The following is a 56,512-nucleotide window of genomic DNA, read 5'->3' on the forward strand; positions in this document are numbered from 1 at the left end:
GGTCCCAGCGCCAGACTCAGAGACGGACTTCACTTCCAAGCACGCGTCGACGTCACGGGCACCCATCGAGGGTGGACACCCCCGACAAGCCCGATGGTGACGAGGCCGGCACGCCCGCACCAGCCCCCTCACCCGACCCAGCGACAACCGTGACCGGGCCGCCGGTTTCACGCCCAGCGTGATCAACCCGGGGGTTGTGAAGACTCAGAGGTTGCTCAGCATTGCCAAGAGGTGATCGCCCGGCGGGCCGCTGCGGCCATGTGACCGTTGACCCGGTGCAGCTGCTTCAAGTCACTCCGGCGGCGCCGCCGGAGTGTGTGAACGTTGAACACCGTAATACCACGCATGATGCTCGATATCTGATTCCTGACTGCGCGGCGAGTAAAAGCAGCTTCGGCGCTTCGCTACCCGTCTATAGCTGCAAGAGATCAATGTGTGGCCCTCGGAGCCGACCTCGGCCTCAGCGCGTGTCCGTCTTGGTAACCCCGGTATCGGCTCGCGACCGCCGCCGGGCGTGAGATGGCTTGCGTGCAAGTCGTGCAGGCCACCCCGGGCGCCAGTCGTACTGGCTGTCCCGTAACCGTGCACGTGCCTGGCGACACGCTCGTTCCCGAAACGCCAAATCGGTTCCGTGTACGGATGCTAGGTGGCGCATGTCACGCCAATTTTGTCCTATATGCGATTGCTCCATTGGTCCGCCGCTCAAGGGGGCACGCGGGTTCGATGCAGCGGACTTTGCCACCATCACGAGACGTTGACCGTCTGCTGTGGACTCCCTACGATCGGTGCTACCAACTATTGAGGGAGATCAATTTGAGAAGCCACAGAAAGCGCCTGGCCGTCGCCGCTTCATCCGTCCTATTGACCACCCTGTCCGTCGGTTTCGTCGACGGCAGATCAGCAGCGGCGGCCGAGAAAGAGGCGGTCGCGGTCGAGGTGGCGCGATTCGACCGCGCTGAGATCATGAGTTCGGCCATTCGGGGGTCGCAGTTGAAGAATGCGTCCCCCTCCACCCGCTCGCGAGTCAAGAGCCACCTGGAAGCTGCGGCTCGTCAGGGCCGGCTCCTAGCGGAATCTGAGGTGCAGGTCGCCACGCTGCCGGATCCCTTTATGAAGGACAAGACGATCGACCTGGTTTGGACCGGGCAGGCGGTTCCGCAGGAGACCCTGGTGGCGCAGGCTGATCACGGCGACGACGGTGTCCAGCTCGGCCTGGGTATCGCCATGGCGGAGGAAAAGTCGGGCACGCGGGACGACGTGGCGCCTTCACCAAAGAGCGGTTCCGGATACGGCGGTTTCAGCGACGTTCAGAACATGTACACCTACAGTAACGACTGCTTGACGGTGTGGTTCGACCCCCGTTATGTCGGCGGCCAACAGCACCAGTTGGTGTCTTGCTACGAGAAGATGGCTCAGTCCGGCACCCGGCACTGGATCTACAACCGTTGGGGAATGTTCACCGTGGGTCAAAACGGGTTCCCCGGCTTCCGCACAGAGGTCGTGGACTTCACACTTCGGTCACGGCCGTGGTCGGGTCAGGAATCGAAGGTCACCCGCCTAAACAAGTGGGTCCCCGAGGGCCCGACGACGAATTGCTCCACCACGTCGCCCGTGCAGATCGGCGGTGTCTACGGTGGCGTAACGGGGATGATCTCCATTCCGATCAACCAGTGCACGAACATCCGAGTATTCGCCAACAGCCCCACCAACAAGGCGATCGGAGTCGATTGGGACGGCGTCAACCGCAGCCAGGTTCGCCTCGACATCGCCGGTGACTTCGACGCCTCCGACACCCGGGTCGTGCCCACCTGGGCCGACTACAGCTGGGCCGAGGTGCACACCTGCCCGAACATCGGCGTCGCCTGCTCCGTCCACGGCCAGTACACGCAGGAGCTGTGGTCGCAGATCGATAGCGGCTGGTAATCACCATGCCGGACGCAAGTCCGCATGATCGGCGTGTGCTCGGCCCCGCCGACGCACGCCGATCCAGTGCGGTAACGGTCATTTTTCTCGCCCTGCTCACCGCGGTGATCGCAGGATGCACCTCCAACACCGACCGGCACCCTCCGGGCGCAGCGCCGGCCGTCACAGGAATCGTCACGCCGGGATGTAACGGCGCGCCCACCCGTGAGCCCTGCGACGAGATCGTCGTCGGCGAGCGGGTGATCCGGTACGCCCTCCTGCCGGCGAAGCAGGCTACTGCCGACAGCGTCCTCGTGGATTTGGGCGGTCCGGGACTTTCGGTCCTGTCGGGCACGCACCGACTAGCCGCGCTCAAGGAACGGTCCGGACGGCTCGGTTCGGCGTACAACTGGATCGTCGTCGAGGAGCCGTGGGTCACTGCCACGCTTGACGATCGGTGCGCCGCAGCTCTGAGCGCCTACTACGGAACTCTGTCCACGGCTCGTGGTAGCGCGGCGGCCACCGCGTGGCAGGTGCGCGGAAAGTGCGGGTTGGAATCTCCAACGGGACGCTGGGGGTTCGACCCTCGTGGTTACGACGAGATCGTGCACGGGATCGCCGGCAAGCATCGGCTGACGATCAACGGATTCGTCGGCCATTCCTTCGGCGCCGCGCGACTCGGCTATCTCTCCGGCACGGAATTACGCTGGGCGATCCTGTCCAAACCATTTCCCGTTGGCGCGTCCGCCGATGAAATCGTCGCGGCGCGTGCGGTTGCCGTCAAAAGCGCCACGGACGTGGGGAAGGAGCCGGCAACGGACAGCGGGATCTCGGCCTTCGACCTCGCTTCGGCCCAGGTTGGCCTCGGCCACCTCACCGGCGACGTCTACCAGGAGCAGCGCACCGCCGTACTGGAGCGGCACGACCGGACGGCCGCCCGCCGACTCTCCGACAATCTCTGGTTCCGGTACGGCGAGAACTCGATCGCACCGGCCCTACTGGCACAGTTCGAGGAGATCTGCCCACTCACGGGCCCCGTCACCGGCGACCGCTACGCAGCCGATGTGGAAGGTGTGCTCCGCGCCGCCTTCCTGCCCTGCGCCGCGAATCGGCCTTCGCCTCCGCCACCAGCGGCGGTGGGTAAGGTCTGCGTCATCACCAGCAACGCCGACACCGTCGCCCCGGCCCGGCTATCGCGCAAATACCTGGCCCTGCGTTACCCCACGGCGTCCTTCGTGGATCTCGACCGGTCGCCGCACACGTCAGACGACGGTCTCGCGCAATGCCACACCAGAGTCGATCCGTGACGGTCAACGGGCGAGGATCGGTCGATAGCGCGAGGCCATGGGAGCCGGCGATGGAATACTGGCGTCCTGCCCCGGGCGGAAGGATGGGCTATCTATGCCGATCAATTATCTCTACGTTGCGCGTGATGACAGTACGACCATCGTCTCCCGGCGGCGCATTACGGTGACGGGTGTCGGCACAAGGACGTCACGGTGGGGCGGGCTGGAAGAAACCGTCTCCGTGCGACAGTCCCTACTGCCCGCCGTCACGCCGGGCCGAGCCGCCGCGGTCGTGGTGCCGCCGGGATTGACCGCTGGAGCGTTGTGGCTGGCGGGGGTAGGAACAGAGCTGGTGGTCGGCGCTGGCGCGGCGGTCTTCCTGGCCGGCGCCTACCTAACGCCGTGGCTGGCGAGACTCAGGCCGGCGGCGAAACGGGACGGTGGGCAGGGGGACAAGCCTTTCCGCACGCTGTTTGACCGGCCGGAGCAGCAGCTGTTCGAGCAGACGCTGGACGTGGCGAGGCGGATCACCGAGACCTGGCCGGACCTTTCCGGGCTCGTTGACCACCGCGATGCAGTGTGGGCGCTCAATCAGGCCCTCTGGGACATGGCGGATCTACTATCCGCGCATCAGGGGGTCCGGCGGATCGCTGAGGCTCTCGAGGCGCAGGGTACCGGGGATACGCCGATCGCGGACGCGGTGTCGCACAACCTCGCCGACCAATTGACGACGGCGCGGGAGCGCCTGCGACGGCTCAACCACGAAGTGACATCGCGGATGATGGCCTTGGAAGCCGCCGAATCGGCCGGTCGCCGCTTCATTCGTGAGATTCGGCTGATCCAGACGCTCCGTGAGACCGCCCAATCACTCAGCACAGAGCCGGCCGAACCGATGACCGACACCGGCGCCGAACTGGCGGAGCAAACCACGGCGGTGATCGATGCCTACCGCGAACTCTCCCCCGACTTCAACCCGCGGCAGTGAAGCACCAAACCGGACAGCGGGACCGCGCCCGCAGTGATCACCGTGCTGGACGGACCAAGGTGTACCGCGTCGCCCGGACGCGATGCGGCGGCTGCTGTCTCGAGCGGTGTGGGACGCGGAGGCCGTCCGTGACGACGTGCGAGTCCTGGTCGTACAGCGCCTCGGCCGTTGCCGCCGGACGTGACCGACAACCAGGTGCTGTACGACCTGAGAGTTGCCGTTGGTCAGAACGCGACGCGGCCGGGCTCACCGGCGCAGCGCGGCGGCCGGCTCGATCCAGGCTGCGCGCAGCGCTGGGTATACGCCGGCGACGAGCCCCACGCCGGCGCCGATGGCCGGGGCGGCGGCCACGGTCCACGGGGCCAGCACGGCGGTCCAGTCCCGCAGCACGGCGGTGCCGACCACCGCGGCCACGGCGACGCTGCCCCCGACCAGGCCGCCGAGTAGGCCCAGTGCGGTTGATTCGGTGAGGAACTGGGTGGCGATGTGTACCGGCCGGGCGCCCAGACAGCGGCGCAGGCCGATCTCGTTGGTGCGTTCCAGGACCGCGACCAGGCTCGTGTTCGCGATCCCGACCGCGCCGATCACCAGCGAAATACCGGCGAGCAGCAGGAACAGCGAGTTGAGATCGCTGGTCACGTCGGCGCGCAGCGACTGCGGGTCGGGCGGCGCGGTGACTTTGAACCGCTCGGGCGCGTCCGGCCGCAGGGCGAGGGCGGCCTGCGACGCGACTAGCGCGGCGGCGCCGAGCCGCGTCTCGATCAGCATCTTCGCCCGCTGCTCGTGCGGCGGCTGGTACGCGCGTAACGCGGTCCCGGTCGGGATGATTACCGAGAGCAGCAGGTCCGGCATTCGCTGGACGTCGTCGATGATGCCCAGCACGGTGTACGGGGTGTCGTTGACGAACACGGCGGGGTGTCCGTCCAGACGTGTGATCCCGAGCCGGTCGGCCGCCGCCGCACCGAGCACCGCGACGTTGTCCCCGCGGTCGGCGTGGAAACGGTCGTAGAGCCGGCCGGCCCGCAGCGTCGGGCGGGCAGCGGCCAAGGCGGACGGTTCCGCGGCGACGAATGCGAGCTCTTCCTGATTGGCCGGCGCACCGGGCGTGGCGGCGAACCGCGGTGCGGATGGCGACACCGGCCAGTACACACCGGCATGCCGCACTCCGTTCAGCCCGGCGATCCGCGCCGCGGCATCCGCCGGGAAGGAAGCGGCGGTGTCTGCCGGGTCGGCCCCGCCGATGTCTTCCACGGTCACCTCAGTGGCAGCCAGGGCCGTGAACCGCTGGTCGATCTGCCCGGCGGCGGTGGCGGTCAGCCCGAGGATCGCCACGAACGCCCCGGTGCCCAGCACCGTGCCGAGCATGGTCAGCACCGACCGGGCCGGCCGCTGCGCCAGGCCGGCTAGCGCCTCACCGAGCAGGTCGCGCGGCGATGGCCGGGGGCTCTTACTCATGCAGGACCCCGTCCCGGATGGTGAGGGTACGCTGGCCGCGCGCCGCCACCTGCGGGTCGTGTGTGATGACCACGAGGGTGAGGCCGTCGGCGCACAGGTTGTCGAGCAGTTCGAGCAGGTTCTCGGCGGTCGCGGAGTCCAGGTTGCCGGTTGGTTCGTCACACAGCAGCAGGCTCGGCCGCTGGGCCAGGGCGCGGGCGATCGCGACGCGCTGGCGTTCGCCGCCGGACAGGACCAGTGGCAGCGCGTCCCGGCGGTGCGCCAGGCCGACGCGGTCCAGGGCCTCGACCGCGGTCATCGCCCGCTGCCGGCGGGGGACGCCCGCATACAGCCGGGCCAGCGCGACATTCTCCGTCGTGGTCCGGTACTGCAGCAGGTGAAACGACTGGAAGACGAACCCGATCCGCTGCCCACGCAGCGCCGCGCGCTGCCGCTCGCGCAGCCGGCTGACGTCGACGCCGTCCAACTCGTACACGCCCTCGGTGGGTCGGTCCAGCAGCCCGGCGACGTTCAGGAACGTCGACTTGCCGGAGCCGGACGGGCCGACCACGGTGACGTACTCCCCAGGCTGGACCGTCACGCTGGCATCGCGCAGCGCCCGCACTGGAGGTGGCCCCGGGTAGGTCAGCCCCACTCCGGTGAACGAGATCACCGGCGTCATCCGCTGATCACCACCCGGTCGCCGTCCCGCAGCCCGCCATCCACCGGCGCGACCTCCACGAACCCGTCGCCGGAGACACCGGCGCGGACCTCGACCCGGCGCGCCGCACCGGTACCGGACAGCACCGACACGGTCGTGCGCCCGTCGGCGCCGGCGGATACCGCGGACAACGGCACCACCAGCACGGCGGCCGTGGTGCGGGCCGCGGTCAGCGTCACCCGCACGTCGCTGCCCAACCACGGCGACGGCAGCGGCTTGTCGGAAGTCACCGTCATGGGGTGGTACGCGGCCTCAGCTCCCCCTTCGGAGCGGCCCTCGGCGACCGAGGCGGTCAGCGTGCCCACCCTGTCGACCCGTCCAGTTGCCCGCTGGCTCCGCGTCTCGGCGGTCAGCCGCGCAGGCATACCCGGCCGGACCAGAGCCACCTGGTCCAGCCGCAGCTTCACGATCACCTGGAGTGGCCCGGCAGCGATGGTGACCAGCGACCCCTTCACCTGATCGCCCACCCGGGCCGCCAACGCGGCCACCCGGGCCGGGAAGACCGGGATGAACACGAACTCGTTCAGCGGCAGCATCGGACCGGTGTGCGCAACCAGATCGGCCTCCTTGCGCTCGGCCCGGGCCAGCAGGTCCTGCGCCCGCGCCAACTGCTGGGTGAGCGGCTGCTCGCCCGGCGCGGCGGTCTCGTCCGCGGCGATCCGCCGCCGCAGCCCATCGACGTCCCGCCGGGTGCTCCCCACGGCGTCCGCGGCCGCGTCGAGCGCCTCCATGTCGCCCCGGCCGCCGAGCCCGCCCGTGTCTGGAACGTCGTAGCCCAACCGCGCGTAGAGGCGCCGCACCGCGGCCTTGGTACCCGGGCCGAACACCCCCGCGCGATCGCCGCCGGTGTTCAGGCCGAGCCGGCGGAGGGCGGTCTGGGCCTGCCGCACGTCCGAGCCGGAGTCCCCCGGCTTCAGGTCACGGTACGCCGGCACGGCTCCGGCCAGCGCGATCACCGGCCGGCCCGACACGGCCAGCAGGACCCGGCCGAGCCGGACCTCGTCGCCGGGGCGCACCCGTACCGCCGTCACGACCTGGATGGTGGCGCCCTGCGCGGCGACCGGGCTGACTTCGATCGTGGTGGCCGGGGCCACCTGACCGCGGGTCACCAGCGTGCTCTCCAGCACCCGCCGCTCCACCACCGAGGTGATCAGCGACGGTTGCGGCGCGCGGGCGCTCGTCGCCATCTGCTGCGGTGACCGCACGAACGTCGAGGCGACCAGGCCGCCGGCGGACAGGATGGCGCTGCCGATCGCGACCACCAGAACGCCGCGCCGCCCGCTTCGCACCATCATCGCCTTCTCACCCGTCAGCCGGCTGTGACGACGTTGCGCAGCACCGTGTCGTGGTATTCCTTAACCGCCTGCAGACGGGTGGCGTTCTCGTCTATCGCCCGCTGCTGGTACGCCACCTCGGCGGCGTACCAGACGCCCACCAGATTGGTGTCTCGAAGTCGCATCGGTTCGCTCATCAGTCCGACTCACCGGCCGATGAACCCGCGGCGCCGTTGATGGTTGTCGGCGGACGGGCGGCGAGTAGTCGTCAAGACCCGTGGTCGGCGTGTCAGGCGACTTGCTGATCACGTCCTGATTCGTCAGGATCGCCCGACTGACGAGCTTGCCCTTCTCGAACCGTGCGCCGGCGTGGCGCAGACGCCAGGGCAGCGTGGCTGAAGGTACTGCCGCAGCGCCAGAAGCACCTGACGCAGGACCAGGTATCCGATGGAGATCGTCCGCGTCGTCCCGTGCCCATCGGGAGTCCGGTACGCCGACCACAACTGCTCCGCTGGCATGAATCCGACTTCATCGATGCCCTCGGCCCCTTCTCGCGCGATGCTGGTCCCGGCGTGACTGATTGATGTAAGTGGATGTGAGGGGCGATGCCGCGTCCAGAACGTTCGGTGGATCCTGCTGCCGGCCCGGTGCAGATGCTGGCCACAGAGCTTCGTGACCTGCGCCGACGGGCAGGGAACCCAGGATACAGGGAGCTTGCTTCCGAGGCTGGCTACTCGGTCGCGGCATTGGCCAATGCCGCCGGGGGCCGGCATCTGCCGAGCTTGCCGGTGACGTTGGCGTTCGTCCGGGCGTGTGGTGGTGACCCGGTTGTCTGGGAACGGCGGTGGCGGCAGGCGTCGGCCGAGTGGGCGGCGTCGCAGGGCAACGGCGTACGGCGGCAGTCCTCGGCAGCGGACGAGCGTCCGCCTTATCTTGGACTGGTCGGTTACGGCGTGGAGGACGGGGACCGCTTCTTCGGGCGGCGGCGGATCCTGGCGCAGTTGGTGGAGATGCTGGAGCGGCACCGGTTCGTGGCGGTGTTCGGCGCTTCCGGCAGCGGTAAGTCCTCGCTGCTGCGGGCCGGCCTGATCCCCGCGATGCAGAGCGGCGGCCCGGCCGGCGACAGTGGCGCCCACGTCTTGTTGATTACCCCGGGTGGCGAACCGCGCAAGGCGCTACGGGAGGCGCTGGAGCAGGCCCAGGCCACCGCCGCGGTGCTGCTGGTGGTGGATCAGTTTGAAGAGCTGTTCACGCTGTGCCGCGACCCGGTCGAACAAGACGCCTTCATCGCCGAGCTGGCGACCTCGGTCGTCGACGCGGACGCGGCGGAGGGCGCCGAGCCGCGGATGCGGGTCGTGATCGGGGTCCGCGCTGATTTCTACCCCCGCTGTGCGGAGTCTGCCCCGTTGGCCCGGCTGCTCGCCGGGGCCAACCTGCCCGTGGGCCCGTTGGCTCTGGATGAGCTGCGCGAAGTAATCACCGAGCCGGCCCGGCACGCCGGGTTGAGTGTCGAACGGGCGTTGGTGACCAAGATCGTGGCGGAGGCCGAGGGGCAGCCGGGAGCCTTGCCGTTGGTCTCGCACGCGTTGCTGGAGACCTGGCGGCAACGCCGCAGCGAGGTCCTGACGGTGGCCGGGTACGAAGCCGCCGGCGGGATGAGCGGTGCGATCGCCCAGACCGCCGAGTCGGTCTACCAGGGCCTGGACGAACGCGACCGGGAAACGGTCCAGCAGGTACTGACCCGGCTGGTCACCCTCGGCGAGGGCGTCCCGGACACCCGACGCCGAGTCCGGCGTGACGAGTTGGACCAGCCCGAGGTGGACGCGGTGCTCGCCAAGCTGGCCGGCGCGCGTCTGGTGGTGCTTGGCACTGACACCGTCGAGATCGCGCACGAGGCCCTGATCAGGGCATGGCCCCGGCTGGACGACTGGCTGCACGCCGACCGGGACGAGCTTGCGCTGCACCGCCAGCTCACCGAAGCGAGCCTGATCTGGCTCTCTCATGACCGCGACAGCGGCGCGCTCTACCGCGGCGCGCCGCTAGCGGCGTGGGATGGGCGCAGTTTGCAGCGTCTCAATGCCCTGGAACGCGCGTTCCTCACCGCCAGCCGCGAACGCCAGGTCCGTGAGATGACCGCCCGGCACCGCCGCGTCCGGCTCGCGTTGACCAGTCTGACCGCGGGTGTGGTGTTGATGAGCGTGCTGGCCGCCATCGCCGGGGTCCAGGCTCGTCGGGCGAACGAGCAGCGAGACCTTGCCCGCTCCAGCCAGCTGGTGGCGAACGCGCGTGATCAGCTGCAGGTCGACCAGGAGCTGGCCGTGCTGCTGGCCCGGGAGGCGTACGACACCAAGCCGACCGCCGAGGCGGCCGCGATGCTGCGCCAGACGGTGATCGATTCCCGGATGCGGGCCCGGCTCGACCCGGGTCAGCAGCAGGTCTTCGGCGTGGCCTACAGCCCGGACGGCCGGCGGGTGGCCAGCAGCGGCGCCGACGGCACGGTCCGGGTCTGGACGATGCGGGGCCCGGACGAGTTCGCCCCGGAGCCGCGCGTGCTGCGTGACCACACGGGCTACGTCCGGATCCCGGCGTTCAGCCCTGACGGCCGCTACCTCGTGGCCGGCGGGGTCGACGGTCTGGTGACCGTGCAGGACCTGACCACCGCCACGTCCCCGCTGGTGCTGCGTGGTCACGGCGGCGAGGTCTCCGCCGTCGCGTTCAGCCCGGACGGACGGCTGGTGGCCGGCGCCGGCAACGACGGCACCGTGCGGATCTGGGATCGCCCGAGCCGGAACCCGCAACCGGTCCGCGTCCTGCCGCTCGGCAACGGTCCGGCCCGGTCGGTGACCTTCAGCCCGGACGGCGTCCACCTCGCCGCGGGCAGCGGCGACGGGCCGATCCGCGTCTGGAATCTGGCCGCGGCCGCACCACCCGCGGTGCTGACCGGCCACGAGGGCACCGTGTGGAGCGTCGCCTACAGCCCCGACGGGCGGCTGCTGGCCAGCGCGAGCGCCGACCAGACGATCCGGATCTGGCCCTCCGCCGGAAACGAGCCGCCGCGGGTCCTTCGCGCCGACGACGGCACCGTCGAAACAGTCGCCTTCAGCCCGGACGGCAAGAGGCTCGCCAGCGGCCACAGCGGCAGCGACACCATCCGGGTGTGGAACACGATGGCGGGCGACGGTGAGGACCCGCTGCTGATCCACGGTCACCACGGGCCGGTGTGGAGCGTCGCCTTCAGCCCCGACGGCGGGCGGCTGCTGAGCGGAAGCGGCGACGGCACCCTGCGGCTCTGGGACCCCGCCTACCCCGGCGATCCTGAGGTGCTCCGCGGCCACAGCGGGGCGGCGTGGAGCGTGGCGGTCAGCGCCGACGGGAACACCATCGCCAGTGGCGGCGCCGACAATACGGTCCGCGTGTGGCGAGGCGCCGGTCGGCCTGATCCGCTGGTGCTGAAGGGCCACGACAAGGAGGTCCTCGCGGTGGCGCTGACGCGGGACGGCCGCCGCGTGGCGAGTGCTTCGCGGGATCAGACCGTACGGGTGTGGGACACCGCCAGCGGCGCCCCCGTCGCCGTGCTGCGCGGCCACCCGAAGGTCGTCTGGGGCGTGGCGCTCAGCCCCGACGGGCGGCGGGTGGCCAGCGGCGGCGGCGACGAGGCCGTACGGATCTGGGATGTCGACGGCGGCGGCGCTCCCGTCGTCCTCAAGGGGCACGAGGCCTCCATCCGGGGCGTCGCCTTCAGCCCGGACGGCCGGCAGGTGGCCACCACCAGCCAGGACACCACGGTGCGCCTCTGGAACGCCGACGGCCGCGGGGAGCCCGTCGTGCTGCGCGGGAGTCCGGGCCTGGTCTGGACCGCTGTCTATGCACCGGACGGCCGGACGATAGCCACCGGCGGCGACGACGGCGCGATCCGGATATGGGACATCAACGGAAAGGAACCGCCCCGGATGTTGCGGGGGCACCGCGGACCGGTCTGGAGCGTGGCGTTCAGCCCCGACAACCGGCAGATCGTCAGCGCCGGGCACGACGGCAGCGAGCGGATCTGGGACGTCGCCACCGGGGACGAACTGGTCGCCCTGCGCGGCCACGGCACCTTCGTCGAACAGGCATCCTTCGGTCCCGGTGAGACCATCGTCTCGGCCCACGGCGACGGCACCGTCCGGATTACCCGCTGCGAGGTTTGCGGGCCGATTGACCGGGTTCGAGCCATCGCGGACGCTCACACCACCCGTACCCTCAGTGCCGACGAACGACGCACCTACCTGCACGAACAGGGCGGCTCCTAGCGCCAGCAGCGGCCAGGACAACGACGGCGTACGGCTCTGGCAGACCACGACCGGCCGGGAACTGGTAACCATGCGCGGCCACGGCGCCTCGGTCCAACAGGTCAGGTTCACCCCCGACGGCCGACCCGCCACCGCGCACGGCGACGGCACCGTCCGAATCTGGCAATGCGAAGCCTGCGGGCCGATCACCGAAGTCCGCACCGAAGCGAGCGCCCTGACCACTCGGGCCCGCACCACCGAAGAACGCGACGCCTTCGTCCTTCAAACCCCGTGACCTGCAGTTGTTTACCTCCACACGGGACTACTAAACAACATCGCCGCCAGGTTCGCTAAGAGCCAGCACCCGAAACAGCGGATGCGGAACATGCGACGTCCCGGGTGAACGCGCAGAACGGTCACACTCGAGAACGGGGAACGAATGATCAGAACGTGGGCACGAGTGGCCGCCACAACGGGGTGCGGTCACCGCCATGGGTCGAGCCATGTCCGTCCTGGCCGGCGTCGCGCTGCTGGAGCAGGGGACGGAGAGTCCCGCCGCAGCGGCACGGGCGCCCGGTAGCGAGCATCGGTAGGCACGTCGGGCGGGCCTTGCCGGGCCATCAATGCGCCTGCGCCGGGTCCTCGTGAAGCTGCCGCAGCTCAGCTGCCAGTCGCGCGACCGGGGCCGTCGAGTCGTCCAGGGGTCGTTCCGGCCTCGGCATCCCGACCTCCCCGTTACGCCGACGACATCCGTCGTCAATGTCGCTGCGTTGTCCAGCGTTGGTTGGCTGACGGCCCCGAGTAAGGGGCCAGACAACTCTAACGCCGCTGGACAGAGGTCTCGGCACACGGACTGGGACGCAGCGAAGAGAAGAAATCGCCGTCCATGTCAGTAATCGATGGTCCCTCGGCATTCGACCGAAATGGGACAAACCAAAGGAGGAAAGTCCACATGAGAAGAATCATCCGGATCTTCGTCGTCGCGGGCGTCATGGCTGCCGGGGCCCTCTCCGCGGCGTCACCTGCCCAAGCCGACGACTACTGCCCTCGGGGCTACCACTGCCTCTTCATTCTCGACCTGGGGAGCGCCCAGAAGAACTTCTTCAACAGCGACCCGGACTTCCGCAATGACTACTTCCCGAACAGCGGGTCGGTTGACAACAACTCGGAGGCGGTGAGCAACCACAGCACCAACAACGCGTACCGCACCCAGTTGTACTACGGGTACAACTACTCGAACCCCAACTTCTGCGTGAACCCGGGCGGAGAGGTCAGAAACACGTTTCTCTACAACGACGGCATTGCCGGAAACTACGTCGGGGAAGCCAACGAGAGCGGCTCGCTGCGTCTGATCGCCGGCTCCTCCTCGGCATGCCTAGGCTGACCCGGATACGCCCGTCCGGCGGTGATCTCAAGCCGCCGGATCGGCCCGCTGCCACTCTCACGATCGCCCTCGCCGCGGGTCTCATGATGACCGGTTGCGGAGCGCCCTCCTCTCCCAGCGGCGCGCCGATGCGCTACCCGGTGCCACCCATCTACGAGATCTACGTTCCGGAACCGGCGGCGCAGCTCATCGCGCAGGCCGAGAACCAACTCGTTGGGCAGTGCATGACACGCCAAGGATTCCGCTTCGAGGCCGATCCTCCCAACGCCGAATCCGAGCGCCCAACGCCCTTCGGCTACGAGGAACTACCACCGAGCACGCCCCTGGAAACAGTTTCAAGTGAAACGGCACCTACGACGGACTCGTCCGCCGGACCGGCCGGGTATGAACGAGCGCTACAGGGCGACCACGAGCGCAGGCTGACCATCGAAGTCGAAGGCATGAAGGTGTCCGCGCCCGCCGACGGGTGCCGCGCCGAGGCTCAGCGGCGACTCCGGGGCAACTCGCGGGTGGAATGGATGCGGCTGCGGATCGAACTCTTCCGGATCGAGAATCGCGCGCTACAGAGCCTGGAGCATGACACGCGGGTGCGGGCCGCCACCGAACGCTGGCGAGCCTGCGTTAACGAACTCGGCTTCACCTGGTCTAAGCCAACCGAGGTGCAGGACAGCCTGCCCATCGGCGCCGACCCGCGCAGCCATCCGAGCACACTTGCCGACCTCAAGTGCAAATATCGGACCAACTATCTGCCTGACGCCTACGCAAGCCTCGGCGAAGCCCAGCGGCGGGAACTTGGGCCGGAGCCAACAGCCCTGAGCCGGTGGCGCGAACTATTCGGTGCCCAGGAAGCTGCGGCGCGCCAGGTTCTTCAAGGCAGGTAGGTGGATGCGGATGTAGATCCAGCTCGACCAGGTCCAGAACCGCACGCTACGCAGCCTGGCGGAGAAAGCGCGCTGCCGGCGGGCACCGATCCGCGCACGTACCCGGGCACACGACCTCCCGGCTCCGCTGCGACACCCCGGCGCCTCGCCCGCAAAGCCCTGCGGATCCTCGCCTACGGCATCCTCACCGGCGCGGCCACCACCGCCGGTAAGGCCGCCATGGACATCGTGATCACGCTGATCCACCATCACGGACCCGCGAAGCGCTCGGCCAATTGCTGGATTGCGGTTGCCGTGCCGCACACCACGGCACGGCAGTCCCGCCTACGTCACCCGTTGGCCTTCTCCTGGCACGGCACGCAGAAACGGGCGTGCGGAAGAATCTCAAGGCGCTCCATGGGAATGTTGCGCTCACACCTCTCGCAGGTGCCGTAGGTGCCCTCGGCGATCCGGTGCAGCGCACCGGTGATCTGCTCGATATTGCGTCGGGTGGCGACCAGCAGCTCAGCCCGGTTGTGGGCCTCCCCGGGGTCGCCGGTGTCGGCGTTGAGCTCGGTCAGTTCTCGCAGCCGGGAGGTCTGTGTGGCGAAGTCATCCGCCAAGGATGCTCGCAGGTCAGCCAGCCGGCTGTGGTCGACAGTTCGGTGGTCGATGCTCATGGGGTGCCTTTCGAGGGAGCGGAAAAAGAAAAAGGGCCGAAGCTGAATGGCTTCGCCCTGGCGGTCGTTCTGGAGTGCAACGACTCTGCGGGAGGGCCTCGGCCGGTTCGCACCAGACTCGACATCCGCGCCGGAACCATGCGACCCGCCGCCGTCGCACCGCGGGCAGCACCGAATGCCGCCACCTGAGTGACGGCAGGCGAGCAGAACGTCACCGGCGGCATGACCCCACCATAGGGTGATACCCGCCGTAAAACCAAAGACGCCCCGGGCGGCAGTCAGCGCAGCGGGTCGAACGGCCCCAGTTCGGGCGGCGCCTCACCCTTGATCACAGTCTGAGCCATCAACTGCCCGGTGACGGGGCCCAACGCGATGCCCCACATGCCGTGCCCGCCAGCGGCGAACACCCGCGGTGCGGCGGTCGGGCCGGCCAGCGGTAGCCCGTCCGGGGTGCACGGGCGAGATCCCACCCATTCGTCATGGCGGTCGTTGAGGTCCACGCCTGCCAGGAATGGGCGCACGGCGTCGACGATTGCGGCAATCCGCCGGGGATCCAGGGCATCGCCGGGACGCCGGAACTCCATCATCCCGGCCACGCGCAGTCGCTCGCCCAAGGGCGTGCAGGCCACCCGCTGCTTCGGGAAGTACAGCGGCCCGGCTGGCATCCGTTCGGTCCCGACGCTGAAGCTGTAGCCGCGACCGGCCCGCACCGGCTGCCGCACCCCGAACGCCTCGGTCAACGCGCCGAGGACGGCGCCGGTGGCGACCACGACAGCGTCATGCTGAACTCCCTCACCGGACCCGAACACCACGCGCACCCCGCCGGATCCGTACTCCAGAGCGGTCACGTCGGCGCCTTCGGCGATCCGACCGCCGCGATCCCGTACCGACTCGGCCATGGACCGGAGGAAATCCGGCGGGTGCAGATAGCGCTGCCCGCGGATCTCCACGGCGGCACCGACCCGGCCGGTCAGCGCCGGTTCGAGAACCCGCGCCCGCCGTCCGGAGACCGGTTGATAGCTGACGGCCTGGCCGGCGGCGGCGATCTGCTCCAACTCGGCCAGCAGAACGCGGGCGTCGCGGTCGCGAGCGAAGCAGGCCAGAAAGGAACCCGCCCTCTTCGTCGGCGCGGTCACGCCGCCGGCTGCCAGTACGTCGAACGCCTCCAGCGCCCGTTCATTGAGCGGCACGTAGGCGCTCATGCCACGCCGCCACTGACGAGCCGTGCTGTGCCTCGCAAACGTGACGAGGAACCGCAACAGGTCGCGGTCCGCGCGGATCGGCAGATACACCGGTGACCGAGGGCTCAGCACCGCCCGTAGCCCGTACCGCAGCACTGCCGGTTCCGGCAGCGGCGCGGTCAGCGCCGGCGTCAGCCACCCGGCGTTGCCCCAGGACGCGCCGGCACCCACGTGGTCCCGCTCGTACACCGTGACCCCCACGCCGGCCTCCTGCAGGAACCAGGCGGTGGACAGACCCACCATCCCCGCCCCGATGACGGCGACCTCGTTCGGCGACGCGTGGCCTTGATAAACGGAAGACATGCCGCTCCTCATCTCTGCGGTTACGCCAGCCCCCCACCTTGATCGCGCGCGGACCTGTCCGACAGTGCACGCAACCGGCCGATCTACGACCCGCATCCTGCTGGCGACCGGCAACCGACCAACCGTTCCGGGACACGCGGACGCTGCCTGCGGGTCGAGCGCATCAGGCCGGGCGTCAACGGGTCTTGTCGTCGCGAAGGGCTCGGCGGTCGGTGTCGGGCGGCGCGGCCCACCAGGTGATGCCGACACTGATGGCGGACAGGCCGACAACGACCAGAAGTGCACTCTCCAGCAACCATGCGGAAAGCAGCGCGAGAACGCCGACGATCAACCAGCCTCCGACGATCTCGCTGCGCCGAGTGAGCTGACGGTTCGGCCACCGGCTATCGCGGAATTGCTGCACGAGCGCGGGATCGTCCTGCTGGAGGCGCATCTCGATGGCGGTTAACGTCTGCTGTTCTGCGTCGCTGAGCATGGTCCGCCCTTCCCGGTTTCGGTCGGCACCGCACGGGTGGTGACCTGGCGTGCCGTTCACTGCTTCAAGCATTCGGAGGGACGCCGGGCACGGAAAGGCGCGGCAACGGTCAATACCTCGAGGCGGCGTTGCCGGTCCTCGGCAATGGGGTTAGTCGCTGCCGACGCCCCCTTTATGGATCCGGTACCAGATTGAGCCCGGCTTTGCCGACGATCGGCAATCTGTACGCGTCGTCCTTGTCCACCGTGGCACTGCCGCAACCAGGACGTGCGCGGCGAGAATGAAGGCCAGCCCGCAGTCGTTGCAGCCGTTACCCAACGGCGCCGGCGGGACCATCGACCAGCTCACGAATTCGTGGTCGACCACGCCCGTTGTGGCATAGCGGATTCCGACCGAGGAAGGAGATCAACATGCGGATATTGAAGTCTCCGTTTGCGTTGGCCACCGCAGTCGCCGCCGTCCTTGCCGTAGCAGGAATCCTCCTGGTGCGGCGCGGCGCGGTCGACGCGCTGTTTCTGATCGTCGTCGTAGCCGGATTGGCCGGCATGTACAAGCTTCGGCGCTACGCCCGGGCCAGGCTGCTCTACCGCCGCGACCGCGCCGAGCCGCATCCGACGGGGCACCGCTAGACGCTGCTTGCCGACGCGCGCTGCGCAGCCCCGCAGACCAAACACGAATGGAGGAACGCCATGACGACCTGGCGGGTACAGGACGTGATGACCACCGAAGTGATCACCGCCCCCGAGGACGCATCGATTGCGGAGATCGTCACCCTGCTCAACGATCGGCAGATCACCGCCGTACCGCTCACCGACAAGTTCGACGTCGTGCTCGGCGTGGTTTCCTGGACCGACCTGCGCGACAAGATCGACGTCGGAGCGCCGGAGGATTCCCGGACCGGCTGGTGGGCTCGCTCGGCGCCACTGTCGTCGGCGCAGTGGCCGGAGGGCACCGCCGCGGCGGTGATGAGCGCACCGGCCCTGACCATCGGCGCGGACACGTCGCTGTCGGCCGCCGCCCGGGTGATGTACCGGCGCGGCGTCGGCCGGTTGTTGGTCGTCGACCGCGACAACCGGCTGCACGGCATCGTCACCAGATCGGATCTCTTGAAGGTGTACTCCCGGCTGGACGCCGTCATCCGTGACGAGGTGGTGCAACGGGTACTGCTCGACACGCTGCGGATCCAGCCCGGAGCGGTGCAGGCCACGGTCGAAGAGGGTGTCGTCACCCTGACCGGGCGCACGGAGCGCAGGACGACCGCCGTCGCCGCTGCACGGCTGACCGCGGCGGTACCGGGCGTCACCGACGTCGTCAACCAGCTCGCCTTCGATGTCGACGACACCCTCGCCACCGCGCCGGCGCCCCGGCCGGCCGAGCGTGACCCGCTCCGCGGCTGGTGGACCGGGCGCCGTCCGTTCCGGTCCGGTGAGGGCACGGCCAAGGACCGGATCGCCGGCCACGACCGGCGGATTCTGGCCGGATCGGCCGGTTCGTCATGACCACGCTGGCGACGGACCGGCCACCACCGCCGATGGCATCGCGGCCGGGGCAACCGCCGGACACCGACGACGACTCCGGTGTCCAGGGCCTCGACATCGTCGACGAGTGGGGTAAGCAGTCGTTTCCGGCCAGCGACCCGCCCGCCAACTGGTGACCGAACCAGCGTTGGACGAGAGGTGTTTCCGACGTTCGGCAAGCAACGAGGTGGTTCATCGCCGGCGCCGACCGTGGCCGGCGACGGGATACCGCGGCGATGCTCTGGAGCGGGCGTGCGCTCTCAGCACGCCTCCGTAAGGCACAGTCGCCCGCCGTCACGCCCGACATCGTGGCGCGCCAGCTGAAAGGAACCGGTATGACCTCGCCCGCGAGACCAGCCGTCCCTGCCCCGCCCGCCCGGCAGCATCGGGCGACCGGCCGTCGGACGACGTCGCCGACGACGCTCGCGGTAGACCTCGGCAGCTGCACCATCGGGGTGTGGGCGGCACGCCGCGGCACGGTCAGCGGCCCATGTGGCGATACGTCAGCCTCGGTCGGCTCGCTGGTACGCCGGGGCCGAGTCGTCGACATCGACGGCTGCATCACCCTGCTGTCGCAACTCGCACGCCAGTACCCGGAGCCGGTACCCCCGGGCGGGGTGGTGGTGGCATGCCGGCCGGTCCTGGCCACCGACGCCGACCAGGACGGCACCCGCCGCGTGCTCGACGCGGTCTTCGCGCCCACCCGGCTCCTGTTCATCGACACCGTCCGCGCTGCCGCCATCGGTTCCGGCGCCCATGCCGGAACCCTGCTGGTCGTCGACGTCGGCGCCGAACTGACCGAGGTCGCCCTGCTCCAGGACGGCCGCGTCATCGCCGCCCGCCGCACCGAGATCGGCACCCGGGACGTCAAGCGCGGCGCCACCGTGGACCTGATCAGCGACAACGTTCTACGCCACGTCGACGACCTACGCGCCGGGTCCGACGCGCTTGACCTACGAGCCGCGGGCGCGCGAGGCGTTCTGCTGGTGGGCGACGGCGCCCTGTATCCCGGGTTGGCGCCGGCCATCTCCGGCATGCTGCGGGTACGCGTCCACCGTGCTGCCGCCCCACGCACCGCCGCCCTCAACGGCGCCGGCCTGGCAGCAATGTCTCTCCTGCGCCACCCCGCGGTGGCCTGAGCGGCCGGACCGGGCCCGGACCAGGCTGTCGGGTCAGATGTTGGAGCCGTCAGGCGGTACGCCGACGGACGGCTGCGGGGAGCCACCTTCTCCCTCGGCGTTCGGGCAAGACAGGCCGAGGGTGTACGCCGTCATCGACAAGGACCCGTAAGCGTAGCCGTCGACCAGAACCGCGGAGTCCGCCTCCTTGGTGGCGGTGGCCAGGCCGGCCAGATACAGCGCCGGAATGAAGTGGTCCGGTGTCGGCACCGCGTGCCGGAAGTCGCGATGGGCGTCGAGGGTCGCGAACTCGGTCGGGTCGGTCAGCATGCGTACCTTGGCGTCTTCGTCAAAGCGCTGGGCCCAGTCGTAGCCGTCGTCGGTCAGCTTCCAGTTCATCCCGCCCAGGTTGTGCACGATATTGCCGCTGGCGACGATGAGCACTCCGCGCTGCCGCAGAGCGGCGAGCTTCGCGCCGAGCTCGAGGTGGTAGTCCAAGGGCTTGCTGGCATTGATGCTGAGCTGCACGACCGGGATGGAGGCATCGGGGAAGGCGTGCACCAGCACCGACCAGGTGCCGTGATCGATGCCCCAGCTGTCGACGTCGGCGCCCACCCAGGTCGGGTGGACCACATCACTGACCTCGGCGGCGAGCTCCGGCAGCCCGGGCGCGGGATACTGCACCTCGAACAACGCCGGCGGGAAGCCGTAGAAGTCGTGAATCGTCCGAGGCCTTGGCATCGCGGTGACGGCGGTGGCGTTGATGAACCAATGCGCGCTGATCACCAGGATGGCGCGGGGGCGGGGTGTCGCCGCGCCGAAGGCCTTCCACGCGGTGGTGTACCGGTTCACCTCGAGAGCGTTCATCGGGTTGCCGTGTCCGATGAACGCGGCAGGCATCAGTACGCCCGGGGTGTTCTGGGTGGCTGGTTGCACGTCCGGCCCTCCTCGTTCACGGTCCGGTCGGACGGCGTGGCGCCGTTTGCCCGGCAGCGGTCAGCGTAGTGCTTGACGGCCGGTCAAGGATCAGGCAGGAAGGGGCAAGGGCTCCTGCGGCCAGTTGAGAATCTTGGCGCCGAGCACCGCCGCCTGCAGCGTGAAGCGGTGCTCGGGATCGGCCGGGTCGTAACCTGTCAACGTCTTGACCCGGGCCAGCCGGTACGTGACGGTGCGTACCGACACGTGCAGCCGTTTCGCCGACTCGGTGGCCACCGCACCGGTGGCGAAGTACGCCGCCAAGGTGTCGAGCAGCGGTTCGGCGCCGCCGCGGGCCCGCATGAGTGGGGTGAGGACCGCGTGGACCAGGTCCACGATGGCGGGTTGGTCGCGGAGCAGCACCCGGTAGATGAGCAGGTCGTGAGCGTTGATGACGGGGGTGTCCGTGTGCAGCCGACCGGCCATGGTGAGCGCTTCGCGGGCCTCCTCGTAGGAGCGGGCGATGCCGTACAGGCCGGGATGGGCTCGGCCGACGGCGACCCGCCAGGGACGTCCGCGGCGCAGCCGGCTCAGCTCGCGGTGCATCAGCCGGCCGAGTTCGTTGCTTGCGTCCAGGCCAGGTGACTCCCGGCCCGCTGCTGCGGCATCGGCTGGTGCCAGCACCACGAGCAGTCCGTCCTTGGTCGCCACCAGGACGTCACGGTCGCCGAGCCGGTCGAACATGACCGCTTCCAGAGCGCTGATCGCCGCATCGGCGTCCGGCAGCCGACGGCTGGGCGCGGCCAGCGCCACCTGGTGGACCCGGGCCAGGTCCAGCCCGAACGGTTCGGCCCGCTCCACCAGGGCGCCCAGATCGGAGTCTCCGCGCAGCAGATCGTCGATCAGTTCACGGCGCAGCGACTCCTCCCGGCGCACCAGATCACGTCGCGCGACCGCGTACCCTTCGGCGAGGGTGGCGACCGCGTCGTCGACGACCTGCAGGACGGCCGTCGCGGCGGCGCGTACCGCCTCCCGGTCTCGGGAACGCACCACCATAGGCAGGTCCTGCCACAGCCGTCGTGCCGCGGACAGGTACAGCTGCACCACCCTTCCCGCGGAGATGCCCTGCTCGGCGGCGCGCCGTCCGAGCACACCGACAGCGTCCAGCTCGCGCCGCTTGGCCCGGCGTCCGTGGGTGGCCGCGTCAGCGAGCAGCGGCAGATAGTCGCCGAGCAACTCCACCGGAACCCCGCCGGCGTCACGGCTGGCCCCCTCGGCGACCTCGACCAGCCACGCATCCGCCGGCCCTGCCCCCGCGGGCCGGCGCCTCCGAGTACTTCCGGTCATCTCTGCCTCAATCCTGAACCGTCGCCCGCGGGCCGCCCTGGCCAGGGGAGGAGTGACGCACTGGCGCCACCCAGACTGGATCAGCCGCTGTTGCCGATAGTCGGCAGTCTAGACCCGTGACCGCTCCGAGATCCCATTCGGAGCACGCCGCGAGGAACGAGCGATTGCTGGAGCCCGGCAACCAAGACGGCCAGACTCGGCCGTACACGGCCATGCCGTTCGCGCTCTCGCCGGCGCAACCTGGAATGAGCAGGCCAACGGATGTGCATGGTGCCCAACACCGATCCGCGCCGCGACTCCTCCGCTCAGTGAGGAGGTCTGACCCACCAAGGAGGAGCCGTGTTCACGACCATCGCCTGGGCCACCGACGGATCCGCGTCGGCGACCGAGGCGCTGCCCATCGCAGAAGGCCTCGCGCGGGCCACCGGCGGCAAGCTGGTGATCATTCATGTCCAGGAGATCACCATCGGCAGGTCCGGGTTCCTGGCCGAGGACAACAGCGCCGTGCTGGCTTCACTGCACCACACGGTCCGGCGATTGCGGGACGACGGCTTCCACGCCACTCTACTGTCGTCCGAGACCACCACCCGCAACGTCCCACGGAAGATCCTGGATCTCGCCGGCACTGCGCATGCTGACGTGCTGGTCATCGGGAGCCGACGGCACGGATCAGTGGTCAAACTCCTGCTCGGCAGCGTCGCCAACCGCCTGCTGCAGGCCTCGTCGATGCCGATCATCACGGTGCCCTCCCGGTCGGCGGCGGCAACACCGCCCGTCCGTTCCGATGACACGATCCGCCGGGACATCGAAGACCGCGTCCCGGACCGAACACGGTGGATGGAGCAGGGTCAGGTACGCGCCTCCGTCAGTGAAGGGGTCGTCACCCTCACCGGCTCGGTGGGCCGGCGCACCACCGGGGCTATCGCGGTGCGGCTGGTCTCGGAGATCCCCGGGGTGATGTCCGTTGTCGACAATCTCGACCACGACTTCGCCGACAAGGGAGGTAAGCGATGAACCACCCGCTGATCGTGGTGGGAGTCGACGGCTCACCCCATTCGGACACGGCGGTCACGTGGGCCGCCACGCGCGCCCGGCAGACCGGTGCCCGCCTGCTGCTCCTGCACGCATACGACCTGCCGATTCCCGTGCCGACGACGCCCCTGGCGGTACCGATGCCGCCCCTCACCGCCGACCCGGCAACGCATGCCATGCGGGCCGGCGAAGCCGTCCTGGCCGCGGCGGTCGACGTGGCTCACCGCCATGGCCACGACATCGACGTGACCACTCGACTCGGCATCGGTGGTGCCGCACCCGCACTCATCGATGCCTCCGCCGAATCCGACCTGCTCGTCGTGGGGTCGCGCGGCCGCGGCGGGTTCACCGGTGTGCTTCTCGGCTCCGTCAGCATCCAGGTCTCCGCCCACGCCCACTGCCCCACCGTCGTGGTCAGTGACCAGCTACCTGCCGCAGGCCCGGTGGTGGTGGGTGTCGACGGGTCCGAGGCCGCACACACCGCGCTGGTCTTCGCGTTCGCCGAGGCCCACCGCCTCGGCACGGCGGTCATCGCCCTGCACGCCTGGAGCCTGCCCCTCCCGACCGGGCTCGCCGACGCCGCCGCGGTGGCTCTGGCCGACGACCACACCCGACTTCAGTACCACGACGCCGCACAACAGGTCCTCACCGACGCGTTGGCCGACTGCCGGCGACAGCACCCGAGCGTGCCGGTCGACGAACGCCTCATCACCGGAACGCCGGTGGAAGCCTTGCTCGAAGCCGCCACCGAACCGGCGATGATCGTCGTCGGTTCCCGCGGGCGCGGCAGTGTCGCCGGCCTGCTGCTCGGTTCGACGAGCCAGGCCGTACTGCACCACGCAACCTGCCCCGTCGCCGTCATTCGCACCGGACAGGCCGTGTCACCAGAGTCGCTGCCTAATCGGTAGCTACACCACTCGGTCGCCCGGGCCTGGGGCCTCGCCGGCGCGGTCGCCGGCCAGTTCGTCGACCACGAGCAGGTCGGTGCGGACCTGCCGGGCCCGATACACCGCCCGCCCGACCATGTGTGCGGCGACCGGTGCGGTGGCAAGCTGGAACACGCCGACCAGGACCAGGGTCGTGATGTCGATGGTGTTCTGCAGCCGCAGCGCCGTGCCGGCGAGGATGAGCAGCAGCCCGAGGACCTGAGGTTTGGTGGCCGCGTGCATGCGCGAGAGCAGGTCGGGGAAGCGCAGCAGGCCGACCCCGGCGGCGAGACTGAGCAGCGCTCCGGAGATCAGGCAGGTACCGGCGAGAATGTCGGCGACGAGGTCGGCGGTCATCGCCTGCTCCGTGGGGAGAACCGGGCGACGCTGACCGAGCCGATGAAGCCGAGGATCGACAGGACGACCAGGATCGGCAGCGACGTCGCGTCGCGGGTGTAGGCGGCCTCGGCGGCGATCGCGCAGATCACGATGGCGAGCAGCACGTCCACGGCCACGATCCGGTCCAGCGTGGTCGGCCCGCGCACGATGCGTACCAGCACGAGCGCGACGGCCGCGCACAGCAGCGCGGACACGGTGACCCCAACGACGATCATGTGAGTTCTCCCTTGCCGGCGGGGACCGGGTGATCCAGCATCCGGATCTCGGCGTCGGAACCGATCGCCCGCACGATCCGGGCCTCGGTCTCGTACACGTTGCGGCGGAACGCTTCCACCGCGGCGCGGTCGGCCACGTTGATGACGTGGATGTACAGCGTGGTGGAGGCCTGGTCGGTGTCCACGATCAGGCTGCCGGGCACCAGCGACACGGCCTCGCCGGTCAGCGTGAGCACCAGATCCGACGGAACCCGCAGCGGCACCCGGATAATGGCGCTACGCGGCTGGTGGCCGAACCGGAAGGCCAGCACGGCCAGCTGCACGCTCGCGACCACCAGGTCGGTGAGAAACCGCCAGGCGAAGTGCAGCAGCCCCAGGAGGCGGAGGCGCCCGGCGAATATGACCGGCGGCAGCGGGAACACGACGAGCACGACGACAGAGACGGCCAGCCCACTGATCAGGTTGGCCCAGGAGAAGACCCCCCAGAGCAGCATCCACACCATGACCAGCACGGTCACCGCCACGGCCCGGTCCCGCCACCGGGACCGGACCGGCACCGCAGGCGGCGCGGCGGCGTCGTTGTTCATGGCGACTCCTCGGCGAACACGGCGCGCACGTACGGTTCCCGGTCGAGCAGTTCCGTGGCCGCCCGGGTCGTGACGTCGAACAAGGGCCCGGCGACCACGGTGAGTCCGGTGCCGAGCAGGACGAGCGCGAGCGTCGAACCCACCATCAGCCGCGGCAGCACCCGCCCCCGGGCGGCGGTCCGGGCGGACGTCCCGGCGCGAGGGCTGCTCCAGAACGCCAGGTTCCAGACCCGACCGATCGCGTACAGGGTGAGCAGGCTGGTCACCACGCTGCCGGCGACGAGCAACCAGGCCAGCGCGCCGCCGTCGGCGACGCCGGCCTGCAGCAACCCGAGCTTGCCGAGGAAGCCGGAGAACGGCGGGATGCCGGCGAGGTTCAGCGCGGGCAGGAAGAACAGCACGCCGAGTACGGGCGCCAGGCGCGCGAGTCCACCGAGCCGGTCCAGGGTCGTGGTGCCGCCCCGGCGTTCGATCAGCCCAGCGGCCAAAAACAGCGTGGTCTGGATGATGATGTGGTGCACGACGTAGAAGATGGCCCCGGACAGCCCGGCACTGGAGGCGAGCCCGATCCCGAACAGCATGTATCCGATGTGGCTGACCAGGGTGAACGACAGCAGGCGCTTGATGTCCGACTGCGCCACCGCACCCAGGATCCCGACCGTCATGGTGAGCAGCGCCGCGACCAGGACGATGTCGGCGGCCGGGCCGTCCGGGAACAGCAGCGTCTGGGTGCGGATGATCGCGTAGACGCCGACCTTGGTGAGCAGGCCGGCGAAGACCGCGGTGACCGGCGCGATGGCGGTCGGATAGCTGTCCGGCAACCAGGCGGACAGCGGAAAGACGGCCGCCTTGATACCGAAGGCGAGCAGCAGCATGCTCTGCAGGCCCAGTTGCAGGCTGTCGGGCAGCGCGTCGAGCCGACCGGCGAGTTGCGCCAGGTTCAGGGTGCCGGTGGCGGCGTAGATGAGGCCGATGGCGGTCAGGAAGATCAACGACGACAACAGGCTGACCACGACGTACGTGGTGCCGTCCCGGATGCGGCTCTTGGTGGCGCCGATCGTGATCAGCACGTAGCTGGCGGCGAGCAGGATCTCGAAGCCGACGTACAGGTTGAACAGGTCTCCCGCCAGGAAGGCGTTGGTGACGCCGGCAGTCAGGATGAGGTATGCCGGGTGATAGACCGCCACCGGAGTGGAGCCGTCGCCGTCAGCCAGGCCCTGGCCGATCGAGTACACCAGGACGCAGAGCGTCACCGCGGCGGAGACCACCAGCATCAGCGCCGCGAGCCGGTCGGCGACCAGCACGATGCCCAGCGGTGCCGGCCATCCGCCGACCGTGACGACCAGCGGGTCACCGCCCGCGGTGAGCGCCAGCAGGGCGACCGCCACCCCGAGGGTGGCACTCAGCACGAGCACACTCACGGTGCGCTGCAGGTTCGGGCGCCGCCGGATCAGCAACGTCAGGGCGGCGCCGAGCAGCGGCATGATCACCGGCAGCGGGACGAGCCACGTCATCGCGGCGCCCCTTCCACGGCGGCGTCCTCGGCGGCCGGATCCTCGACCGCCGGATTCTCGGACTCCGGTGTGTCCTCATCCTCCAGGCCCTGGTCACGTTCGGCCCGCGCCATGATCCGCCGGTCCTCGACGTCGTCCTGGACGTCGTCGTGGCCGGTCAGGAACCAGCTGCGGTACGCCATCGCCAGCAGGAACGCGGTCATGCCCAGGGTGATCACGATGGCGGTCAGGATCATCGCCTGGGTCAGCGGATCGGCCATCTGCGGCTCAGGGGTGACGCCGACGATCGGTGGCCCGCCGTAGGCGCCGCCGAGCAGGATCAGCAGGTTCACCCCGTTGCCCAGCAGCGTGATGCCGAGGATGACCCGGGTCAGGTTGCGTTCCAGCAGCAGCGTGACGCCCGCGGCGAACAGCACACCGACCACGATCACCAGCAGCAGATTCGGGCTCATACCAGTTCCTCCTCGCGCCGGGCTGCCGCGTCCCGCTCGGTCTGCTCCTGGCGGTCCACCTCGGCGCCGAGGCTGCGCAGGATGTTCAGCACCACCCCGATGACCACCAGGTACACGCCCACGTCGAAGATCATCGAGGTGACGAAGTGGACGTGGCCGAGCACCGGCAGATGCCAGTCCAGCAGGGTGCTCTGCAGCACCTCACCACCGGCGACCGCGGCGGTCAGGCCGGTGCCCAGCGCGACGAACAGGCCGGCGCCCATCACCGCACCGGCGTCGACCGGCGCCGCCACGTCCAGTTCCCTGCGGCCACCGGCCAGGTACCGCAGCACCAGCGCCAGCCCGACGACCAGGCCGCCGGCGAACCCGCCGCCGGGTGCGTTGTGACCGGCGAACAACAGGTAAATCGAGAACAGCACGATGGTGTGGAACACCAGCCGGGTGACCACCTCGAGGATCGGCGAGCGCAGGCCGGCGTCGAGCGTGTGCCCGGCCATCAGCCACACCTGGCCGCGCGGCGGAGTCGGCAGGAGCGGACGGCGCGCGCCACGCGGGATGCGCCGCGACCCGCCGCCGTACACCAGGCTGGCGACCCCGACGGCGGCCACCAGCAGCACCGAGATCTCGCCCATCGTGTCCCAGGCCCGGATGTCGACCAGGGTCACGTTCACCACGTTGCGTCCCCCGCCGTACGACACGGCGGGCTCGGCGAAGCCGGTGGAGATGGCGACGGCCTGACGGCCCGCGGTGGCCGCGTAGGCCAGGCCGGAGACCACCGCGCCGACCGCAACGCCGATGGCGACCCGGATCCGCCGGCTGGCCACCAGCGGCCGCACCGAGAAGTGTCCCGGCAGGCGGCGCAGCACCAGCACGTACATCACCATCGTGCACGTCTCCACCAGCATCTGCGTCAGCGCCAGGTCGGGAGCGCCGTGCAGGATGAACAGCATCGCCGTGGCGTACCCGGTCACGCCGACCAGCACCACCGCGGCCAGCCGGCGCCGCGCCCGGGTGGCGAATACCGCCGCGATGATCAGCGCGGCCGACGGGACCAGCTGCAGCGGGGTGTCCCACAGCCGGAACTCCCCCGGCAGCGGCCAGCCGGCCAGCAGCGCACCGCCGCCCAGCAGCACCAGCACGACGAGAATCGTGCCCAGGTAGATCGGCAACGAGCCGCGCTGGGTGGCGCCGGTGACCTCGACCGCGAGCCGCCCCAGCCAGCCCGTCGCCCGGTCGTAGCCGACTCCCCCGTCCACCGGCAACCGCACCCGCCGCCACCACAGCGTCCGCGCGGTCATCGCGAACACCGCGGCGCCGCCGGCCAGCACCAACGCGGACAGTCCCAGTGCCGGGGTGACACCGTGCCACACCGCGAGGTGGTAACCGCCGGTGTCCGGATAGGTGTCGGCGTACCCGGCCAGCAGGCCGTCGAGCGCCGACGCGGCGAGCCCGGCCACCAGGCCCGCGACCGCCAGGAGCGCCGCCGGACCGAGGAACGACCACGACACGCGACGGACCGCCGGCGGCGCGACCCCGGGCTTGTCGGCGAAGGCGCCCCAGAGGAAACGCAGCGTGTACGCCACCGTCAGCGCGGACCCGCAGACCACCCCGGCCAGCACCGCCCACTCCCAGGGATCGCCACCGAGAAATGCTTCGAGGATCGCCTCCTTGCCGACGAACCCGGCCAGTGGTGGCACACCGGCCATCGAGAGCGCGGCGAGCACGGCGACCACCCACACCGCCGGCGCCGAACGCCGCAGGCCGCTGAGCTCCCGCAGGTCGCGCGTGCCGGCCGCGTGGTCGATGATGCCCACCACGAAGAACAGCGCCGCCTTGAACATGGCGTGGGCCAGCAGCATCATCGCGCCGGCCAGCGCCGCGTCCCGGAAACCGGCGCCCAGCGCCACCGTCAGCAGACCGAGCTGGCTGACCGTGCCGTACGCCAGCAGCAGCTTCAGGTCGTGCTGACGCAGTGCCGTCCACCCGCCGAAAAGCATGGTCACGATGCCGGCGACCAGCACGACCGGTCGCCACGGCGCGACACCGGCAAGCACCGGCCCGAGCAGTCCCACAAGGAACACGCCGGCCTTCACCATCGCCGCGGCGTGCAGGTAGGCGCTGACCGGCGTCGGGGCGGCCATCGCCGCGGGCAGCCAGAAGCTGAACGGGAAGATCGCCGACTTGGACAGTGCGCCGAGCAGCAGCAGGACCACCGCGACCGCCAGATAGCCACCGTCCGGGAGCGCCGAGGCCACCTGGGACCAGCGGTAACTGTCGGCGTGTTCGCCGAGCATGATGATGCCCACGAGCATCGCCAGCCCGCCCAGCGTGGTGACGATCAGGGCCTGCAGCGCGGCTCGCCGGCTGGCCCGGCTGGTCGGGTCGTGCCCGATCAGCAGGTACGAGAAAACGGTGGTCAGCTCCCAGAAGACATACAGCACGACGAGGTTGTCGGACACGATCAGGCCGAGCATGGCGCCCGCGAACCCGACGAACACCCCGGCGAACCGGCCCAGGTCCGGTTCGCCGGGCGCGAAGTACCGGGCACAGTAGATCAGCGCGAGCGCGCCCACGCCGCCGACGAGGAGCACCATCAGCCAGGACAGCGAGGTCATCCGCAGGGCGACGTCCACATCGAGCTGCCCGGCCCACGGGTACGTCTCGGCGACCGCACGGCCGTCGCGCAACGCGGCGGTGTGGGTCAGCGCCCATCCCAGCCCGGCGGCCGGCACCACGGCCAGCACATAGAACGCCCGCAATCCGAGCAGGCGCACCAGGCTCGGAGCCAGCAACGCGGCGAAAAGATGTGCCGCCAGCAGCATCAGCATGCGTGATCCTCCCCCTGCCTGCCGACGGCTCTCGGTCGCCTGGAGTACCCACCCCCAGGTAAGTAACCTACCGGCCGGGGCCGGCATGCGCTCAGCCGTTGATCAACACATCGCGAAGCCCGGTGACGGCCGCGGCGTCTCCGACGGCCACGACCCGGTCGCCGCCGCGGAACTCGAAATCGGGTGTGGGCGACGGGAACGCGTGACCGTCCCGGACCACCGCCACGATCGACGCGCCGGTGCGGGTACGCGCGCGGGTGTCGGCCAGCCGGCGCCCGCAGTACGGCGAACCGGCCGCGACCGGGATGCGCACGGTCTCCACCCCGTCGAGGCCACCCGTCAGCTCGGTCACCTGGTCCACCACGATCGGCAGGTCGAGCAACTGGGCGACGGTCCGCGCCTCGGTCTCGTCCAGCGCCACGGTGTGCAGGACCCGATCAGGGTCCACCGGGTCGTAGGAGACCAGGTCCCGGCGGCCGCCAAGGTGCGCCACCACGCCGATGCGCTGTCCCTCGGCGGTGCCGAGGGTGTACGACAGTCCGAGTCCGGGCAGTGCGGCCCGCTCCAGTTCCATCACGCCTCCGGTCAGTTCCGGTCCAGCGCGCGGACCGCTTCGACGGCGTGGGCACTGTCGACCTCGACAGCGTATTTCTGTGCGTGCATGGCGGTGGTGCTGGCGAAGTCGCGACGCCCGTCGGTGGCCCAGTGGTTGACGAACCCGACGACGGCGCCGGCGGCGGCACCGATCAGCAGACCACCGAGCGTCATGGCGGGCCACGCCGCGCCGGCCACGAACAGGCCGAGCAGCAGGCCCGTGAGCATGCCGAGCCAGGCACCCAGCGCGGCACCGAGCAGGGTCGACCGGGTCTTGGTCAGGCGTCCCATCACCTGTTCGACGCTGTGCAGCCCGGTGCCGACGATGCGGACTCGTTCGACCGGGAAGCCGACGTCGGACAGCCGGTCCACCACTCGTTCGGCGTCGCGGTAGGACATGAACTCGCCGAGCCGGTAGACGTGGTCGTCGGTGCGGTCCGTGCGGAGGATCAAGGTCGCCGTGGGGACCATGGTCTGTTCGCCTTCCCTTCATATCGTTGGCATGCCCCAACCATATCCCAAGTAGTTGGTTGGTGCAAACCACCTATGGGGTACGATGAGCCACATGGAGCAGGACCGCACCTCCGCCCAGCAGGTCCAGGATGCGTTCACCAGGCTGATGCGGTGGGCGCACCGCGGCGACGTACGCCGGTCACTACTCGGCGCCGCCGCGCATGCCCTGTCCCCCAACGACGTCATCCTGCTCCGTACGATCACCGCCCACGGCCCGGTCCGCGTCTCCGACCTCGCCTCCTGGCAGCGCGTCGATAAATCGACGGTCACGCCGCAGGTGCGGCGGCTCGAGGACCGCGGCCTCGTCGCCCGCCAGGGCGACCCCGGCGACAAACGCGCCGCCCTGCTCACCACGACCGACCACGGCCACCGCACGCTCCGGGACATCGACCAGGCAGGCGTGCACCTGTTCGACAACGCGCTCGACAGCTGGCCGGATCCCGACCGGCGCGCCCTCGCGGCGCTGATGCAGCGATTCGTCGACCACCTGGCGGACGTGCCGCAGCCCAGCCCCCTGCCGCCAACGAAACACCGCCCCTCCAGCGGCGAGGGGGCATCGTGACCACCTCGTCGGCCGCGTCTGCCGTACTGGCCGGCTGGGCCGGCCTGCGCGCCGAACAGGAGGAGCTCTACCGCTCCCTGCACCGGCACCCCGAGCTGTCCCACCAGGAACACCGCACCGCGGAGGCGGCCGCCGACGGCCTGCGCCGGGCCGGGTTCCGGGTCCACACCGGTGTGGGCGGCACCGGCGTGGTCGGGATCCTCACCAACGGCGCCGGCCCCTCGGTGCTGCTCCGGGCAGACATGGACGCCCTACCGGTCCGGGAACGCACCGGCCTGCCCTACGCGAGCGCGGTCACCGCCACCGACGCCGACGGCAACGACGTCCCGGTGATGCACGCCTGCGGACATGACGTCCACGTGGCGTGCCTGCTCGGCGCCGCCCGCCTGCTTGCCGGCAAGCAGGACGCCTGGCACGGCACCCTTGTCGCCCTGTTCCAGCCCGCGGAGGAGACCGGCGACGGGGCCCGCGGCATGGTCGACGACCACCTGGCCGCCATCATCCCCAGTGTCGACGTGGCGCTCGCCCAGCACGTCATGCCCCTGCCCGCCGGCCAGGTCGGCACGCACACCGGCCCGGTCCTGTCCGCGGCGGACAGCATGCGGATCATCGTCCACGGCCGCGGCGCACACGGATCCATGCCGCAAGCGGCCGTCGACCCGGTGGTCCTGGCCGCGATGATCGTGGTCCGGCTGCAGACGGTGGTGGCCCGCGAGGTGCCGCCCACCGAGACGGCCGTGCTCACCGTCGGCAGCATCCTGGCCGGCGCCACCAGCAACGTCATCCCAGACTCCGCGCAGTTGCTGCTCAACCTGCGCACCTACCGCGACACCACCCGCGACACGATGCTGGCGGCCATCCGCCGGATCGTGACCGCGGAGTGCCAGGCCTCCGGGTCACCACGCGAACCCGAGTTCGAACTGTTCGACCGGTTCCCACTGACCGACAACGACGCCGCGACCACCGAGCGGGTCGCCGCGGCCTTCGCGGACCATTTCGCCGACCGCGCCGGACTCATCGGGCCGCAGTCCGCCAGCGAGGACTTCAGCGACATCCCCCGCGCCCTCGGCGTCCCCTACACGTACTGGTGCATCGGCGGGATCGACGCCGAGACATACCGCCGCGCCGAGGAGACCGGCCGGGTCGCCCAAGACATCCCGGTCAACCACTCGGCGGCATTCGCTCCCGTGCTCCAGCCCACCCTGCGCACCGGAACCGAGGCGCTGGTCGTCGCCGCACTCGCCTGGCTCGCCCGCTGAACACCGTCACGGCGTAACTAGATGTTCTGTCCACGGACGTTGGTAACGCGTCGGAAGTCCTGAAACGGGTGAGGACCTCCAGGTGAAGTGGAGCTTGCGACAGTTCCACACCACACCCAGGAGGTCCTCGTGCCCCACGCTAACGCTGTCCTGACCGAACGTGGCCGATTGCGGCTGGCCCGGTGCGTCGTCGACGAGCGGTGGCCGTTACGGCGGGCCGCGGAACGCTTCCAGGTCAGTGCCACGACCGCGAAACGCTGGGCTGACCGTTACCGCACGCACGGGCCCGCGCGGGCATGACGGATCGGTCCAGCCGGCCGCATCGCAGCCCGAACCGCACGCCCCGCCCGGTCGAACGCCGGGTACTGCACCTACGCCGCAGCAAGCGCCTCGGCCCGGTCCGGATCGGCTGGCGCCTGGGCCTACCTGCCTCCACCTGCCATGCGATCCTGCGCCGGGCCGGCGTCGCCCGTCTGGCACACCTGGACCGGGCCACCGCCGAGCCGGTCCGCCGCTACGAACACGCCGCGCCCGGCGACCTGATCCACGTCGACGTCAAGAAGCTCGGCAACATCCCCGACGGCGGCGGCTGGCGCACCCAGGGCCGCGCCCAGGGCAAACTCAACCGCACCGCCACCGCCGAACACACCACCGACACTTACGGCGGTGCCCGGCTCGGCTACGCCTACCTGCACACCGCCCTCGACGACCATTCACGGCTGGCCTACACCGAAATCCTCGGCGACGAGACGAAGGAGACCGCTGCCGGGTTCTGGCGCCGCGCGCATGCCTGGTTCACCGACCACGGCGTCACCATCAGCCGAGTGCTGTCGGACAACGGCTCCTGCTACAAGTCCCGGGTCTGGCACACCACCTGCGCCGAGCTGGGTGTCACGGTGAAGAAAACCCGCCCGTACCGTCCACAAACTAACGGCAAAGTCGAGCGTTTCCACCGCACCCTTGCCGACGAATGGGCCTACACCAAGCCCTACACCAGCGAGAACGCACGCAGGAAAGCCCTACCCCGATTCCTGCACACCTACAATCACCACCGACACCACTCCGCCGTCGGCGGCCCACCCGCCAGCCGCGTTCCCAACCTCACCGGACAGAACAACTAGAGCTCGTCATGAGGACGATCGTGGTGGCGGTTCGACGGCAGCGCGCTGGCCCGCACATCTGGGCGCCGCGGTGCAGCGCATACTGCGCGACGGCCACGCGGACGACACCCGCATCGACGCGTTCGCCCGGTCTGCGGCCGCGGACCGGTGTAGGGCTGGATCAACTCCTGACGAGACGCCGAGAACACCTACGCCCATCTCGGGCGGCAGGTCATTGCGCTGTCCGGGGACGGCGGTTTGCCGATGCTGCTCGGAGAGGTGCTCACGCTGTCCCAGCGCAAGCTGCCAGTCAAGATCGTGGTGTTCAACAACGGCGCCTTGTCGTTCGTGGACTTGGAGATGAAGGCGGCCGGCATTGTCACCTTCGGAACCGAGCTGATCGATACTGACTTCGCCGCTATCGCCGGCGCCGCGGGCATGTTCGGCGCGCGGGTCGAGAAGCCCGACGAGCTGGAGGGCGCGTTGCGTGAGGCGTTCAGCTATGACGGGGCGGCTCTGGTCGATGTACGTACCGCTCGCCACGAGCTGGCGCTGCCAACGAAGCTCACCCTTCGGCCAGATCAAAGGCTTCTCCCAGGACGCGACCAGGACTCCTGTCCGGCGGGGCCGCCGAAATCATCGAGCTCGGCAAGACGAAGCCGTCGCCAGCGGGAAATCGAGTAGCCTTCACCCCGGCATCCGTGGCTGCTGAACGCCGCAGGCGATCAGTACCTCCTGAGATCCAGGCCGCCGGGATGCACGTTCGGCCTCCTCGATCACGGCGCCGCCGATCGGCGAGTGCCACTTCCCCGGCGAGTGCCAGCGTATCGCGTGCCGAGGAGGCCACCCGGTGACCGCAATGACAACGGTCCTCTTCGCCGTGGTCGGCGCGAGGTTCCTGATTCCGTTGCTCATTCCGCGGTATCCCCTACCGGCCATCGTCGCCGCGCTCGTCCTGGACGGCATCGATCAGACGATCTTCCAGTCGTTCGGCTTCGACCCGCCCGGATATCAGGGCTACGACAAGGCCATGGACGTGTACTACCTTGCCATCGCCTACCTGTCGACCATGCGCAACTGGGTCAGCCGGCCGGCCGTCGCCGTCGGCCGGTTCCTGTTCTTCTACCGCCTTCTCGGCGTCATGGCGTTCGAGCTGACTGAGTGGCGGCCCCTGTTACTGATCTTCCCCAACACCTTCGAGTACTTCTTTATCGCGTACGAGCTGGTCCGGTTGCGGTGGGACCCGGCCCGCCGCCGGGCCACGTCGTGGATCACGACGGCGGCGGGCATCTGGGTCTGCGTGAAGCTGCCCCAAGAGTACTGGATCCACATCGCCCAGCTCGACGTGACGGACCTGGTACAACAACACCCGCTGAGGGCGACCGCCCTGTTCGCATCCGTCGTCTGTCTGGCCTTGATAACGTGGTTTGCGGTCCGGCCACGGATGCCGGCTCCCGACTGGCCCTGGCGCATCACGGCGGATCCGCTCCCCCACGGGATGGGCACAGCTGCGCGGCGGAGCCGCTGGGTCGCGGCACGGGGACGGCTGCTGTCCGTGGCCACCGCGGAGAAGGTCGTGCTCGTCGGGTTCCTGGCCGTGATCTACGGGCAGGTGCTGCCAGGACGGCAGTCCACCGACACCCAGCTGTTCCTGGGCGTCACCGTCTTCGTCGTCGTCAACGCCGCGGTCGCATTGTGGGCGGCCCGCGGGGCACACACCCTGGAGTCACTGCTTGCAGCATTCGGCGTCCGCCTACTGATGAACGCCGGTCTCCTCGTGCTGGGCGGCCAGCTGCTCCGGCTCGGCGGCGGCCAGCTCAACCGCGCCAACACACTCTTCTTCATCCTGCTGCTCAGCCTGGTCACGCTCCTGGACGACCGGTACCGGCCGGTCTACCAGGCTCGCTTCCCACCCGAGCGTCAGCGTTCGGCGTAGGAGTCGGCGGCGTGCGTGTCCCGCGCCCGGTAGAGCAGCGCCATCAGCTTCTCCTCCTCGCGGACCCGCGCACGGTACTTCTCCGGCAAACTCTTGATCACCTCGATCTCGCCCACCAGCTTGGCGTAGATCTCCTCCCGGCGGACGAGGTCGTTCTCGATCTCCAGGTACTCGGTGGCATGGCGCCGTGCCGCGGACACCGCATTCTGGGCACGGCCCTTGGCACTGAAGATCGACGCGAGGATGGTGACCGTGAGGATGCCGAGGATGAGGCTCAGCGACAGGCCGGTGCCCATCTCGGTCACCGGGACCGGCCGGCCGTCGTTGATGAACGGCACGTTGTTCTCGTGCATCGCATGCAGGACGAGCTTGACACCGATCAGCGCGAGGATGGCAGCGAGACCGTAGCTCAGGTAGATCAGCCGGTCCAGCAACCCGTCGATGAGGAAGTACAGCTGACGCAGGCCGAGCAACGAGAACGCCGTCGCGGTGAAGACGATGAAGACGTTCTGGGTCAGCCCGAAGATGGCCGGGATGGAGTCCAGCGCGAAGAGCAGGTCGGTGCCGGCGATGGCCACCATGACCAGCAGCATCGGGGTCATCACCCGCGTGCCGTCCCGGACGGTGAACAGCTTGTCGCCGTCGTAGGTGTCGCCGGTGTGGAACAGTTTCCGGGCCAGCCGGACCATGATGTTGTCCGCGGTGTGGCTGTCCTCCCCCTCCGGCTTGAGCAGGTTCCCCGCGGTGATCAGCAGGATGAGGCCGAACAGGTAGAAGACCCACGCGAACGAATTGATCAGCGCCGCGCCGAGAAAGATGAACCCGGTCCGGGCGATCAGCGAGAACACGATGCCGAAGAGCAGAACCTTCTGCTGGTCGGCGCGCGGCACCTTGAAGCTCGTCATGATGATGAGGAACACGAACAGGTTGTCGACGGACAGCGCCTTCTCGGTCACGTACCCGGCGAAGTACTCCGCCCCCATGGTCGTGCCGCCGAAGATCCACGTGCCGATGCCGAACAGGATTGCGATGCCGACGTAGACGGCCGACCAGCGGGCCGCCTCCGCCAGGGTCGGTATGTGCGCCTGACGTACGTGGAAGACGAAGTCGAACAGCAGTAGACCGGCGATGCCGGCGATCGTGAACGTCCAGACCAAAAGGGGTACGTCCATTGCCTGAGCTCCGGTTCCGGTAGGGGCAAGACGACGCCGGGCCCGCAGCCGCCATCGACCCGCCGCGTCGCTGACAGTTACCCATCCTCAGCTCGTCCTACACGGACGCTCGACAGGGATGATGATCGCGGGCGTGTGCGCAGCCGTCGCTGACCGCTTCGGCCTGTCGCGCGCACTTGTTCGGGTCGCGTTCTTTTTGGAGTCGGCGAACTGGGTACATCGTCGTTTGAACTTCTCACCACGTGTGCGGACTGCTGAGCCGGGCAGACCGCGTTCGTGGGCGGAGTTCAGCTCGTCGAGGTCCACGCCGGGATGTGCCCAGTCCCGCCGGGGCTCCGGGGTCACCTCTGATGGCAGTCACCCTAGCCCCCGGAAAGCCGTGCAGGCCTCCAGCGCACTCAGTCGTCGCGCCGTGTCGGAGGTGCATCACTGAACGCCTCCTCCGGGTTGACCCCGGCGAAGACCATCACGTCCCCGGCGAACATCCGGATGCCGGCGTACGCGGCGGCGAGCGCGGAATGTGCGGGAACCTGCCCTCCGTGCTGGATCAGCCACGTCACCAGATCGGCGACATGCTCGGTGACGTTCCGCCGGATGCTCTGGTCTCCTGGGTCCTCGGCGAGATTGTCCATCGCGGCCGCCAAGTCCCGAACGGTGCCCACGAGCCGGGCGCGGAGGGGCCCGTGAATCACCGTGACCGTACGGGTCAGCATGAGGCAGCTGCCGACCAGAAGATCCAGGTGGTCCGCGCGTTCCCGCTCCGCCACAACCAGGCTGGCCCGCCGCCGCCACGTAGGCGCGTGCCCGTGATCCGGTCGCTGGCAATCCGAGTCGTGCCCAGCGCCGTAAGCTCGTCCCGCAGGTCTCGTAGCTTCGTCGTGGCGGCCTCCGCACGCTTTAGGTCTGCGTGCTCGACTGCGTCGCCGGTCATCCGGAGGCCGTCTGCCAAGCTCGACAGCACAGTGGCTTCCGCGCGTCTGAGCAACCGCAGTGGCTCTGGAGGGAACAGCAGCTGGCTGAACGTCAGGGCGACCGCAGCCCCGATGACGGCGTCCACCAGCCGGTCCCATCCTTGCTGCGGGTGACCGAGTACGGTGACCAGGATTGCGCCAACGGCTGCCTGCGCTCGTACGATCCGGGCGTCGTCCACCGTCCGTGCGAGCAGCATGGCGAGGAATGTCGCCGCCGCCAAGGTCCAGGCGCTGCCTGCTGCCAGCCAGACCGCCGCCCCTCCGACCGCTACACCGATGAGCACTCCGGCCAGTAACCGCACCGCGTTCGACCCACGGCGTCCCAGCGTGGCGTTCAGCCCGATGACCGCCGCGACCGGGGCGAAGAACGGGTGCGCGTGGCCCGCCACGCGCACCGCTACCAGCCAGGCCACGACCGCCGCTGCGCTCTGCTGTGCCAATGGCCAGGAAGTACTGATCCACCGCTGCGACCTCGTCCGCGCCATCGGACCGCCCTACTCCGTCCCCGCGGTGGCCGGCCGATCGCCGGGCCACCACATTCTGACTCATGAGGTGCCCGTCAGCACTCCGTGCGTTCGCTCAGCCGAGCTGCCGGCCACCCTTGCCCTGAGCCGCAGCCACCCTGGACACCGGAGCCCAGGCGCTGGTCGTCGCCGCCCTCGCCTGGCTCGTCCCGCTATCCATCGTCACCGCCCGACGCCGGCGACGGCTCGCGCCGGTACCAGGCGATTTCGGCGCGTCGAGACTGAACCGCAGGCCGACCACCCGGATCAGGAAGCACACCGCGGCCGCGCAGAGCGCCGCCGGGGCGCCGAGCACATGGTGGACACCGCCGCCGTCGGCGGCAACAGCCAGCGCTGCGCCGATCAGAGCCGGGATCGCGTACAGTCCCCGGCTCAGCACGCCCGGGACCCGCCGGATCAGTACGTCCCGCAGCGTTCCGCCGCCCACCGCGGTGATCGCCCCGAGGATGATCGCCTGCGCCGGGCCACCGCCCATCTCCACCGCCTTGGCCGCCTCGGTGACCGCGAACAAGCTCAGCCCTGCCGCGTTAAGAAGGTCGATCGCCCTGGTAAACCGGCCCGACCAACGGCTGAACAGGAACACGGTCAATCCTCCACCGACCGCCACGGCCGGGTAGCGCCAGTCGACGAACGTCGCCGGCGGCAGAGCACCCAGCAAGACATCGCGGACAATGCCCCCACCGACCGCGGTGATCATGCCCAGGGTGATCACCCGACGATGTCCACGTGTGTCGCGCGGACGGCGGTCAGGGCACCGTTCAACGCAAACGCGAACGTCCCCGCCAGGTCAAGCACCAGCAGCACAGACGGATCAGGCATAGCCTTGGTCTACCGCATCGCCCATCCGAGCCCCAGACCGGACGAACCCACGCGCGCCCGCACCGCCCTCGTCGTGCTGGACAGCCCTTCGATCCAGAGGTCACGGCTGACGCATGGTTAGTGCCGATGTCCGGCAACCAAACTCGACGATCCTCGCCGTCAGTGGCCATGACCCTGCCGACAGTCGGCGAGCATGCTGGAGGTATGGAAGCCGGGCAGCCGCGGCGACCCTGCGCAACCGCTGCCCGTCGACAGGAGAGACACACCATGCCGCGATGGCGAGCCAACGACGTGATGACGACAGATGTGGTCACCGCGACCACCGATACCTCGGTCAGCGAACTGGCCGATCTGCTGACCGAACACCGGATCAGCGCCGTGCCGGTGGTCGACAAGGGTGGCCGGGTACTCGGAGTGGTATCGCAGGCGGACCTGATAACGAAGGTGCCCGCCCGACCGCAGTACGCCGGACGCGCCCGACCCGGAACGCCGCCGCGCGCCGGTGATCTGATGACCAGTCCAGCGGTGCGGGTCTCCGCACGGGCATCACTACCGACGGCGGCCCGCACGATGGCGAACAGCAACGTCAAGCGCTTGATCGTCACCGACGACCGCGGCCGCCTCGATGGTGTCCTGTCCCGCGCCGACCTGGTGCGGCTTCACACCCGTTCCGATGACACGATCCGCCGGGACATCGAGGACCGCGTCCTACGCCGGACCTTGTCGATGGAACCGGGACAGGTACGCGCCGCTGTCAGCGACGGAGTCGCCACGCTCACCGGCGCCGTGGGCCGGCGCACCACCGCGGCCATCACGGTGCGGCTGGTCTCGGAGATCCCCGGAGTGGTGTCGGTGGTCGACAAACTCGACCACGACTTCGACGACACCAAGCTGGCCCGTTCCCGGGTCGGCCGTACGCACCCGTTCAGCGCCCACCCCTTCGACCCCTGATACACCACGACCCAGACGAGGGAGTTCCGATGAAATCACACCGCCCGAACACCGTGGTCGTCATCAGCGCGGTGGTTGACCTCGCTGTCATCCCCGCTGTCCTGCGTGGACTCGAGCAAGGCGCCGTGTTCGCGACCGTGGCTGGTCTACGACCGTCATAGAAGCGTGTCCGAAGCGGCGAAACCGAGAGGGGTCCACGCTCCGACCCGTACACCGAGGCAGGACCCGGACGCCAACGTGCGCCAGGGAAGCGGTGCAGCATGACGCGTAGCGCTCACCAAGCCATCAAGAGAGGTACACAATGGGCAACTCGCTGATCGTGGTCGGAATCGACGGCTCTCCCCATTCGGACACGGCAGTCGAGTGGGCCGCCACCCGCGCCCGGCAGACCGGCGCACGCCTGCGGCTCCTGCACGCTTACGATCTGCCGGCACCCGTACCGTCGATGTCGTTGGCCGCCGCGACGCCGTCATCCATCGCCGACCCCGCAACCTATGCCGCGCAGGCCGGCGAAGCCGCCCTGGCCGCGGCAGTCGACGTGGCCCACCGCCACGGCCGGGACATCGACCTGACAACTGAACTCGGCATCGGCGGCGCCGCACCGGCGCTCATCGACGCCTCCGCCGAATCCGACCTGATCGTCGTCGGGTCGCGCGGCCGTGGCGGGTTCACCGGCCTGCTGCTCGGCTTCACCAGCCAATCCGTACTGCACCACGCCGCCTTTCCCGTCGCAGTCATTCGCACTGGACAGGCGGTGTCACCAAATCAAGACCAACCCGCTTCATCCGCTTACCATCCGTAGAGATGTCAGTAGCCAAGCCACCTACCCGCAGCGGTCAGTGTCGACGACCGTGCCGGGCGTCGATGCGGAGAACGAGGAAACCACACATCATGGCGACGCTGCTGATGACAGTTGGACACGGGACGGCGACTGAGGACGAGCTCGTCACGCTGTTCCGCGGGGCGGGCCTGCGTCGACTGACTGACGTTCGCCGCTATCCCGGCAGCCGGGCTCATCCGCACGTGTCCCGGGACCGGTTGGTGCAGTGGCTGCCGGCATGCGGAATCAGTTACCGCCATGAGGAACGCCTTGGCGGGCGGCGCCGGCTGGACACCGAGTCCCCGGATTCGTGGTGGAAGGTCGCGGCGTTCCGTGCCTATGCCGGCCACATGCGATCAACTGAGTTCCTCGAGGCCATCGATCAACTGACCGCCGAGTTTCAGGCCGAGCCGACGGCAATCATGTGCAGCGAATCGTTGTGGTGGCGGTGTCACCGCCGCTTGGTCGCCGACTTCCTCACCATCGCGCGCGGACTGACCGTCTGTCATCTGGACCACCACGGCAGGCTCGCTCAGCACCGCGTCTCTGGCGGAGCGCGGCTGACGCCCGGTGGGCTGCTGTGCTACGACACCGCCGTGACCGACAGTTGATGAACCGCGCCAACCATCCGGTCACTGGCTGACTGCGGGCCGGTCAGTCAGGGGTAATGGTGGCGTTCCGCGTCGTGCCGTCGGATGCGCGCACGCTGACCCTGATGGGATTGATGCAGCTCGGCGACGGAAGACGGATAATGACAATTAACCGTACGCGTTGCCGATGTCTTGATCACCGGCTCACCGCGCCGAGTAGGAGGTGCCGCTCCAAATTCGCCTCCGCTCCGGACAGCAGCTCGTTTTCGATGATCAACAAACCACACCGTGATGGTGGTTCCTGAGCTGCACTGGCGAACCGGTGCGTGCGACGCAGTCCACAGAGACGGTGCAATCAACGTTGCCGTGGCCCCGGCGACCGGCAGGAGACGGGAGAGCCTGATGGACGATCGGAACGTCGAGGACGTGGACCTGCTGGTGGTCGGCGGCGGCAAAGCCGGAAAGTCGCTGGCGATGGACCGCGCCAAGGCGGGTTGGAACGTGGTCATGGTCGAGCGGGACAAGATCGGCGGGACTTGCATCAACGTCGCGTGCATCCCCACGAAGGCTCTCGTCGGCTCCGCCCGCGCCATGACCGCCGCCCATCGCGCCGCCGAGATGGGCGTCGACATCGGCGGCGAACCCTCGATCGCTCTGGATCGGCTGCGCCGGCACAAGGAATCCGTCGTCGACGGCATGGTGGCCGCGCACAAGAAGCTGTTCGCCGACTCCGGCATGGACTTCGTGCTGGGCACCGCCCGGTTCATCGCCGAGCGCACGGTGGAAATCCGGACCAGCAGCGGCGACACCCGCATGGTGCGCGGCCGCGACGTCGTCATCAACACCGGGACCACACCGTCGCAGCCACAGCTCGACGGCATCGCCCAAGCACAGATATGGAACTCCGAGACCGTCCTGCGCCTGGAGCGCCTCCCCGAGACCATGCTCGTTCTCGGCGGCGGTTACATCGGCTGCGAGTTCGCGTCCATGTTCGCAACGTTCGGCACCCGGGTGACCCTGTTGCAGGGTCCTGGGCAGCTGTTGGCCCGCGAAGACCCGGACGTCGCCGAGCAGGTAGCGGACATCCTGACCGGCCAGGGCGTCGACGTACGACTCGGGGTACGCGCGACGGCGGTGCGCCGGGAGCCCGGGCACGGGGACGTCGTCGTCACCTTTCGCGACGGGCTCGAGGTCCGTGGTCAGGAGCTGCTGGTGGCCACCGGCCGAACCCCGGTCACGGCCGACCTCGGGCTCAAGGCGGCCGGCGTGGCGGTCACCGATCAGGGTTTCGTCGCCGTGGACGACCACCTGCGCACCACCGCCGAGCAGGTGTGGGCCGCCGGTGACGTCGCCGGCAGTCCGCAGTTCACCCACGCCTCCTGGCACGACTTCCGCATCCTCCGGGCCAACCTCACCGGCGGCGATGCCGTCACCACCGGCAGGCTCGTGCCCTACACCGTCTTCCTCACCCCCGAGCTCGCCCGCGTAGGGCTGACCGAAGCCGAAGCGCGCGCCCAGGGCCGCCGGGTGAGGGTCGCCAGGATTCCAGTAGCGGCCATCCCTCGCGCCAAGACGCTGCATGACACGGTCGGGACGTGGAAGGCGGTGGTCGACGCGGACACCGATCAGATCCTCGGCGCCGCCCTGCTGGGGCACAGCTCCGGCGAGGTCGTTTCCACCATCCAGGTCGCCATGCTCGGGGGCTTGCGCTATCACCAGGTGCGCGACGCCATCCTCACGCATCCGACCATGTCCGAAGGACTCAACCTGCTGTTCGACACGCTGGACCACCCGGTGCGACAACCGCCGTCGGCGACATCCTGAGCGGCCTGATGTGGACGCGCTGCGCAGCAATCGGCGCACCACTCCACGCAATCCCACAACCATTTGCGTACGCAACTATGGTGGAGTAAATAGTTGTCAGTGCAACTAATCTTGACCAGAGCAACTCGGAGGTAGTCATGGCACACGTGAGCATCATCGGCAACGGCAACATGGGCAAAGCCATCTCCGGCATCGTGACCGCCGGCGGCAACAGTGTCGAGGTGTTCGGCCAGGCCGACACCAACCGGCCGGTCACCGGCGACATAGTCGTGCTGGCCGTCCCCTACCCGGCGGTGGCCACCGTGATCGCCCAGCGCGCCGACCAACTCACCGGCAAAGTCGTCGTGGACATCACCAACCCGCTGAACTTCGAGACGTTCGACTCCCTGACCGTCCCGGCCGACGGCTCAGCCGCGTCGGAGATCGCCGCCGCGCTGCCCGAGTCACGCGTGGTGAAGGCCTTCAACACCACCTTCGCGGCCACCCTGGCCTCCGGGCGGGTCGGCGAACTGCCCACGACCGTGCTCATCGCCGGCGACAACACCGACGCCAAGACACTGCTGGCAGGGATGATCGCAGCCGGCGGCGTGCGCGCCATCGACGCCGGCGCGCTGCGTCGGGCCCGTGAACTCGAAGCGATCGGTTTCCTCCAGCTGACCCTCGCCGCCCGCGAGAAAGTCTCCTGGACCGGCGGCTTCGGCGTCGTTGCCTGACCGCCCGCGTGCGGACCGCGTTGCAGCGGCGCTAGATCGCCTTTGTCGAACCGTTCGGTCTGCCTGCGCGAGTAACCGCGACGGCGCGACCGGCTCGCTGCCTCGGGTCGGCGAGGCGGTGAACGGCTTCTCGATGAAGGCGATGTCCCCGTCGAGGGCCTGGGTAGTGCCGTGCTGAAGCAGGACAATCAGAGCACTGGGTCAGGGGCCGGCGCTCGTGTGGAGGTTGGGCCAGGCGCCGTCCGGACATCTCCGACATGATGACATGGTCAGCTGGGTGTAGCAGCCGTGCTGGTCGGTCCAGCGCATCGCCGATTCCCACGAGAAGCCAGGCGCGGCCGAGTCGACCGAGCCCGGCGAAGGAGGCGACGTTTCGGCGCCTCGGGCGCGATCTAGGCTCGCTCCGCTGCGGCGGCGTTTGCGGCAGGCGTCATTAACGCGCCACCAGGTGCCTCGGGGTCAAACGTAACGAAGCCTCCGGAAGCGGGCGACATCCTGCTGTTCGAGCCCGCCAATCCACTGACTTCTCGGAGCCACGTATACGTGCCATCAGCCCTCCCCGGAGCCCACCCGATGGCAGGTCACGCTTTGCGCCGATCACGCCCTGTGCGGGTACTGTAAGCGGGTCACCGCCCTGGACCCCGGCGCCCTTCCGTCACGCCAGAGGTAAGCCATGCAAGCTTTTCAGGTAGTGACCTCCCCCGACATCGTCGACGTCCTGCGTCATGAGCACGAACACATCCGACAGCTGTACACCGACGTACAGCGGGCCGGACACGATCGGAAGAAGCACCTGCTCGCCGACCTTCGACAAGCTGTCCATCTGTACCAGCTCGGCAAGCTCGCCGTCGTTCACCCAGCTGCTCGCAACAGCGGCCCGGACGGCGACATGATCGCCCTCGCTTGTGAGGCTGAGGGCGAAGACCTTGAACGGTCGCTCAGCGAACTCAGTCGGCTCGGGGTCCAGCACCCTCACTTCGATGCGAGGTTCGCGGCTTTGTCCGGCGATCTACTCGACCACGCCGCGCATCAGGAAAGAGACGAGCTTCCCCTGCTGCGCCGCTACGTTCCCATGCAGCGGTTGCACATGATGGCGAGCGCGATACAGGACGTACGGATCATGGCCCTCGACTGAGACGCAGTGCCGACCACCGTAGGGATATTCGATTATCGGCGAGAGTCATGCCGCGCCGCAACAGTCTCGATGCTGCGAAAGCGCAGACCTTTTCCCAATCGAGGGATGTCCGCTTCACGCACCGCTTATCCGCATGCGACAGTGGCCGCAGGCATCGTTGCGACAGCCCGGCAGGCCGATGGGTTAGCTTCGGCCAAATCCGGATCGCTACCTAGCGCGGCTCTCGCGCTGTGGAGGGCAGACCAACGTGCTGGCCGGAGTGCTCGCCTCGATCGAGCGCTCCGGCTACCACTATCTCTACATCAGGGTTAAGAATCCGCCATCACTCGGTCGTGGATGGATGGCGACCGTTTAACTCAAACAGAGGAGCGCCTCGTCTGCCGGGCGGACTCGATTATCCGCGAGCAAGCTCAGCCAGAGGTCCACCGTGAACACCGCCGTACTCAACGCAGGAAGTTGGTCGGGTCCGCCGCGGTGACGTCGCGCAGCCAGCCGCCGAGCACCCGGGTGGCTAAGTGTTGTCGCGCAGCGGGATGCCGCCGTTGGTCGCCGGGTTGGCGCTCATCCGCCGGTCCCCGGTCGGCGCGGCGTCCCGAATTGCGGCGACCGGGCGGCCGTCGTCGTCGAACAGTTCCTCGGGACGGTACGAGCGCAGCCACTGCTCCAGGACTGCCGGTGCGCCTCGTCGGATCGGGCTGCGGGCAGCGGCACCTGATGAGCCCGGAATGTACCCTCGACCTGCCGCCCGTCCATGATGGGCGGACAGGTCCAGCCCTCTCGGGGTGCGCAGCACGACCATCGGCCACGCCGGCCGGCGGCCGTCGCCGCCGTCCCGCGCGGCCTGCTGGATCCCGGCGATCCGCTCCATACTGTCGTCGAGGACTGCCGCAAACCGCTGGTGCACCGCGGCCGGATCGTCACCGGCGACGATCCGCGGCGCGGAGCTGTCTCCGCGCATTAGCTGCAGCAAGTCCTCCTCGGGGATACGGGCGAGAATGGCCGGGCTGGCGACCTTGTATTCGTTCTACGCCAGGATCGGCAGCACCGCGCCGTCGCGGGCCGGATTGAGGCACTTGTTGCATGCCAGCTGCCCGCCAGGGGGCCGGCTCCGCCTCGCCGTCGCCGTCGCCGTCGCCAATGACACAGAAGACGGTCAGTGCCGGGTTGTCCAGCGCGGCGCCGTACGCGTGCAGCAGCGAGTAACCCAGCTCGCCGCCTTCGTGGAACGACCCCGGAATCTCCGGCGCACAGTGACTGGGCACGCCACCCGGTGCGGAGAACTGCGCGAAGAGCGCCTTCATCCCGCCGGCGTCCCGGGAGATGTGGCTGTAGAGCTCCGAGTAGGTGCCTCCAGCCAGGCGCAGGCATTCGGGCCCGGTCCGCCGTGACCGGGGCCCGCCACGAACACCGCGTCCAGTTCGCGGGCGACGATCTGCCGGTTGGCGTGGACCCACACACCAGGTCCAGTCCGGGCACCGTGCCGAAGTGCCCGAGCAGCCGGGCCTTGATGCGCACGGGCGACTACGCCGGCTACGTCGGGGCCTTGGAGCAGCGGCGCCGGTACTTCGTCGCACACGGCGCGGTCTCGGCGGACCACAGCCACGCCGACGTACGGACCGATCCGCTTGAGCCGGCCGAGGCTGCGCGGATCTATCGGGCGGCTTTGACCGGCAACGCCGGGCCGGCGGAAGCGACCGCATTCCGGCGGCACATGCTGCTGGAGATGGCGCGCATGTCGTGCGACGACGGACTGGTCATGACGCTGCCCCCAGGAGTGCGGCGCAACCACCATGCTGCGACGGCCGAACGGTACGGTGCCGACGTCGGCGCCGATATCCCGATTCGCGTCGAGTTCACCGAAGCGCTGCGGCCGCTGCTGCGACGCTTCGGCACTCGCCCAGGCTTTCACCTGGTCGTCTTCACGGTCGACGAGACGGTGTGGTCGCGCGAACTCGCGCCGCTGTCCGGGTTCTATCCGTCGGTGTACGTCGGCGTCCCGTGGTGGTTCCTCGACGCCCCGGACGCCGTCGGACGGTTCCGGGCCGCCGTGACGGAGACCGCGGGGTTCTCGCGGACGTCCGGCTTCGTCGACGACACCCGCGCCTTCTGTTCCATTCCGGCCCGGCACGACATGGCTCGTCGTGTCGACGCGGGCTTCCTGGCGCGTCTGGTCGCCGAACACCGGATCGGTGAGCCGGAGGCGGCCGATATCGCCGTGAACCTGGTGAGCGGCCAACCTCGGAAGGTGTTCAAGCTGTGAGTCTGCTGTCGCGAAGTAGTGGTCGGGGGCGGGCGGCGGCGCCTGTACGGCTCGTGCACCTCGGCCTCGGCAACTTTTTCCGAGCCCACCAGTGCTGGTACACCGACCACGCCCCCGACGCCGCGGACTGGGGCTACGCCGCGTTCTCCGGGCGCAGCGCTGACCTGCCGGCGCAACTGGCCGCCCAGGACGGGCTGTACACGTTGGTCACCCGAGCCGGCGCCGGCGACACGTTCGAGGTGATCAGCAGCCTGTCCAAGGCCCACGCCGGAGCCGACCACGAGGCCTGGCTCGGGTACTTCAGCTCACCGCAGCTGAGCGTCGTGACGATCACGGTCACCGAAGCCGGGTACGTGCGCGGCCCGAACGGTGGCCTGGACGCCGCCCACCGCGACGTGCAGGCCGACCTCGCCGCACTGCGCGGCGATCCCACCGCGGTCGTGCGGACCGCACCCGTCCGTCTGGTGGCCGGGCTCATGGCCCGCCGCTCGGCCGATGCCGGCCCTATTGCACTCGTGCCGTGCGACAACGTACCCGGCAACGGCGCGATCGCCGAACGGGGTCGTGCACGACATCGCCGAGCTGCTCGACCCGAGCCTGCTCGGCTGGCTGGACACCTCGCTGACGGTGGTGACGACCGCCGTGGACAGGATCACGCCGCGGCCCGCTGCGGACGAAGCCCGGCACGTCCGCGACGCAACCGGACTCGACGACCGGTGCCCGGTTGCCACCGAGCTGTTCCAGGAGTGGGTACTCAGCGGCGACTTCCCCGCCGGGCGGCCGGCCTGGCAGGACGCCGGCGCGACCTTCACCGACGACGTGACCCCGTTCGAGCACCGCAAGCTGTGGCTGCTCAACGGCGGCCACTCCCTGCTCGCCTACGCCGGCTCCATCCGCGGACACGTCAGCGTGGCACAGGCCGTAGCCGACGACACCTGCCAGCAGTGGCTGCAGCAATGGTGGTCGACGGCGTCCCGGCACCTGAACCAACCGGAAGACGAACTCGCCGCGTACCAGGAAGCGCTGCTCGAGCGGTTCGCGAACCCGCGGATGCACCACCAGCTCGCCCAGATCGGCACGGACGGCTCCCAGAAACTGCCGATCCGCATCCTGCCGGTGCTGCACGCGGAACGCGCCCAGCAACGGACACCCGCGGGCGCCACGCTGGTGCTGGCCGCCTGGATCTGCTGCCTGCGTGGTCACGGAGCCCCCGTTGCGGACGTCCACGCGCAGACCATGGTGTCTGCGGCCGCCGGCCCACTCCCGGACGCGGTCCGCCGGGTGCTGTCTGAGCTGGATCCGACGCTCGGCGGAGACGACGAAATATCCGACGTGGTGCGGCACCAGTGCCAGCAACTCGTGCACGAGGCCGGAGCATGACCGCCGGCGCGGCCCCGCCTCGGACGGCGGGTGAGACCCAGAGGTCGGAACCGGCGCGGTTGCGCCTCGGCCAGTACCTGGGGTACGCCGCCGGTGATGTCGCGAACAACCTGACGTTCTCGCTCGCCTCGGCGTTCCTGCTCATCTACTACACCGACGTGGCGGGCATCGCGGCGGCGACCGCCGGCACCCTGTTCCTTGTCGTCCGGGTCTTCGGCGGAGTCACCGATCTGGTGGCCGGCCGGGTAACCGACGCCACATCATCGCGGTGGGGACGGTTCCGCCCGTACATCCTGTTCGGCTCGATCCCGCTGCTGCTGCTCAACGTCGCCCTGTTCAGCATCCCGAACGACCTGAATCAGGACACCAAAGTGGTGTGGGCGTACATGTCGTACGCCCTGTTCAGCCTCGCCTACAGCTTCGTCAACATCCCGTACGGTTCCCTGTCGGCCACGATGACGCAGCTGCCCGACGAACGCTCCAAGCTCTCCACCGCCCGCATGTTCGCCTCCAGCCTCACCATCCTGCTCATCGCCGTCATCGTCTCCCCGCAAATCCAGAATGCGGAGAACCTGCAGACGTCCTTGACCGCCATCACCATGGCGTTCGGCGTCGCCGGGTTCGCCCTCTATCTGTGGACCTTCTTCACCTCGAGAGAGGTGGTGCAGCGCCCCGCCGGGAAGGTGAGCCTGGGCCAGACGCTCACCATGATGCGCCACAATCGCCCGCTGGTGGTCTTGTGCGCCTCCACCGCGCTGTGCCTGGCCGGCATGTTCTCGCTGCAGACCGTGGGCGTGTACTACGCCCGCGACGTCCTGAACGACGCGAGCCTGTACATCGCACTGACCGTCGCGCAGAACGTCGGCATGATCGTGTCCGCGCTCGCCTTACCGAAGCTCATCGACGCGGTGGGCAAGAAGAGCGGCTTCCTGACCGGTGGCGTCATCGCCGCCGCCGGCGGCGTCGGGCTCGCCTTCGCACCCGGATCGCAGGCCTGGCTCGGCATCGCCGCCTTCGCCGTACTGGGCATCGGGCTAGGCATCACCAACACGCTGATCTTCGCCTTCCAGGCCGACACCGTCGACTACGGCGAGTGGCGCAGCGGCGTACACGCCGAGGGCAGCAGCTACGCCGTGCTGTCCTTCACCCGCAAGACCGGCCAGGGCATCGGCGGCGCTCTCGGCGCCTACACCATCGGCATCGGCGGCTACATCTCCGGCGGCGCCACCCAGACCGAGGCGGCCGTCACCTCGATTCGGATCGCCGCCGGCGTGGTCCCGGCCGCTCTCGCCATCGGCGCAGTCCTCGTCATGCTCGCCTACCCGCTCACCGAGCGCGCCTTCCGCGACATGGTGGCCGAGACAGCGCAGCGCCGCGCCAGCACACCTCTGCCCGCTGATGACACGCTCGGCCCGGCGGGGTCCACTTCGGATCGGCACGGCGGAACCGGCTGACGCAGCCGCCGTCTCGGCTCACCGCGCCGACCGCTACTTCCCGACAGCGCCGCGGCCCGCCAGGGCTGCCGGCAAGAGCTGACCGCCCGCGATCGGTGTCCTCGACGGTTGATCCGGTGCCAACCGGCGCCTCTCGCGACGCCGATGCCGAGACTCGACGCCGGCCGGTGACCCACCGACCGGCGCCACCAGTGTGTCGGCGTGACGAAAGGGGTATGGGAAAGGGATGCAGAAGAAACTAGTACGACCCCGTCAGGGGACGGTGATCGTGGGTGTGTGTGCGGCCATCGCTGACCGCTTCGGCCTGTCCCGCGCACTGGTCCGATTCGCCTTCGTGCTGTTCGGCCTGTTCGGCGTAGGGGAGCTCGTGTACATCGTGCTGTGGGTCCTCGTCCCACGCGGGGACCGCTGACCGGCTGGAGACCGGAATGCGGGTGGAGCAGGTAACGAGACCGTGGCACCCTGCTGGCATCCGAGCCGCCGCATGCGACTCGGGAGCCGCAGGCGCGTTGGCGGCGAGTTGGTCCGGCCCGGTATGAATCGCCCGGAAGACCTACCAGACGGTGATCGTCGCGGTGTGCGGAGTGCTGTCGGCGGAGGTGCCCACGTGGACGGTGTACTCGCCGGGCTTGGTGACGAAGGCTCGTGTGCTGTAGTCCCACGCGCTGAACGGATGGTGGGTCGCCGCTGCGTCGATGGTGATCGTCACCAGCTGCGACTCCCCGGCTCCAGGAACGTCTTTCGGAACCCGACCAATCGCTTCGGAGGCTGTCCCGGCACCGGCACGCCCAGGTACACCTGCAGCACCTCGCCGCCGGCAACCGGACCGGTATTGGCCACCCTCGCCGTCACGGTCACCGGTGCACGGGCACCGTCCGGGGCGTCCACCGACACATCGGTGATGCCGAACGTGGTGTAGGACAGACCGAATCCGAATCCGAATCCGAACAGCGGCTCGATCCCTTGCGCCTGGAACCAGCGATAGCCGATCTCCAGACCCTCGGAATAGCGCATCACCGGGTATCCGTCGCCCTCATCCGTACCCGGATACCGTTCCGGCCGGCCCGCGTACAGCGTGTCGTCCTCCGAACGGGGATAGGACGTAGGTACTTTGCCCGACGGGTTCACCACCCCGAACAGCAAGTCCGCGACGACGTGCCCGTCCTCAGCGCCCTGATTCCACACCTCCAGCACCGCGCGGGCCTTGTCGATCCACGGCATCAGCACCGGGTTGCTGTCCTTGAGCACCACGACGGTGGCCGGGTTGACGCTCAGCAGCTCATCCAGCATCCGGTTCTGGTCGTTGAGCATGTTGGCGTCCGGCTGATCGGCGCCCTCCGTCGCCACCAGCCCGGCCATCAGCACCACCACGTCGGCCTGCGTGGCTGCCTTCCTGGCCGCGTCCAGGTTGGACAGATCGTCCTCGACGGTCACCTTCGTCACCGACGCGGCGGAGTCGAGGTCACGCAGCACGTCCTGCATGCCGTCCAGCGGTCGCACGGTGTACAGCGGGGTCACCTTGGACGATCCGCCTCCCCCGAGGCAGGCTTCGTCGACGAACGCGGACTGGCCGATGATGGCGACGGAGCCGGTGTCATGGTTCAGCGGCAGCAGCCCGTCGTCGTTCTTGAGCAGGACGGCGATCTGCGAGCCGATGGCCCGGGCGACAGCGCCGTGGGCCGGCGCGTCGATCTCGCCGGGATCGTAGGGCCGGTCGAACTGTCCGAATCGGAACATTTGCGTGTAGCGGCGCACCAGGGCACGGTTGACCGTCTTGATCTCGAGGCTGGCGTCCTGCAGAGCTGCTCGGACGTTCGCCTCGTTGAGCCACTTGGCGTCCGGCATTTCGTGGTCCATCCCGGCGTTCAGCGACGGAGCAGCGGAGCGGCACGACCAGAAGTCGGACTGGATGTAGCCCTCAAACCCCCATTCAGTACGCAGGATGTCGGTCAAGGTGTGCCGGTACTCGGTGGCGTACACGCCGCGAATCCGGTTGTAGGCGCTCATGAAGGCGGCGATCTTCGCGTCCTTGACCAGCATCTCGAACGGCAGCAGATAGAGCTCGCGCAGGACGTGCTCGTCCACCTCGACACTGACCCGGAATCGTTCGTACTCCTGGTCGTTGACCACGTAGTGCTTGCCCATGGCGATCACGTTGTGCGCTTGGATGGCCTTGGCCACCGCAACCGCCATCACTCCGGACAGGTACGGGTCCTCGGAGAAGTACTCGAAGTTGCGCCCGGCGATGGTGGTGCGGTGCAGGCACACTCCCGGGCCCTCGAGCACGTGCTGGCCCAGGGTGGCGGTCTCCGAGCCGATGATGTCGCCGTAGGCGTGCGCCAGATCGAGGTCGAACCCGGCGGCGAGGCCGATCGTCATCGGTAACGACGTGGCCGGCGGGCTGGGGGTGCCGTCGCCCATGCCGACACCGACCGGGCCGTTGGTGACCCGGAACCGGGGGATGCCGAGTTCATCGATCGCCGGCACGTGCCGCTCGACGCGGATCTGGGCGGCGAGCTGGTCCATGTCCGCCCCCGACTCGGCGAGCTGTGCGCTGAGCGCATAGATGTCGATGGTCTCCATGGCGCCGTGCAACTGGGCGATCTTCTGCCCCAGCGTCATCGCCTCCACGAGCTTTTCGGCCCGCTCGCGGGGTGTCAGGGACGTATCGCGCCAGGCGGCTGTGCTCTCGGACAAGGTGGTGCCCCTCCAACGGCGTGACGCGGACATCGACGGAAAAACTCGACCTCCTACCGGGGCGGCATCAGATCCATCCTCATCCTGCGCCTCGCCGAACCGACGGCAAGCGGAGCGCAAGCGTACGCCGCAGATCTTCCCCGTACGGTGCCGTCAGCCGGCGAAGAGCCGGACCGGAATGCCGGCGACCCCGACGTCGGCCTTGAAGAGGGAGCCTGCGAGCGGGTCATCGCGGGTGTCGACGTTCTCCTGCGAGGTGGTGATGAACAGCTGGTCGAGGTGCTCACCGCCGAAGGTGCAGGCCGTCACTTTACTCGCCGGCACCGACAGCCGTTCCTCCAGCCCGCCGTCGGGGCTGTAACGGTAGACGGCGCCACCGTTGGACACCGCAGTCCACACGCCGCCCTCGGCGTCGACGGTCAACCCGTCCGGGCGGCCGCCGTCGGGCAACTCGGCGAATGTGCGCCGGTTGCTCAGTCCTTCCGCACTGTCATAGTCGAACACCGAGACGCTGAGGGTGGCGGTGTCGTTGTAGTAGGCCCGTGACCCGTCGGGACTCCACTCCAGCCCGTTGGACACCGTGACGTGGTCCAGCACCACCTTCACCGAACCGTCCGGGTCGAGCCGGTAGAGGGAGGCCGCGCCGGCCGACTGGTCGTAGGCCATCGACCCGCAGTAGAAGCGGCCGTCCGGGTCGCAGCCGCCCTCGTTCATCCGCAGGCCGGGGTCAGTCCACAACTCCGGCAACGCCGTCACCGTGCCGTCGGGATCCTCCATCGCGAAGCCGCGGGCCACACCGATCACCGCTCCACCGCCTCGGCGTGGCCGGATGGACGCGGCAACCGCACCGACGCGGCGACGTTCGACGGAGCCATCCGCGCCCAGGGTGATCACATCCCCGGCCAACATGTCCACGAACCGCAGACCACCCCAGCCGGGATACCACACCGGACCCTCGCCGTGATACACCACGGGACCAGTCACCTGCTCCACGTCCATCCCGAGCCTCCTGCCTTCGCATGATTGCCGCCGTGACAGCTGTCTGAGTACCCCGGCGATCGTCTTCCTCCCGCATTCCCTTGACGCACTGGCCGGGATAGCTGCCACAGTAGGCGGGTGATCACACGTCCAGAACCGTCGACCGCTGCCGACAGCGCTGACGCCGGTACGGGTACCCCGCCCACGCTGGTGGTGCTCGGCGCTGCCGGTGACCTCACGACCCGCCTGCTGCTGCCCGGGCTGGCCGGACTGGTGAGCCGCCGGAGCATGAAGCTGCAGTTGTTCGGCAGCGACCGTGTCGACTGGGACGACGACCAGTGGCGAAGCCGAGTTCGGCGCGCGTTCGCCGGCGAGGCGGAGCACACGCCGGCGGCCGACACGATCGTCAGGACCGCAAGCTACGTGAAGGCCGACGTCACGGCTACGGAGGATCTTGACCACCTACTCCAGAAGTGCGGGTCGGGTCCGCTGATCCTGTACTTCGCGTTGCCCCCCGCGGTCGCGGAACAGGCCTGCCAGGCGCTGACCCGCAGCCCCCTGCCCGCGGCCACGCGGCTGGTGATCGAGAAACCGTTCGGCAGCGATCCGGCAAGCGCCGAGAGGCTCAACCAGATCCTGACGCGGCTGGTGCCGGAGGACCAGATCTACCGTGTCGACCACTACCTCGGCCTGTCCACCGTACTGAATATCTTCGGGCTGCGCTTCACCAACCGGATGCTCGAATCGGTCCTGGATTCCACCCACGTAGCCAGCGTTGACATCCTGCTCGACGAGAGCCTTGCCCTCGAGGGCCGGGCCGGCTACTACGACCAGGCCGGCGCCCTGGTCGACATGCTGCAGAGCCACGCCCTGCACGTGTTGTCCCTCCTGGCGATGGAGCCACCGGCCAGCCTCACCGCCCGCGATGTACGCGACAGTGCGGCGGCGGTGCTTCGGGCGACAAGGGTGTGGGGAAACGATCCGGTCGGCAGCAGTCGACGGGCCCGCTACACCGCCGGGACGGTTGGTGACCGGGTGGTGTCCTCGTACGTCGACGAGGAAGGCGTCGACCCGGCCCGGGGCACCGAGACCTTCGCCGAAGTGGTGATGGAGGTGAACACCTGGCGCTGGGCCGGCGTACCGTTCCGCCTGCGCACGGGAAAGGCCATCCGGAACCTCAATAAGCGGGTGATCGTGACGTTCAAGGAACCCAGGTGGGTCCCTGAGGGCCTACTCGGCTACGAGCGGCCCGACCGGATACACATCGGGCTCGACCCCGAGGTGTTGCGGGTTGACTTCAACATCAACGGCGTCGGCGACCCACGCGTGGTCGATCGGGTCGGCATGGGAGTAGATCTCGACCCCGGGGACCTACCGCCTTACGGACAGGTACTCGCCGGGGTGCTAGCCGGCGACCCGACGCTGTCGGTGCGCGGCGACCAAGCCGTGCAAACCTGGCAGATCATCGAACCGGTGTTACGGGCCTGGCGCGACAACGCCGTGCCGCTGCAGGACTACGAGGCCGGCAGCGACGGCCCGGCCCCACTGAGAGTCGCCTGACACCAGGAAATTGCAGCCGGTTCGCTCGGAAGCCGGCCGCCAGGGCGGCCCTGCCACTACCAGCACGGTTTCCTGGAGGCAACCCCGGCTGGAATTCTGGGTCGGCGCCAGGCGCGTCAGGGGGCAGCCACTCGGGGCGGAAGGCGCCGAGCGCGAGGTCGAGGTTCTCCATGGAGGCTCGCAGCGCCGGGTCGCTGATCGGATTGCGCAGGTGCCCCGGCCCAGAGCTGGACGCGCAGGTCACGCACCGCGACGCCGTCGGTCACCACGGCGACGGTCAACTCCGTGTCGACACCGGCCATGGATCGGCTGAAGAAGTCCGCCGAGCCGACGTTGACGAACACGTCATCGACGAGCATCGGTTTGGCGAGCACTGTCACGCTGGGGTAACTCCCGATACCCCTGATCGGTTTCACACCCTCCCAACTGATCTTGCCGGTCGGACGGGCGCGGGCGGGCGGGCGGGAACGCCCCGACCACCCGCAGCGTGCGGCTGAACTGGCCCCCACACAGCGCACCGAGATGAGGCGAAGAAGGCTGTCTGGCCACCACCGCTGGATTGCCTCAGCTCGCTGACCGCCGCGCTTCAGCATCTCCGCGTTGCGCAGCGCTCGCCATGACGCGTCCCAACATCCGTTGGGTCAACCGGACCGGCATCCGAGCGAGCACGCGTGCGGCAAGCCCGGGAATCACGACGGCGCGTCCAGATTCGAGACCGCGCAACGCTCGCGAGACGCAGTCGGACACCGGCATCGCCCCGGTCGTCGGCAATCCTCTCCTGGCGGCGAGTTCGGTAGCCGTCGCGCCCGGCGCCAGAAGGAGCAGGGACAGGCCCCGCGCGGTGAATTCGGCATGGAGACCGCGGCCCAGGGTGTTGACGTACGCCTTGGCCGCCGCATGCGCCGCGAGCCAGGGGATACCGTGCTCGGCGCCGGGCGAGCCGACCAAGATCACTCCGCCGCGGCCGCGTTCCGCCAGCCTCACTCCGAAGCGGTGGGCGAGCACCAAGTGGCTGTAGGCGTTGAGATGCATCGACT

The 56,512-nt window shown here is 69.2% G+C and carries 56 protein-coding genes and 3 pseudogenes (1 of these 59 cut by a window edge); 31 read left to right on the forward strand and 28 right to left on the reverse strand.

What is annotated here, in order from left to right:
- Positions 1–861 precede the first annotated feature (861 nt).
- From LDL48_RS39235 to LDL48_RS39245, 3 genes are all read left to right on the forward strand, one after another.
- Positions 862–1,923 (forward strand): hypothetical protein, encoded by a 1,062-nt coding sequence (locus tag LDL48_RS39235; protein WP_225260258.1) that lies wholly within the window; start codon positions 862–864, stop codon positions 1,921–1,923.
- Between the two features lie 35 nt (positions 1,924–1,958).
- Positions 1,959–3,209, forward strand: coding sequence for a hypothetical protein (locus LDL48_RS39240; protein ID WP_225260259.1), 1,251 nt, complete (start codon positions 1,959–1,961; stop codon positions 3,207–3,209).
- 94 nt (positions 3,210–3,303) lie between these two features.
- Positions 3,304–4,173: a hypothetical protein gene (locus LDL48_RS39245; protein WP_225260260.1), complete on the forward strand. Its 870-nt coding sequence runs from the start codon at positions 3,304–3,306 to the stop codon at positions 4,171–4,173.
- Between the two features lie 246 nt (positions 4,174–4,419).
- On the opposite strand, the gene LDL48_RS39250 is transcribed toward LDL48_RS39245, so the two are convergent.
- The 4 genes from LDL48_RS39250 to LDL48_RS39265 are packed head-to-tail and all read right to left on the reverse strand — an operon-like array spanning position 4,420 to position 7,787.
- Positions 4,420–5,628 carry an ABC transporter permease gene (locus LDL48_RS39250; RefSeq protein WP_225260261.1) on the reverse strand — a complete coding sequence of 403 codons (1,209 nt, stop codon included), beginning with the start codon at positions 5,626–5,628 and terminating at the stop codon, positions 4,420–4,422.
- The gene (locus tag LDL48_RS39255) at positions 5,621–6,289 is read right to left on the reverse strand and encodes an ABC transporter ATP-binding protein (protein WP_225260262.1); all 669 of its coding nucleotides are present in this window, start codon (positions 6,287–6,289) and stop codon (positions 5,621–5,623) included. Before LDL48_RS39255 ends, LDL48_RS39250 begins: the two co-directional genes overlap by 8 nt.
- A complete protein-coding gene (locus LDL48_RS39260) occupies positions 6,286–7,623 on the reverse strand; it encodes a peptidoglycan-binding protein (RefSeq protein WP_225260263.1) in 1,338 nt (445 codons plus the stop codon). The genes LDL48_RS39255 and LDL48_RS39260 overlap by 4 nt, the downstream gene beginning before the upstream one ends.
- 14 nt (positions 7,624–7,637) lie before the next feature.
- Positions 7,638–7,787, reverse strand: a complete 150-nt coding sequence (locus LDL48_RS39265; RefSeq protein WP_225260264.1) for a hypothetical protein — start codon at positions 7,785–7,787, stop codon at positions 7,638–7,640.
- Positions 7,788–8,390: 603 nt separating this feature from the next.
- Between LDL48_RS39265 and LDL48_RS39270 the strand changes: the two genes are divergently transcribed.
- The 4 genes from LDL48_RS39270 to LDL48_RS39285 all read left to right on the forward strand — a co-directional run bounded on the left by LDL48_RS39270 (position 8,391) and on the right by LDL48_RS39285 (position 14,135).
- A complete protein-coding gene (locus tag LDL48_RS39270; RefSeq protein WP_225260265.1) occupies positions 8,391–11,891 on the forward strand; it encodes an nSTAND1 domain-containing NTPase in 3,501 nt (1,166 codons plus the stop codon).
- 70 nt (positions 11,892–11,961) lie between these two features.
- A complete protein-coding gene (locus LDL48_RS39275) occupies positions 11,962–12,165 on the forward strand; it encodes a WD40 repeat domain-containing protein (RefSeq protein WP_225260266.1) in 204 nt (67 codons plus the stop codon).
- Positions 12,166–12,822: 657 nt separating this feature from the next.
- A complete protein-coding gene (locus LDL48_RS39280; protein ID WP_225260267.1) occupies positions 12,823–13,254 on the forward strand; it encodes a hypothetical protein in 432 nt (143 codons plus the stop codon).
- A 128-nt stretch (positions 13,255–13,382) separates the two neighbouring features.
- A complete protein-coding gene (locus tag LDL48_RS39285) occupies positions 13,383–14,135 on the forward strand; it encodes a hypothetical protein (protein WP_225260268.1) in 753 nt (250 codons plus the stop codon).
- A gap of 329 nt (positions 14,136–14,464) precedes the next feature.
- Here the strand turns inward: LDL48_RS39285 and LDL48_RS39290 are convergent, their stop codons facing one another.
- The 3 genes from LDL48_RS39290 to LDL48_RS39300 form a co-directional block, all read right to left on the reverse strand.
- Positions 14,465–14,794 carry a TraR/DksA family transcriptional regulator gene (locus LDL48_RS39290; RefSeq protein ID WP_225260269.1) on the reverse strand — a complete coding sequence of 110 codons (330 nt, stop codon included), beginning with the start codon at positions 14,792–14,794 and terminating at the stop codon, positions 14,465–14,467.
- 278 nt (positions 14,795–15,072) lie between these two features.
- Complete coding sequence (locus tag LDL48_RS39295; protein WP_225260270.1) at positions 15,073–16,452, reverse strand: NAD(P)/FAD-dependent oxidoreductase; 1,380 nt, start codon at positions 16,450–16,452, stop codon at positions 15,073–15,075.
- 61 nt (positions 16,453–16,513) lie between these two features.
- Positions 16,514–16,813: a DUF3040 domain-containing protein gene (locus tag LDL48_RS39300; RefSeq protein ID WP_225260271.1), complete on the reverse strand. Its 300-nt coding sequence runs from the start codon at positions 16,811–16,813 to the stop codon at positions 16,514–16,516.
- 410 nt (positions 16,814–17,223) lie between these two features.
- Between LDL48_RS39300 and LDL48_RS39305 the strand changes: the two genes are divergently transcribed.
- The 4 genes from LDL48_RS39305 (at position 17,224) to LDL48_RS39320 (ending at position 19,469) form a co-directional block, all read left to right on the forward strand.
- A complete protein-coding gene (locus LDL48_RS39305) occupies positions 17,224–17,442 on the forward strand; it encodes a hypothetical protein (protein ID WP_225260272.1) in 219 nt (72 codons plus the stop codon).
- A 60-nt stretch (positions 17,443–17,502) separates the two neighbouring features.
- Positions 17,503–18,312 carry a CBS domain-containing protein gene (locus LDL48_RS39310; RefSeq protein ID WP_225260273.1) on the forward strand — a complete coding sequence of 270 codons (810 nt, stop codon included), beginning with the start codon at positions 17,503–17,505 and terminating at the stop codon, positions 18,310–18,312.
- Complete coding sequence (locus LDL48_RS39315; protein ID WP_225260274.1) at positions 18,309–18,467, forward strand: hypothetical protein; 159 nt, start codon at positions 18,309–18,311, stop codon at positions 18,465–18,467. Before LDL48_RS39310 ends, LDL48_RS39315 begins: the two co-directional genes overlap by 4 nt.
- A gap of 198 nt (positions 18,468–18,665) precedes the next feature.
- Positions 18,666–19,469 (forward strand): rod shape-determining protein, encoded by an 804-nt coding sequence (locus LDL48_RS39320; RefSeq protein ID WP_225260275.1) that lies wholly within the window; start codon positions 18,666–18,668, stop codon positions 19,467–19,469.
- Positions 19,470–19,502: 33 nt separating this feature from the next.
- On the opposite strand, the gene ygiD is transcribed toward LDL48_RS39320, so the two are convergent.
- Both ygiD and LDL48_RS39330 read right to left on the reverse strand, forming a co-directional pair.
- Positions 19,503–20,384 carry a 4,5-DOPA-extradiol-dioxygenase gene (ygiD, locus tag LDL48_RS39325; protein ID WP_225260276.1) on the reverse strand — a complete coding sequence of 294 codons (882 nt, stop codon included), beginning with the start codon at positions 20,382–20,384 and terminating at the stop codon, positions 19,503–19,505.
- A 90-nt stretch (positions 20,385–20,474) separates the two neighbouring features.
- A complete protein-coding gene (locus tag LDL48_RS39330; RefSeq protein WP_225260277.1) occupies positions 20,475–21,710 on the reverse strand; it encodes a PucR family transcriptional regulator in 1,236 nt (411 codons plus the stop codon).
- 339 nt (positions 21,711–22,049) lie between these two features.
- Here LDL48_RS39330 and LDL48_RS39335 point away from each other — a divergent pair, with 339 nt between their 5' ends.
- A complete protein-coding gene (locus LDL48_RS39335; RefSeq protein ID WP_225260278.1) occupies positions 22,050–22,724 on the forward strand; it encodes a universal stress protein in 675 nt (224 codons plus the stop codon).
- Positions 22,721–23,650, forward strand: a complete 930-nt coding sequence (locus LDL48_RS39340) for a universal stress protein (RefSeq protein ID WP_225260279.1) — start codon at positions 22,721–22,723, stop codon at positions 23,648–23,650. The genes LDL48_RS39335 and LDL48_RS39340 overlap by 4 nt, the downstream gene beginning before the upstream one ends.
- Here LDL48_RS39340 and mnhG read toward each other — a convergent pair whose 3' ends face one another.
- The 8 genes from mnhG to LDL48_RS39380 form a co-directional block, all read right to left on the reverse strand.
- Positions 23,651–24,025, reverse strand: coding sequence for a monovalent cation/H(+) antiporter subunit G (mnhG, locus tag LDL48_RS39345; RefSeq protein WP_225260280.1), 375 nt, complete (start codon positions 24,023–24,025; stop codon positions 23,651–23,653). It lies immediately after the preceding gene.
- Positions 24,022–24,282, reverse strand: coding sequence for a monovalent cation/H+ antiporter complex subunit F (locus LDL48_RS39350; RefSeq protein WP_225260281.1), 261 nt, complete (start codon positions 24,280–24,282; stop codon positions 24,022–24,024). Before LDL48_RS39350 ends, mnhG begins: the two co-directional genes overlap by 4 nt.
- Complete coding sequence (locus tag LDL48_RS39355; RefSeq protein ID WP_225260282.1) at positions 24,279–24,869, reverse strand: Na+/H+ antiporter subunit E; 591 nt, start codon at positions 24,867–24,869, stop codon at positions 24,279–24,281. Before LDL48_RS39355 ends, LDL48_RS39350 begins: the two co-directional genes overlap by 4 nt.
- Positions 24,866–26,383 (reverse strand): Na+/H+ antiporter subunit D, encoded by a 1,518-nt coding sequence (locus LDL48_RS39360; protein ID WP_225260283.1) that lies wholly within the window; start codon positions 26,381–26,383, stop codon positions 24,866–24,868. Before LDL48_RS39360 ends, LDL48_RS39355 begins: the two co-directional genes overlap by 4 nt.
- Complete coding sequence (locus LDL48_RS39365) at positions 26,380–26,835, reverse strand: Na(+)/H(+) antiporter subunit C (RefSeq protein ID WP_225260284.1); 456 nt, start codon at positions 26,833–26,835, stop codon at positions 26,380–26,382. The genes LDL48_RS39360 and LDL48_RS39365 overlap by 4 nt, the downstream gene beginning before the upstream one ends.
- A complete protein-coding gene (locus LDL48_RS39370) occupies positions 26,832–29,663 on the reverse strand; it encodes a Na+/H+ antiporter subunit A (RefSeq protein ID WP_225260285.1) in 2,832 nt (943 codons plus the stop codon). Before LDL48_RS39370 ends, LDL48_RS39365 begins: the two co-directional genes overlap by 4 nt.
- 91 nt (positions 29,664–29,754) lie before the next feature.
- Positions 29,755–30,237, reverse strand: a complete 483-nt coding sequence (locus LDL48_RS39375; protein ID WP_225260286.1) for a cation:proton antiporter regulatory subunit — start codon at positions 30,235–30,237, stop codon at positions 29,755–29,757.
- Positions 30,238–30,248: 11 nt separating this feature from the next.
- A complete protein-coding gene (locus tag LDL48_RS39380; RefSeq protein WP_225260287.1) occupies positions 30,249–30,710 on the reverse strand; it encodes a general stress protein in 462 nt (153 codons plus the stop codon).
- 112 nt (positions 30,711–30,822) lie between these two features.
- On the opposite strand from LDL48_RS39380, the gene LDL48_RS39385 reads away from it, so the two are divergent.
- From LDL48_RS39385 to LDL48_RS39405, 5 genes and pseudogenes are all read left to right on the forward strand, one after another.
- On the forward strand, positions 30,823–31,332 hold the full coding sequence (locus LDL48_RS39385) for a MarR family winged helix-turn-helix transcriptional regulator (protein WP_225260288.1): 510 nt from the start codon (positions 30,823–30,825) through the stop codon (positions 31,330–31,332).
- The gene (locus LDL48_RS39390; RefSeq protein ID WP_225260289.1) at positions 31,329–32,591 is read left to right on the forward strand and encodes an amidohydrolase; all 1,263 of its coding nucleotides are present in this window, start codon (positions 31,329–31,331) and stop codon (positions 32,589–32,591) included. The genes LDL48_RS39385 and LDL48_RS39390 overlap by 4 nt, the downstream gene beginning before the upstream one ends.
- Positions 32,592–32,720: 129 nt before the next feature.
- Positions 32,721–33,712, forward strand: a pseudogene (locus tag LDL48_RS39395) (IS481 family transposase).
- Positions 33,713–33,925: 213 nt separating this feature from the next.
- The gene (locus LDL48_RS39400; RefSeq protein ID WP_225260322.1) at positions 33,926–34,375 is read left to right on the forward strand and encodes a thiamine pyrophosphate-dependent enzyme; all 450 of its coding nucleotides are present in this window, start codon (positions 33,926–33,928) and stop codon (positions 34,373–34,375) included.
- A 175-nt stretch (positions 34,376–34,550) separates the two neighbouring features.
- Positions 34,551–35,627: a hypothetical protein gene (locus LDL48_RS39405; protein ID WP_225260323.1), complete on the forward strand. Its 1,077-nt coding sequence runs from the start codon at positions 34,551–34,553 to the stop codon at positions 35,625–35,627.
- Here the strand turns inward: LDL48_RS39405 and LDL48_RS39410 are convergent.
- Positions 35,612–36,799, reverse strand: coding sequence for a TerC family protein (locus LDL48_RS39410; protein WP_225260290.1), 1,188 nt, complete (start codon positions 36,797–36,799; stop codon positions 35,612–35,614). The genes LDL48_RS39405 and LDL48_RS39410 overlap by 16 nt on opposite strands.
- A gap of 118 nt (positions 36,800–36,917) precedes the next feature.
- Here LDL48_RS39410 and LDL48_RS45285 point away from each other — a divergent pair, with 118 nt between their 5' ends.
- On the forward strand, positions 36,918–37,232 hold the full coding sequence (locus tag LDL48_RS45285; protein ID WP_372472292.1) for a PspC domain-containing protein: 315 nt from the start codon (positions 36,918–36,920) through the stop codon (positions 37,230–37,232).
- Here LDL48_RS45285 and LDL48_RS39420 read toward each other — a convergent pair.
- The 3 genes from LDL48_RS39420 to LDL48_RS39430 all read right to left on the reverse strand — a co-directional run bounded on the left by LDL48_RS39420 (position 37,198) and on the right by LDL48_RS39430 (position 39,006).
- Positions 37,198–37,443, reverse strand: a complete 246-nt coding sequence (locus LDL48_RS39420; protein WP_225260291.1) for a hypothetical protein — start codon at positions 37,441–37,443, stop codon at positions 37,198–37,200. The genes LDL48_RS45285 and LDL48_RS39420 overlap by 35 nt on opposite strands.
- A gap of 62 nt (positions 37,444–37,505) precedes the next feature.
- On the reverse strand, positions 37,506–38,183 hold the full coding sequence (locus LDL48_RS39425; RefSeq protein WP_225260292.1) for an FUSC family protein: 678 nt from the start codon (positions 38,181–38,183) through the stop codon (positions 37,506–37,508).
- A gap of 166 nt (positions 38,184–38,349) precedes the next feature.
- Positions 38,350–39,006, reverse strand: a complete 657-nt coding sequence (locus tag LDL48_RS39430; protein ID WP_225260293.1) for a trimeric intracellular cation channel family protein — start codon at positions 39,004–39,006, stop codon at positions 38,350–38,352.
- 374 nt (positions 39,007–39,380) lie between these two features.
- On the opposite strand from LDL48_RS39430, the gene LDL48_RS39435 reads away from it, so the two are divergent.
- The 6 genes from LDL48_RS39435 to LDL48_RS39460 all read left to right on the forward strand — a co-directional run bounded on the left by LDL48_RS39435 (position 39,381) and on the right by LDL48_RS39460 (position 45,146).
- Entirely contained in the window at positions 39,381–40,064 is a 684-nt protein-coding gene (locus LDL48_RS39435; RefSeq protein ID WP_225260294.1) for a CBS domain-containing protein, read from the forward strand.
- Between the two features lie 301 nt (positions 40,065–40,365).
- Positions 40,366–40,866 carry a universal stress protein gene (locus LDL48_RS39440; protein WP_225260295.1) on the forward strand — a complete coding sequence of 167 codons (501 nt, stop codon included), beginning with the start codon at positions 40,366–40,368 and terminating at the stop codon, positions 40,864–40,866.
- An 89-nt stretch (positions 40,867–40,955) separates the two neighbouring features.
- A complete protein-coding gene (locus LDL48_RS39445) occupies positions 40,956–41,495 on the forward strand; it encodes a DUF488 domain-containing protein (protein ID WP_225260296.1) in 540 nt (179 codons plus the stop codon).
- 405 nt (positions 41,496–41,900) lie between these two features.
- Positions 41,901–43,298, forward strand: a complete 1,398-nt coding sequence (locus LDL48_RS39450; protein ID WP_225260297.1) for a dihydrolipoyl dehydrogenase family protein — start codon at positions 41,901–41,903, stop codon at positions 43,296–43,298.
- A gap of 137 nt (positions 43,299–43,435) precedes the next feature.
- Entirely contained in the window at positions 43,436–44,011 is a 576-nt protein-coding gene (locus LDL48_RS39455) for an NADPH-dependent F420 reductase (RefSeq protein ID WP_225260298.1), read from the forward strand.
- A gap of 691 nt (positions 44,012–44,702) precedes the next feature.
- The gene (locus LDL48_RS39460) at positions 44,703–45,146 is read left to right on the forward strand and encodes a hypothetical protein (protein WP_225260299.1); all 444 of its coding nucleotides are present in this window, start codon (positions 44,703–44,705) and stop codon (positions 45,144–45,146) included.
- Between the two features lie 511 nt (positions 45,147–45,657).
- On the opposite strand, the gene LDL48_RS45420 is transcribed toward LDL48_RS39460, so the two are convergent.
- Entirely contained in the window at positions 45,658–46,116 is a 459-nt protein-coding gene (locus LDL48_RS45420; RefSeq protein ID WP_308016547.1) for a phosphoketolase family protein, read from the reverse strand.
- Complete coding sequence (locus LDL48_RS45425; protein ID WP_255630208.1) at positions 46,064–46,447, reverse strand: phosphoketolase family protein; 384 nt, start codon at positions 46,445–46,447, stop codon at positions 46,064–46,066. Before LDL48_RS45425 ends, LDL48_RS45420 begins: the two co-directional genes overlap by 53 nt.
- A 206-nt stretch (positions 46,448–46,653) precedes the next feature.
- Between LDL48_RS45425 and LDL48_RS39470 the strand changes: the two genes are divergently transcribed.
- The 5 genes and pseudogenes from LDL48_RS39470 (at position 46,654) to LDL48_RS39490 (ending at position 50,652) form a co-directional block, all read left to right on the forward strand.
- Positions 46,654–47,406 carry a glucuronate isomerase gene (locus LDL48_RS39470; RefSeq protein ID WP_225260300.1) on the forward strand — a complete coding sequence of 251 codons (753 nt, stop codon included), beginning with the start codon at positions 46,654–46,656 and terminating at the stop codon, positions 47,404–47,406.
- A gap of 53 nt (positions 47,407–47,459) precedes the next feature.
- Positions 47,460–47,900 (forward strand): annotated as a pseudogene (locus LDL48_RS45295) (mannitol dehydrogenase family protein); the annotation flags it as partial.
- A gap of 70 nt (positions 47,901–47,970) precedes the next feature.
- Positions 47,971–48,786 carry a mannitol dehydrogenase family protein gene (locus LDL48_RS39480; RefSeq protein WP_225260301.1) on the forward strand — a complete coding sequence of 272 codons (816 nt, stop codon included), beginning with the start codon at positions 47,971–47,973 and terminating at the stop codon, positions 48,784–48,786.
- A complete protein-coding gene (locus LDL48_RS39485) occupies positions 48,783–50,240 on the forward strand; it encodes a glycoside-pentoside-hexuronide (GPH):cation symporter (RefSeq protein WP_225260302.1) in 1,458 nt (485 codons plus the stop codon). Before LDL48_RS39480 ends, LDL48_RS39485 begins: the two co-directional genes overlap by 4 nt.
- A gap of 226 nt (positions 50,241–50,466) precedes the next feature.
- Complete coding sequence (locus LDL48_RS39490; RefSeq protein WP_225260303.1) at positions 50,467–50,652, forward strand: PspC domain-containing protein; 186 nt, start codon at positions 50,467–50,469, stop codon at positions 50,650–50,652.
- 141 nt (positions 50,653–50,793) lie between these two features.
- Here LDL48_RS39490 and LDL48_RS39495 read toward each other — a convergent pair.
- Positions 50,794–52,970 (reverse strand): annotated as a pseudogene (locus LDL48_RS39495) (beta-glucosidase family protein).
- Positions 52,971–53,090: 120 nt separating this feature from the next.
- Positions 53,091–54,044: an SMP-30/gluconolactonase/LRE family protein gene (locus LDL48_RS39500; RefSeq protein WP_225260304.1), complete on the reverse strand. Its 954-nt coding sequence runs from the start codon at positions 54,042–54,044 to the stop codon at positions 53,091–53,093.
- A 12-nt stretch (positions 54,045–54,056) separates the two neighbouring features.
- Between LDL48_RS39500 and LDL48_RS39505 the strand changes: the two genes are divergently transcribed.
- Positions 54,057–55,475 carry a glucose-6-phosphate dehydrogenase gene (locus LDL48_RS39505; RefSeq protein WP_225260325.1) on the forward strand — a complete coding sequence of 473 codons (1,419 nt, stop codon included), beginning with the start codon at positions 54,057–54,059 and terminating at the stop codon, positions 55,473–55,475.
- 116 nt (positions 55,476–55,591) lie between these two features.
- Here the strand turns inward: LDL48_RS39505 and LDL48_RS39510 are convergent, their stop codons facing one another.
- From LDL48_RS39510 to LDL48_RS44055, 3 genes are all read right to left on the reverse strand, one after another.
- The gene (locus tag LDL48_RS39510; RefSeq protein WP_225260305.1) at positions 55,592–55,855 is read right to left on the reverse strand and encodes a phospholipase D-like domain-containing protein; all 264 of its coding nucleotides are present in this window, start codon (positions 55,853–55,855) and stop codon (positions 55,592–55,594) included.
- Between the two features lie 184 nt (positions 55,856–56,039).
- A complete protein-coding gene (locus LDL48_RS44050) occupies positions 56,040–56,507 on the reverse strand; it encodes an SDR family NAD(P)-dependent oxidoreductase (protein WP_255630216.1) in 468 nt (155 codons plus the stop codon).
- On the reverse strand, positions 56,456–56,512 hold the final stretch of the coding sequence (locus LDL48_RS44055) for an SDR family NAD(P)-dependent oxidoreductase (RefSeq protein WP_255630248.1). Its footprint extends 330 nt past the window's final position; the window shows 57 of its 387 coding nt (coding positions 331–387); the start codon falls outside the window, past its right edge — the gene reads right to left on this strand; its stop codon occupies positions 56,456–56,458. The genes LDL48_RS44050 and LDL48_RS44055 overlap by 52 nt, the downstream gene beginning before the upstream one ends.

Origin of the sequence: Jidongwangia harbinensis, from assembly GCF_020216025.1 — a bacterium.
GTDB lineage: Bacteria > Actinomycetota > Actinomycetes > Mycobacteriales > Micromonosporaceae > Actinoplanes > Actinoplanes harbinensis.

Excerpts from the sequence above, each read along its gene's own strand:
- LDL48_RS39245 (WP_225260260.1), top strand. The coding sequence starts at position 3,304 with ATGCCGATCAATTATCTCTACGTTGCGCGTGATGACAGTACGACCATC.
- LDL48_RS39250 (WP_225260261.1), bottom strand. The coding sequence starts at position 5,628 with ATGAGTAAGAGCCCCCGGCCATCGCCGCGCGACCTGCTCGGTGAGGCG.
- LDL48_RS39255 (WP_225260262.1), bottom strand. The coding sequence starts at position 6,289 with ATGACGCCGGTGATCTCGTTCACCGGAGTGGGGCTGACCTACCCGGGG.
- LDL48_RS39260 (WP_225260263.1), bottom strand. The coding sequence starts at position 7,623 with ATGATGGTGCGAAGCGGGCGGCGCGGCGTTCTGGTGGTCGCGATCGGC.
- LDL48_RS39265 (WP_225260264.1), bottom strand. The coding sequence starts at position 7,787 with ATGCGACTTCGAGACACCAATCTGGTGGGCGTCTGGTACGCCGCCGAG.
- LDL48_RS39275 (WP_225260266.1), top strand. The coding sequence starts at position 11,962 with ATGCGCGGCCACGGCGCCTCGGTCCAACAGGTCAGGTTCACCCCCGAC.
- LDL48_RS39280 (WP_225260267.1), top strand. The coding sequence starts at position 12,823 with ATGAGAAGAATCATCCGGATCTTCGTCGTCGCGGGCGTCATGGCTGCC.
- LDL48_RS39285 (WP_225260268.1), top strand. The coding sequence starts at position 13,383 with ATGCGCTACCCGGTGCCACCCATCTACGAGATCTACGTTCCGGAACCG.
- LDL48_RS39290 (WP_225260269.1), bottom strand. The coding sequence starts at position 14,794 with ATGAGCATCGACCACCGAACTGTCGACCACAGCCGGCTGGCTGACCTG.
- LDL48_RS39300 (WP_225260271.1), bottom strand. The coding sequence starts at position 16,813 with ATGCTCAGCGACGCAGAACAGCAGACGTTAACCGCCATCGAGATGCGC.
- LDL48_RS39305 (WP_225260272.1), top strand. The coding sequence starts at position 17,224 with ATGCGGATATTGAAGTCTCCGTTTGCGTTGGCCACCGCAGTCGCCGCC.
- LDL48_RS39310 (WP_225260273.1), top strand. The coding sequence starts at position 17,503 with ATGACGACCTGGCGGGTACAGGACGTGATGACCACCGAAGTGATCACC.
- LDL48_RS39315 (WP_225260274.1), top strand. The coding sequence starts at position 18,309 with ATGACCACGCTGGCGACGGACCGGCCACCACCGCCGATGGCATCGCGG.
- LDL48_RS39320 (WP_225260275.1), top strand. The coding sequence starts at position 18,666 with ATGACCTCGCCCGCGAGACCAGCCGTCCCTGCCCCGCCCGCCCGGCAG.
- LDL48_RS39330 (WP_225260277.1), bottom strand. The coding sequence starts at position 21,710 with ATGACCGGAAGTACTCGGAGGCGCCGGCCCGCGGGGGCAGGGCCGGCG.
- LDL48_RS39340 (WP_225260279.1), top strand. The coding sequence starts at position 22,721 with ATGAACCACCCGCTGATCGTGGTGGGAGTCGACGGCTCACCCCATTCG.
- mnhG (WP_225260280.1), bottom strand. The coding sequence starts at position 24,025 with ATGACCGCCGACCTCGTCGCCGACATTCTCGCCGGTACCTGCCTGATC.
- LDL48_RS39350 (WP_225260281.1), bottom strand. The coding sequence starts at position 24,282 with ATGATCGTCGTTGGGGTCACCGTGTCCGCGCTGCTGTGCGCGGCCGTC.
- LDL48_RS39355 (WP_225260282.1), bottom strand. The coding sequence starts at position 24,869 with ATGAACAACGACGCCGCCGCGCCGCCTGCGGTGCCGGTCCGGTCCCGG.
- LDL48_RS39360 (WP_225260283.1), bottom strand. The coding sequence starts at position 26,383 with ATGACGTGGCTCGTCCCGCTGCCGGTGATCATGCCGCTGCTCGGCGCC.
- LDL48_RS39365 (WP_225260284.1), bottom strand. The coding sequence starts at position 26,835 with ATGAGCCCGAATCTGCTGCTGGTGATCGTGGTCGGTGTGCTGTTCGCC.
- LDL48_RS39370 (WP_225260285.1), bottom strand. The coding sequence starts at position 29,663 with ATGCTGATGCTGCTGGCGGCACATCTTTTCGCCGCGTTGCTGGCTCCG.
- LDL48_RS39375 (WP_225260286.1), bottom strand. The coding sequence starts at position 30,237 with ATGGAACTGGAGCGGGCCGCACTGCCCGGACTCGGACTGTCGTACACC.
- LDL48_RS39385 (WP_225260288.1), top strand. The coding sequence starts at position 30,823 with ATGGAGCAGGACCGCACCTCCGCCCAGCAGGTCCAGGATGCGTTCACC.
- LDL48_RS39405 (WP_225260323.1), top strand. The coding sequence starts at position 34,551 with ATGACAACGGTCCTCTTCGCCGTGGTCGGCGCGAGGTTCCTGATTCCG.
- LDL48_RS39410 (WP_225260290.1), bottom strand. The coding sequence starts at position 36,799 with ATGGACGTACCCCTTTTGGTCTGGACGTTCACGATCGCCGGCATCGCC.
- LDL48_RS45285 (WP_372472292.1), top strand. The coding sequence starts at position 36,918 with ATGATGATCGCGGGCGTGTGCGCAGCCGTCGCTGACCGCTTCGGCCTG.
- LDL48_RS39435 (WP_225260294.1), top strand. The coding sequence starts at position 39,381 with ATGCCGCGATGGCGAGCCAACGACGTGATGACGACAGATGTGGTCACC.
- LDL48_RS39440 (WP_225260295.1), top strand. The coding sequence starts at position 40,366 with ATGGGCAACTCGCTGATCGTGGTCGGAATCGACGGCTCTCCCCATTCG.
- LDL48_RS39445 (WP_225260296.1), top strand. The coding sequence starts at position 40,956 with ATGGCGACGCTGCTGATGACAGTTGGACACGGGACGGCGACTGAGGAC.
- LDL48_RS39455 (WP_225260298.1), top strand. The coding sequence starts at position 43,436 with ATGGCACACGTGAGCATCATCGGCAACGGCAACATGGGCAAAGCCATC.
- LDL48_RS45425 (WP_255630208.1), bottom strand. The coding sequence starts at position 46,447 with ATGAAGGCGCTCTTCGCGCAGTTCTCCGCACCGGGTGGCGTGCCCAGT.
- LDL48_RS39470 (WP_225260300.1), top strand. The coding sequence starts at position 46,654 with ATGCGCACGGGCGACTACGCCGGCTACGTCGGGGCCTTGGAGCAGCGG.
- LDL48_RS39485 (WP_225260302.1), top strand. The coding sequence starts at position 48,783 with ATGACCGCCGGCGCGGCCCCGCCTCGGACGGCGGGTGAGACCCAGAGG.
- LDL48_RS39490 (WP_225260303.1), top strand. The coding sequence starts at position 50,467 with ATGCAGAAGAAACTAGTACGACCCCGTCAGGGGACGGTGATCGTGGGT.
- LDL48_RS44050 (WP_255630216.1), bottom strand. The coding sequence starts at position 56,507 with ATGCATCTCAACGCCTACAGCCACTTGGTGCTCGCCCACCGCTTCGGA.